Annotated in this window: 59 protein-coding genes and 1 tRNA gene (2 of these 60 only partly in view); 23 read left to right on the plus strand and 37 right to left on the minus strand. The window is 35.7% G+C overall.

Annotation, left to right across the window (positions count from 1 at the left end; translation table 11 throughout):
- From KI430_RS15805 to KI430_RS15820, 4 genes are all read right to left on the minus strand, one after another.
- A protein-coding gene (locus tag KI430_RS15805) for a DUF4292 domain-containing protein (protein WP_248875874.1) crosses the window boundary here: on the minus strand, positions 1–612 show its 5' portion. Its footprint begins 189 nt before the window's first position; 612 of the gene's 801 nt are visible here — the first part of the coding sequence; it begins with the start codon at positions 610–612; its stop codon lies off the left edge, out of view.
- A 128-nt stretch (positions 613–740) separates the two neighbouring features.
- Positions 741–1,760 carry a sugar phosphate nucleotidyltransferase gene (locus KI430_RS15810; RefSeq protein WP_248875875.1) on the minus strand — a complete coding sequence of 340 codons (1,020 nt, stop codon included), beginning with the start codon at positions 1,758–1,760 and terminating at the stop codon, positions 741–743.
- Between the two features lie 52 nt (positions 1,761–1,812).
- Positions 1,813–3,270: a lipopolysaccharide biosynthesis protein gene (locus KI430_RS15815; RefSeq protein ID WP_248875876.1), complete on the minus strand. Its 1,458-nt coding sequence runs from the start codon at positions 3,268–3,270 to the stop codon at positions 1,813–1,815.
- 92 nt (positions 3,271–3,362) lie between these two features.
- Complete coding sequence (locus KI430_RS15820) at positions 3,363–5,660, minus strand: GH92 family glycosyl hydrolase (protein ID WP_248875877.1); 2,298 nt, start codon at positions 5,658–5,660, stop codon at positions 3,363–3,365.
- Between the two features lie 298 nt (positions 5,661–5,958).
- Here KI430_RS15820 and KI430_RS15825 point away from each other — a divergent pair, with 298 nt between their 5' ends.
- A complete protein-coding gene (locus KI430_RS15825; RefSeq protein ID WP_248875878.1) occupies positions 5,959–7,296 on the plus strand; it encodes a dihydroorotase in 1,338 nt (445 codons plus the stop codon).
- A 133-nt stretch (positions 7,297–7,429) separates the two neighbouring features.
- Here the strand turns inward: KI430_RS15825 and KI430_RS15830 are convergent, their stop codons facing one another.
- Complete coding sequence (locus tag KI430_RS15830) at positions 7,430–8,032, minus strand: FMN-dependent NADH-azoreductase (protein WP_248875879.1); 603 nt, start codon at positions 8,030–8,032, stop codon at positions 7,430–7,432.
- Between the two features lie 156 nt (positions 8,033–8,188).
- Between KI430_RS15830 and KI430_RS15835 the strand changes: the two genes are divergently transcribed.
- Complete coding sequence (locus tag KI430_RS15835) at positions 8,189–8,587, plus strand: winged helix-turn-helix transcriptional regulator (protein ID WP_248875880.1); 399 nt, start codon at positions 8,189–8,191, stop codon at positions 8,585–8,587.
- Positions 8,588–8,661: 74 nt separating this feature from the next.
- Here KI430_RS15835 and KI430_RS15840 read toward each other — a convergent pair whose 3' ends face one another.
- The 4 genes from KI430_RS15840 to KI430_RS15855 form a co-directional block, all read right to left on the minus strand.
- On the minus strand, positions 8,662–9,558 hold the full coding sequence (locus KI430_RS15840; RefSeq protein WP_248875881.1) for a helix-turn-helix domain-containing protein: 897 nt from the start codon (positions 9,556–9,558) through the stop codon (positions 8,662–8,664).
- Positions 9,559–9,966: 408 nt separating this feature from the next.
- Entirely contained in the window at positions 9,967–10,968 is a 1,002-nt protein-coding gene (locus KI430_RS15845) for an aldo/keto reductase (protein ID WP_248875882.1), read from the minus strand.
- Positions 10,969–11,058: 90 nt separating this feature from the next.
- Positions 11,059–11,973 carry a helix-turn-helix domain-containing protein gene (locus KI430_RS15850; RefSeq protein WP_248875883.1) on the minus strand — a complete coding sequence of 305 codons (915 nt, stop codon included), beginning with the start codon at positions 11,971–11,973 and terminating at the stop codon, positions 11,059–11,061.
- Positions 11,974–12,022: 49 nt separating this feature from the next.
- A complete protein-coding gene (locus KI430_RS15855) occupies positions 12,023–12,862 on the minus strand; it encodes an SDR family NAD(P)-dependent oxidoreductase (protein WP_248875884.1) in 840 nt (279 codons plus the stop codon).
- A gap of 328 nt (positions 12,863–13,190) precedes the next feature.
- Here KI430_RS15855 and KI430_RS15860 point away from each other — a divergent pair, with 328 nt between their 5' ends.
- Together KI430_RS15860 and KI430_RS15865 are read left to right on the plus strand one after the other, a co-directional pair.
- Positions 13,191–14,072 (plus strand): SDR family oxidoreductase, encoded by an 882-nt coding sequence (locus KI430_RS15860; RefSeq protein WP_248875885.1) that lies wholly within the window; start codon positions 13,191–13,193, stop codon positions 14,070–14,072.
- An 89-nt stretch (positions 14,073–14,161) separates the two neighbouring features.
- Entirely contained in the window at positions 14,162–16,096 is a 1,935-nt protein-coding gene (locus KI430_RS15865) for a M1 family metallopeptidase (RefSeq protein ID WP_248875886.1), read from the plus strand.
- Between the two features lie 114 nt (positions 16,097–16,210).
- Here the strand turns inward: KI430_RS15865 and ribB are convergent, their stop codons facing one another.
- Entirely contained in the window at positions 16,211–17,335 is a 1,125-nt protein-coding gene (gene ribB / locus KI430_RS15870) for a 3,4-dihydroxy-2-butanone-4-phosphate synthase (RefSeq protein WP_248875887.1), read from the minus strand.
- Positions 17,336–17,642: 307 nt separating this feature from the next.
- Here ribB and KI430_RS15875 point away from each other — a divergent pair.
- Together KI430_RS15875 and KI430_RS15880 are read left to right on the plus strand one after the other, a co-directional pair.
- Positions 17,643–17,716, plus strand: a tRNA-Cys gene (locus KI430_RS15875).
- Positions 17,717–17,951: 235 nt separating this feature from the next.
- On the plus strand, positions 17,952–18,815 hold the full coding sequence (locus KI430_RS15880) for a lamin tail domain-containing protein (RefSeq protein WP_248875888.1): 864 nt from the start codon (positions 17,952–17,954) through the stop codon (positions 18,813–18,815).
- 161 nt (positions 18,816–18,976) lie between these two features.
- Here KI430_RS15880 and KI430_RS15885 read toward each other — a convergent pair whose 3' ends face one another.
- The 7 genes from KI430_RS15885 to KI430_RS15915 all read right to left on the minus strand — a co-directional run bounded on the left by KI430_RS15885 (position 18,977) and on the right by KI430_RS15915 (position 26,420).
- Positions 18,977–19,762, minus strand: coding sequence for a phosphatase PAP2 family protein (locus tag KI430_RS15885; RefSeq protein ID WP_248875889.1), 786 nt, complete (start codon positions 19,760–19,762; stop codon positions 18,977–18,979).
- A gap of 22 nt (positions 19,763–19,784) precedes the next feature.
- Positions 19,785–20,807 (minus strand): sulfite exporter TauE/SafE family protein, encoded by a 1,023-nt coding sequence (locus KI430_RS15890; RefSeq protein ID WP_248875890.1) that lies wholly within the window; start codon positions 20,805–20,807, stop codon positions 19,785–19,787.
- 81 nt (positions 20,808–20,888) lie between these two features.
- Positions 20,889–22,856, minus strand: a complete 1,968-nt coding sequence (locus tag KI430_RS15895; RefSeq protein WP_248875891.1) for an LTA synthase family protein — start codon at positions 22,854–22,856, stop codon at positions 20,889–20,891.
- 60 nt (positions 22,857–22,916) lie between these two features.
- Positions 22,917–24,200, minus strand: a complete 1,284-nt coding sequence (locus KI430_RS15900; RefSeq protein WP_248875892.1) for a sensor histidine kinase — start codon at positions 24,198–24,200, stop codon at positions 22,917–22,919.
- A 27-nt stretch (positions 24,201–24,227) separates the two neighbouring features.
- Positions 24,228–24,590: a four helix bundle protein gene (locus KI430_RS15905; RefSeq protein ID WP_248875893.1), complete on the minus strand. Its 363-nt coding sequence runs from the start codon at positions 24,588–24,590 to the stop codon at positions 24,228–24,230.
- Positions 24,591–24,613: 23 nt separating this feature from the next.
- Positions 24,614–25,291, minus strand: a complete 678-nt coding sequence (locus tag KI430_RS15910; RefSeq protein ID WP_248875894.1) for a response regulator transcription factor — start codon at positions 25,289–25,291, stop codon at positions 24,614–24,616.
- Positions 25,292–25,445: 154 nt separating this feature from the next.
- A complete protein-coding gene (locus KI430_RS15915) occupies positions 25,446–26,420 on the minus strand; it encodes an SDR family oxidoreductase (protein WP_248875895.1) in 975 nt (324 codons plus the stop codon).
- Positions 26,421–26,705: 285 nt separating this feature from the next.
- On the opposite strand from KI430_RS15915, the gene KI430_RS15920 reads away from it, so the two are divergent.
- Positions 26,706–27,113: a hypothetical protein gene (locus tag KI430_RS15920; RefSeq protein ID WP_248875896.1), complete on the plus strand. Its 408-nt coding sequence runs from the start codon at positions 26,706–26,708 to the stop codon at positions 27,111–27,113.
- Between the two features lie 47 nt (positions 27,114–27,160).
- On the opposite strand, the gene KI430_RS15925 is transcribed toward KI430_RS15920, so the two are convergent.
- Together KI430_RS15925 and KI430_RS15930 are read right to left on the minus strand one after the other, a co-directional pair.
- A complete protein-coding gene (locus KI430_RS15925; RefSeq protein ID WP_248875897.1) occupies positions 27,161–28,015 on the minus strand; it encodes a hypothetical protein in 855 nt (284 codons plus the stop codon).
- Complete coding sequence (locus KI430_RS15930) at positions 28,015–28,446, minus strand: hypothetical protein (RefSeq protein ID WP_248875898.1); 432 nt, start codon at positions 28,444–28,446, stop codon at positions 28,015–28,017. The genes KI430_RS15925 and KI430_RS15930 overlap by 1 nt, the downstream gene beginning before the upstream one ends.
- Positions 28,447–28,624: 178 nt before the next feature.
- On the opposite strand from KI430_RS15930, the gene KI430_RS15935 reads away from it, so the two are divergent.
- On the plus strand, positions 28,625–29,962 hold the full coding sequence (locus tag KI430_RS15935) for a UDP-N-acetylmuramate--L-alanine ligase (protein ID WP_248875899.1): 1,338 nt from the start codon (positions 28,625–28,627) through the stop codon (positions 29,960–29,962).
- 56 nt (positions 29,963–30,018) lie between these two features.
- Here the strand turns inward: KI430_RS15935 and KI430_RS15940 are convergent, their stop codons facing one another.
- The 3 genes from KI430_RS15940 to KI430_RS15950 form a co-directional block, all read right to left on the minus strand.
- On the minus strand, positions 30,019–30,489 hold the full coding sequence (locus tag KI430_RS15940; RefSeq protein ID WP_248875900.1) for a thioredoxin fold domain-containing protein: 471 nt from the start codon (positions 30,487–30,489) through the stop codon (positions 30,019–30,021).
- A gap of 148 nt (positions 30,490–30,637) precedes the next feature.
- Positions 30,638–32,677, minus strand: coding sequence for a TonB-dependent receptor plug domain-containing protein (locus KI430_RS15945; protein ID WP_248875901.1), 2,040 nt, complete (start codon positions 32,675–32,677; stop codon positions 30,638–30,640).
- A gap of 141 nt (positions 32,678–32,818) precedes the next feature.
- On the minus strand, positions 32,819–33,502 hold the full coding sequence (locus KI430_RS15950) for a Bax inhibitor-1 family protein (RefSeq protein WP_248875902.1): 684 nt from the start codon (positions 33,500–33,502) through the stop codon (positions 32,819–32,821).
- A gap of 587 nt (positions 33,503–34,089) precedes the next feature.
- Here KI430_RS15950 and KI430_RS15955 point away from each other — a divergent pair.
- Complete coding sequence (locus tag KI430_RS15955) at positions 34,090–35,241, plus strand: homogentisate 1,2-dioxygenase (RefSeq protein ID WP_248875903.1); 1,152 nt, start codon at positions 34,090–34,092, stop codon at positions 35,239–35,241.
- 51 nt (positions 35,242–35,292) lie between these two features.
- Here KI430_RS15955 and KI430_RS15960 read toward each other — a convergent pair whose 3' ends face one another.
- Positions 35,293–35,583: a hypothetical protein gene (locus KI430_RS15960; RefSeq protein ID WP_248875904.1), complete on the minus strand. Its 291-nt coding sequence runs from the start codon at positions 35,581–35,583 to the stop codon at positions 35,293–35,295.
- 193 nt (positions 35,584–35,776) lie between these two features.
- Between KI430_RS15960 and KI430_RS15965 the strand changes: the two genes are divergently transcribed.
- From KI430_RS15965 to KI430_RS15995, 7 genes are all read left to right on the plus strand, one after another.
- Positions 35,777–37,048, plus strand: coding sequence for an acetyl-CoA hydrolase/transferase family protein (locus KI430_RS15965; protein ID WP_248875905.1), 1,272 nt, complete (start codon positions 35,777–35,779; stop codon positions 37,046–37,048).
- 71 nt (positions 37,049–37,119) lie between these two features.
- On the plus strand, positions 37,120–37,914 hold the full coding sequence (locus KI430_RS15970) for a hypothetical protein (protein WP_248875906.1): 795 nt from the start codon (positions 37,120–37,122) through the stop codon (positions 37,912–37,914).
- A gap of 339 nt (positions 37,915–38,253) precedes the next feature.
- Positions 38,254–39,384 carry a 4-hydroxyphenylpyruvate dioxygenase gene (gene hppD / locus KI430_RS15975; RefSeq protein ID WP_248875907.1) on the plus strand — a complete coding sequence of 377 codons (1,131 nt, stop codon included), beginning with the start codon at positions 38,254–38,256 and terminating at the stop codon, positions 39,382–39,384.
- 83 nt (positions 39,385–39,467) lie between these two features.
- On the plus strand, positions 39,468–40,715 hold the full coding sequence (fahA, locus tag KI430_RS15980; protein ID WP_248875908.1) for a fumarylacetoacetase: 1,248 nt from the start codon (positions 39,468–39,470) through the stop codon (positions 40,713–40,715).
- Between the two features lie 5 nt (positions 40,716–40,720).
- Positions 40,721–41,173 (plus strand): hypothetical protein, encoded by a 453-nt coding sequence (locus KI430_RS15985; protein WP_248875909.1) that lies wholly within the window; start codon positions 40,721–40,723, stop codon positions 41,171–41,173.
- Between the two features lie 6 nt (positions 41,174–41,179).
- Entirely contained in the window at positions 41,180–42,001 is an 822-nt protein-coding gene (locus KI430_RS15990; protein ID WP_248875910.1) for a flavin reductase family protein, read from the plus strand.
- A 48-nt stretch (positions 42,002–42,049) separates the two neighbouring features.
- Positions 42,050–42,295, plus strand: a complete 246-nt coding sequence (locus tag KI430_RS15995; protein WP_248875911.1) for a hypothetical protein — start codon at positions 42,050–42,052, stop codon at positions 42,293–42,295.
- Between the two features lie 5 nt (positions 42,296–42,300).
- Here KI430_RS15995 and KI430_RS16000 read toward each other — a convergent pair whose 3' ends face one another.
- From KI430_RS16000 to truA, 7 genes are all read right to left on the minus strand, one after another.
- Positions 42,301–42,660, minus strand: coding sequence for a type II toxin-antitoxin system RelE/ParE family toxin (locus tag KI430_RS16000; RefSeq protein ID WP_248875912.1), 360 nt, complete (start codon positions 42,658–42,660; stop codon positions 42,301–42,303).
- Positions 42,611–42,841 (minus strand): hypothetical protein, encoded by a 231-nt coding sequence (locus KI430_RS16005; RefSeq protein WP_120213305.1) that lies wholly within the window; start codon positions 42,839–42,841, stop codon positions 42,611–42,613. Before KI430_RS16005 ends, KI430_RS16000 begins: the two co-directional genes overlap by 50 nt.
- Before the next feature lie 51 nt (positions 42,842–42,892).
- Positions 42,893–44,641: an ABC transporter ATP-binding protein gene (locus tag KI430_RS16010; protein ID WP_248875913.1), complete on the minus strand. Its 1,749-nt coding sequence runs from the start codon at positions 44,639–44,641 to the stop codon at positions 42,893–42,895.
- A 210-nt stretch (positions 44,642–44,851) separates the two neighbouring features.
- Positions 44,852–45,619 carry an alpha/beta hydrolase gene (locus KI430_RS16015; protein ID WP_248875914.1) on the minus strand — a complete coding sequence of 256 codons (768 nt, stop codon included), beginning with the start codon at positions 45,617–45,619 and terminating at the stop codon, positions 44,852–44,854.
- A 381-nt stretch (positions 45,620–46,000) separates the two neighbouring features.
- Complete coding sequence (locus KI430_RS16020) at positions 46,001–46,288, minus strand: Crp/Fnr family transcriptional regulator (protein WP_248875915.1); 288 nt, start codon at positions 46,286–46,288, stop codon at positions 46,001–46,003.
- Entirely contained in the window at positions 46,285–46,587 is a 303-nt protein-coding gene (locus KI430_RS16025) for a hypothetical protein (protein WP_248875916.1), read from the minus strand. Before KI430_RS16025 ends, KI430_RS16020 begins: the two co-directional genes overlap by 4 nt.
- A 106-nt stretch (positions 46,588–46,693) precedes the next feature.
- Positions 46,694–47,428: a tRNA pseudouridine(38-40) synthase TruA gene (truA, locus tag KI430_RS16030; RefSeq protein WP_248875917.1), complete on the minus strand. Its 735-nt coding sequence runs from the start codon at positions 47,426–47,428 to the stop codon at positions 46,694–46,696.
- An 82-nt stretch (positions 47,429–47,510) separates the two neighbouring features.
- On the opposite strand from truA, the gene KI430_RS16035 reads away from it, so the two are divergent.
- The 5 genes from KI430_RS16035 (at position 47,511) to KI430_RS16055 (ending at position 50,454) form a co-directional block, all read left to right on the plus strand.
- Complete coding sequence (locus KI430_RS16035) at positions 47,511–47,813, plus strand: hypothetical protein (protein ID WP_248875918.1); 303 nt, start codon at positions 47,511–47,513, stop codon at positions 47,811–47,813.
- Positions 47,814–47,984: 171 nt separating this feature from the next.
- Positions 47,985–48,482 (plus strand): metallophosphoesterase family protein, encoded by a 498-nt coding sequence (locus KI430_RS16040; RefSeq protein ID WP_248875919.1) that lies wholly within the window; start codon positions 47,985–47,987, stop codon positions 48,480–48,482.
- 129 nt (positions 48,483–48,611) lie between these two features.
- A complete protein-coding gene (locus KI430_RS16045) occupies positions 48,612–49,106 on the plus strand; it encodes a Smr/MutS family protein (protein ID WP_248875920.1) in 495 nt (164 codons plus the stop codon).
- Positions 49,107–49,225: 119 nt separating this feature from the next.
- On the plus strand, positions 49,226–50,065 hold the full coding sequence (locus tag KI430_RS16050; RefSeq protein ID WP_248875921.1) for an alpha/beta hydrolase: 840 nt from the start codon (positions 49,226–49,228) through the stop codon (positions 50,063–50,065).
- Positions 50,065–50,454, plus strand: a complete 390-nt coding sequence (locus tag KI430_RS16055; RefSeq protein ID WP_248875922.1) for a DUF1398 domain-containing protein — start codon at positions 50,065–50,067, stop codon at positions 50,452–50,454. The genes KI430_RS16050 and KI430_RS16055 overlap by 1 nt, the downstream gene beginning before the upstream one ends.
- Before the next feature lie 98 nt (positions 50,455–50,552).
- Here KI430_RS16055 and KI430_RS16060 read toward each other — a convergent pair whose 3' ends face one another.
- On the minus strand, positions 50,553–51,101 hold the full coding sequence (locus KI430_RS16060; RefSeq protein ID WP_248875923.1) for a YqgE/AlgH family protein: 549 nt from the start codon (positions 51,099–51,101) through the stop codon (positions 50,553–50,555).
- A gap of 233 nt (positions 51,102–51,334) precedes the next feature.
- Here KI430_RS16060 and pdxH point away from each other — a divergent pair, with 233 nt between their 5' ends.
- Positions 51,335–51,985: a pyridoxamine 5'-phosphate oxidase gene (pdxH, locus tag KI430_RS16065; RefSeq protein ID WP_248875924.1), complete on the plus strand. Its 651-nt coding sequence runs from the start codon at positions 51,335–51,337 to the stop codon at positions 51,983–51,985.
- A 90-nt stretch (positions 51,986–52,075) separates the two neighbouring features.
- Complete coding sequence (locus KI430_RS16070) at positions 52,076–52,657, plus strand: N-acetylmuramoyl-L-alanine amidase (protein ID WP_248875925.1); 582 nt, start codon at positions 52,076–52,078, stop codon at positions 52,655–52,657.
- Between the two features lie 44 nt (positions 52,658–52,701).
- Here KI430_RS16070 and hisIE read toward each other — a convergent pair whose 3' ends face one another.
- The 6 genes from hisIE to hisC form a co-directional block, all read right to left on the minus strand.
- Complete coding sequence (gene hisIE / locus KI430_RS16075; protein WP_248875926.1) at positions 52,702–53,289, minus strand: bifunctional phosphoribosyl-AMP cyclohydrolase/phosphoribosyl-ATP diphosphatase HisIE; 588 nt, start codon at positions 53,287–53,289, stop codon at positions 52,702–52,704.
- On the minus strand, positions 53,286–54,038 hold the full coding sequence (gene hisF, locus KI430_RS16080; RefSeq protein WP_248875927.1) for an imidazole glycerol phosphate synthase subunit HisF: 753 nt from the start codon (positions 54,036–54,038) through the stop codon (positions 53,286–53,288). Before hisF ends, hisIE begins: the two co-directional genes overlap by 4 nt.
- The gene (hisA, locus tag KI430_RS16085) at positions 54,038–54,754 is read right to left on the minus strand and encodes a 1-(5-phosphoribosyl)-5-[(5-phosphoribosylamino)methylideneamino]imidazole-4-carboxamide isomerase (RefSeq protein WP_248875928.1); all 717 of its coding nucleotides are present in this window, start codon (positions 54,752–54,754) and stop codon (positions 54,038–54,040) included. Before hisA ends, hisF begins: the two co-directional genes overlap by 1 nt.
- A gap of 131 nt (positions 54,755–54,885) precedes the next feature.
- The gene (gene hisH, locus KI430_RS16090) at positions 54,886–55,470 is read right to left on the minus strand and encodes an imidazole glycerol phosphate synthase subunit HisH (RefSeq protein ID WP_248875929.1); all 585 of its coding nucleotides are present in this window, start codon (positions 55,468–55,470) and stop codon (positions 54,886–54,888) included.
- 80 nt (positions 55,471–55,550) lie between these two features.
- Complete coding sequence (gene hisB, locus KI430_RS16095; protein WP_248875930.1) at positions 55,551–56,684, minus strand: bifunctional histidinol-phosphatase/imidazoleglycerol-phosphate dehydratase HisB; 1,134 nt, start codon at positions 56,682–56,684, stop codon at positions 55,551–55,553.
- Positions 56,685–56,805: 121 nt separating this feature from the next.
- Positions 56,806–57,671, minus strand: the 3' portion of a protein-coding gene (gene hisC / locus KI430_RS16100; RefSeq protein ID WP_248875931.1) for a histidinol-phosphate transaminase. The gene runs 169 nt beyond the window's last position; only the last 866 of its 1,035 coding nucleotides appear in the window; the start codon falls outside the window, past its right edge — the gene reads right to left on this strand; its stop codon occupies positions 56,806–56,808.

Genomic DNA, 57,671 nt, shown 5'->3' on the forward strand with positions numbered 1-57,671 from the left:
ATTGTTAGCTGGATTTGTTAAAAGAACGTGATTTAAATTTAAATCCTGATCATAACCTAATTTGATATTGTACTCTGTAGTTTTACCATTTTCAGTAATTTTCTGAGTCTCTTTGGATGTTAACGTGAATCCAGAAATATCCGGTTTTAAATTATAATTTCTTTCTGAAACAGGGATGAAGGTCTTACCAAGGAGTAAATTCTGTAAAGCGTTATAATCAATGAAATTAACATTCAAAAGTTTGTTAAGATAACCGAAATCGGAATCGATGTAAGTTTTATCCAATTTATAATAACCTTTGATGCCTTCTGGTGTTGCAACACCTCTTGCAGCTTGCAAAATGACTGCTGTAAGATTCATCCAAACTTTCTGTCCATTTTCTACATAGATTACAGCGTCCAGAGTTGGAATAAAAGAACCTGTCCTTGCATCAATTTTACTATTGATTTTAACAGCATCAAAAGTTGATTTTTTTTCTATTGTAGAGAAAAACTGAGAGTTGTTTTCAATAGGTTTTGTTGTGCTTACTGGCTGCTCTTGAGTTTGTTTTTTTTGAACACTACAAGCTGTAACCAATAAAGCTGAAAATATGATTAGAAAATATGATTTCATAAATTTTTTTCGAATGAATCTAACAATATTAACGCCAAAAAAGAATTAATATTTCTAAAAACTTAGTTAAATAAAATAACAAACTTTGCCAGATATCTGACAAAGTTTGAATTATAATTGATGTTGAATTAATCCTTTGAAAGGAAATCCAAAACTGAATAATCTCCTAAAGAAATTTCTCTTGCCACTCCAAAATATTTGGCAGAATTACCAATCATAGAGTTGCTCAAGTTTCCGTGGTCAATAATTGTATCCTCCTGAATTAATGAATTATCAATATTAGAGTTGATAACAACGGTATTTTTTCCAAGAGAAACATTAGGACCAATTTTCGAATTAGAAATTTTTACATTTTCTCCGATAAAGCAAGGCGGAATAATCATACAATTTTCAATCTCTGCAGAATCTGGATAAGTCGACATACATTCTTTTTCGTATTCCAGAATTTTACTGTTGGTTTCTACGGTTGCATTTTTGTTTCCACAATCCATCCAGTCATCAACTTTTCCAAGAGAGAATTTAGCGCCTTTTGCTCTAAGATTTTCTAATGCTGTTGTCAACTGGTATTCGCCACCTTCCATAATATTGTTATCCATAATATGGTCAATTTCTGCCATCAATTTTTCAGCAGAATTGAAATAATATATACCAATAATTGCCAAATCAGAAACGTATTCTTTTGGTTTTTCTACAAAATCTGTAATGAAGCCATAATCGTCCAATTTCACAACACCGAAAGCTGAAGGATCTTCTACTTTTTTTACCCAGATTACACCGTCAGCATTAGTATCCAAGTGGAAATCTGCTCGGAAAAGTGTATCTGCAAATGCAATGATAACAGGTCCGCTCATACTTTCTCTTGCGCAGTTGATTGCGTGAGCAGTTCCAAGCGGTTCATTTTGAGCATATATGCTTCCTTTTGCACCAAGATTTTCAGCAACTTTGATAAGAGAAGCTTCTACTTCCGGGCCAAAATCTCCAATGATGAAAGCTATCTCTTCGATTGGTTCATTAGCTACTTTTGCGATATCTTCAACCAGTCTTTGTACGATTGGTTTTCCTGCAATTGGAATCAACGGTTTAGGTACCGTAAGAGTATGTGGTCTAAGTCTGGATCCACGCCCAGCCATTGGAACTATTATTTTCATAAATTATTTTTAAATAATTGACTATTAGTTTTTTAATAGTGAGTTTGAGTTGTTATTTTATTCCTAACTTGTTAAGGATTTTAGCAGGAATTAATTTTTCCTTTCTTAGCAAGAAGGTTGCCAAAATTAGAAATATAACATTTCCTAACCAAATGTTTTCTTTTAAATATTGGTAATATGCCAGAGACACTACCATTGTGATCAGAATCACAATGATATTTTTATAAATATTATAAGGAATCGGGTATTTGTAATGTCCCCAAATGTAGGAGATGACCATCATGGTAAAGTAACTCGCAATGGTTGCCCAAGTCGAAGCCCAGTAACCATATTTTGGAATGAAATAAAAATTAATAAGGATTGTTATCAAAACTCCAATTCCGGAAATGTAAGCACCAATGATCGTTTTATCCGTCAATTTATACCAAATCGAAAGGTTAAGATAAATCCCTAAAAATAAGCTGGCAAAAAACAGAATAGGAAGGATTGAAATTCCCTCGTAATATTCCGGATTATTGATGTAAACTTTCGCAATCCAATCCAGATTTACAGATAGGAACAAAACAATCAGACAGTTAATTGCAATGAAAATATCCATTAATCTGACATAAGTTTGATTGGCATTTTTGCTTTTTGAATTACTAAAGAAAAAGGGTTCAATTCCTAAAGAGTATGCTTGTCTAAAAAGAATAACAAAAGTCACAACCTTGGCTACGCCACCATAAACACCTAATTCGTGACGTCCAATTTCTTCTGGTAAAAGAAATTTAAGAAATTGTCTGTCAAAGGTTTCATTAATGATTCCTGCTAAACCTGCAATGGTAATCGGCCAGGAATATTTGATCATTTTTTTCCAAAGTTCCCAGGAGAAATGCTTTATTCTTGCGATTAATAATTCTTGCGACAACATCAAAAATGTAATTGAGCTCGCTACAAGATTTGCTACGAAAACGTAACCGATTCCAAATTCCGAACTGTATTTTAAACCGAAAATTCCATTGGGATATTTTGGAAGAATGATGATGAAAAATACAACTAAAAGGAAATTGATAATTCCATTTGTAATTCTGATTCCGGCATATTTCAACGGTCTTTCATTTTTTCTCAACATTACAAAAGGCATTGCACAAAAAGCGTCTAAAGCCAAAGTCACTGTTAAGATTGCTAATAAGTCAACTTGGTCAGGTGTTTTGAAAGCGTCTGCCAATGGTTGCCGATAAAATAATGTGAAACTCAAATAAACTAAAGTCACTGCCAAAACACTGAAAAACGATGTTGAAATTAGTTTGCGGTCATCTTTTTCGTCCAGCGCAAATCGGAAAAAAGTGGTTTCCATTCCGTGGGTCAAGAGTACGGCAATAACACCTGCTACAGAATAAAAATCTGCAAAAGGAGAGTAGGCCGTTGGTCCAAAAGTTCTCGTAATAATTGGGTTGATTACAAACGGAAACAATCTGATAATCACAGTTGTTAATCCATAAAGCGCAGTTTGTCCGAGAAGTTTCTTCATCTAATAATATATTGTTTTCATCGGTCAGATGGAATCTGCGATTTCAATTCAAAAATTTTTGCAAAAATAATCTATTCTGATAAGAATTCGGTTTATTTCTTCAGCTTATAATTCATAAAGAAAACCAGCTTTCCACCCTTCATTATATCCTCGTGCTTTAGCTTATAACCTTCAAATGGTTTCCCATTCAGCTCCATTTTTTCGATGTAAACGTTCTTTTCGGATTGATTTTTAACTTCGATTTCAAAAGTTTTTCCGTTCTCCAAATTCACTTTTGCATCCACAATACTTGGACTTCCGATCCAATAGTCATCAGAGCCTGGCGCAACAGGATAGAATCCTAAACTACTGAAAATATACCAGGCGCTCATCTGTCCACAATCATCATTTCCGCCCAATCCATCGGGTTTTGCTTTGTATTGCATTGTCAGAATTTTTCGGATTTGAGCCTGAGTTTTCCAAGGTTGTCCAGCAACATTATAAAGATAAGCCACGTGATGCGCTGGTTCGTTGCCATGAACATAACCGCCAATGATTCCTTCTCTTGTAATATCTTCTGTGTCAGCAAAAAACTCATCGGGTAGATGCATTGAAAATAATTCATCCAGATTTTCCCCGAATTTCTTTTTTCCGCCCATCGCTTTCATCAATTCCTCAGGATTATGCGGCACGAAAAAACTATAATTCCACGAATTACCTTCGATAAAGCCTTGTCCGTGTGTGCTCAGCAAATCAAATTCTTTTTTGAAACTTCCGTCAGATAATCTCGGTCTCATAAAACCAATTGATTTATCGAAGACATTTTTCCAGTTTTCGGAACGTTTCAGATATTCATTATATATATCGTTTTTGCCTAATTTCTTAGCGATTTGTGCGATAGCCCAATCGTCGTAAGCGTATTCTAAAGTGTTAGAAACCGATGTTCCGTTTTTCTCTGCGGAGATATAGCCTTTGTCAAGATATTCGCTGATGCCTTCGTAATTCCGTTTGTTGGAAGTCGCAATACAAGCTTGCAAAGCTTCTTCGGGATTTCCTGTAAATGTATTTTTAATAATTGCATCCGCAATCAGGGAAACCGAATGATAACCGCTCATACACCAGTTTTCATTGGCATAATGCGACCAAACAGGTAACATTTTCAGGCTGAACTGGTCATAATGTGCTAACATTGATTTAACCATATCATTATTTCGTTTTGGCTGAATTATATTAAAAAACGGATGCAAGGCGCGGTAAGTATCCCAAAGCGAAAATGTGGTGTAGTTTGTAAAATCTTTAGCCTGGTGAATATTCTGGTCGAGACCTTTATATTCACCATTGCTATCCATATAAGTTGTCGGATTGATGAATGTGTGATACATCGCCGTGTAAAAATTTACTTTGTCATCATCGTTTAAAGTATTGACAACAATTTTATTCAACTCCTTATTCCAGTCATTTTGAGCCTGGTTTTTCACATTTTCAAAATTCCAGTCCGGTGTTTCTTTCTGTAAATTTTCCAAAGCATTAGCTTGACTGACTGGCGAAATCGCAAATTTGATTTGAATTTTTTCATTTTCCTGAGTATCAAAATCGAAGTGCATTCTGATTTTCTTTCCAGCGATTTCCGGGAAATTATCATCTTGATTCCACTTTCTCCAAAAACCTCTATAAGCTTGCTTTGAATCAAAATTTTTCTGTCCGTAAGATTTGAAAGGCCTCGAAAATTCCATTGCAAAATAAACTGTTCTGGTTCTTGCCCAGCCATTGGTTTGTCTGTAACCCGTGATTCTGTGGTCATTTTCGATTCTTACATAAGTCCACACGTTTTTTTCATCGTAATTGTAAATTCCGGACATCAAATCCAGAATAATATGTGCATCATCCGATTTTGGAAACGTGTATTGATGAAATCCAACTCTCGTCGTCGCTGTTAATTCAGCCAAAATATTAGAATCATCGAGTTTCACTTTGTAATAGCCTGCTTCTGCCTTTTCGTTCTGATGAGAAAATCTGGAGCGGAATCCACTTCCCGGGTTTTGAGCAGTTCCTGGATTCAGTTTTACTTTTCCAACAGCCGGCATTATCAGAAAATCGCCCAAATCCGAATGTCCGGTTCCGCTAAAATGGGTGTGCGAAAATCCGACAATCGTTTTGTCCTCATAACGATATCCGGCGCAATATTTATAAACATCAGGATTGTATTTTCCGTTGATTTCATAAGACAGCGTATCAGTTTCAGGGCTCAGTTGAACGGCTCCAAAAGGAACAGTTGCACCGGGAAACGTATGTCCCATTTTCTCTGTCCCGATAATGGGATTGACGAATTTGACTAAGTTTTGTAATTTCTGAGAACTGAATAATGAACCGCATAAAACAGTTAGAATTAAAATTAATTTTCTCGAAAACATTCTTTGGAATTTTGAAGCAATTTAGTCAAATATTAATTTTAACCACATAGTCACATAGAAATGCTTTAAATTTTAATCAAATAAAATAGAATTGGAAACTGCTACTCTTAAACTTTTTTAATCTATGTGCTTATGTGGTTTAATTTTATCAATTCAAAAACTTTAGTAATCGTTTCCAAAAACTTATTTTTGTATTAAATAGTCTTGACAGGTCTCCAATTGTATCGTTTAGTATTAGCGATGTCAGGCTGAGGCTCTCGAAGCCTTCATATAAAATGATAAATCCATAAAAAGTAAAATGAAGATCCTAATAAAAAATGCCCAAATCGTCAATCAAGGAAAGATTATCCAAAGCGATATTCTCATCGAAAACGATTTGATTTCTAAAATTCAATCCAATATTTCCGAAGAAGCAGACCAAATTATCGAGGCTTCGGGAAAATATCTTTTACCAGGAGTGATTGATGACCAGGTTCATTTCCGCGAGCCAGGTTTGACCTGGAAAGGCGACATTGAAACAGAATCACGTTCTGCAATTGCCGGTGGAACGACTAGTTTTATCGAGCAGCCGAACACGGTTCCAAATGCGGTAACACAGGAATTATTAGCAGATAAATATGAAATCGCTTCTCAAAAATCGTTCGCCAATTATGGTTTTATGATGGGAGGAACGAATGATAACCTCGAAGAAGTTTTAAAAACGAATCCGAGAAATGTTCCGGGAATCAAATTATTTTTGGGTTCGTCAACAGGAAATATGTTAGTCGATAATCCGGAGACTCTGGAAAATATTTTCAGCAATACCAAAATGCTGATTGCCGTTCACTGCGAAGATGAAGCGACTATTAAAGCCAATACTCAAAAGTATTTGGATGAATACGGTGAAGATATTCCGGTGAAATTTCATCATTTGATCAGAAGTGAAGAGGCCTGTTATAAATCTTCCTCAAAAGCGATTGAACTGGCAAAGAAAACCGGCGCAAGACTTCACGTTTTCCATTTGTCTACAGCGATTGAAACGGAGCTTTTCAGAAATGATATTCCTTTAAAAGATAAAAAAATAACGGCTGAAGTTTGTGTTCATCACTTGACTTTCACCAACGAAGATTACGAAACAAAAGGCGGATTAATCAAGTGGAATCCTGCCGTGAAAACACAAAAAGACAAAGACGGACTTTGGGAAGCTCTGTTGGATGACCGAATCGATGTAATTGCAACCGACCACGCTCCGCACACTTGGGAAGAAAAACAGAATGTTTACACCAAATGTCCTTCCGGTGCACCTTTGGTTCAACATTCTTTGGTGGTGATGTTGGAAAATTACAAAAACGGAAAGATTTCTTTGGAAAGAATCGTTGAAAAAATGGCTCACAATCCTGCAATTTTATTCAGAATCGAAAAAAGAGGTTTCATCAGAGAAGGTTACAAAGCGGATTTGGTTTTGGTTGATTTGAATCAAAACTGGACAGTCGAAAAAGAAAATATCCTTTATAAATGCGGTTGGAGCCCGCTGGAAGGAACTGAATTTCATTCTAAAGTTACCCACACTTTCGTCAATGGAAATCTGGTTTACGAGAATGGAAAAATCAATGAAGAAAAATTCGGAGAGCGTTTGCTTTTTGAAGTGGAAGAATAAATTAAAGACTGCAAATTTTGCAGTCTTTTTGTTTTGCCTCTCGCGGATTAAGCAAATTTCGCAGATGTTGAAGTTGAAAAATCTGCTTTATCAGCTAGATCTGCGAGAGAAAATTTCTAACAATTAATTAAAATCAGTCAATAACAATGCTCTCAATTCCTTTGTTTAAAGCATCTTCCATAATTCCCGGAATCGCCAAACCTTCAGCACGGAAAACACTTACATCCGAAACTCCATAGAATCCAAAAACATTTTTAATATACGGAACATTCGAATCAAACACTTGGAAAGGGCCTCCGGAATAAACATTTCCTGAGGTAAAAGCGATATATAGTTTTTTGTCATTCAACAAGCCTTTTGGTCCGTTTTCGTCATATTTAAAAGTATATCCGGCTCTCGAAGTGAAATCAAGATAAGCTCTCAGTGTTGCAGGAACGGAAAAATTGTACATTGGAGAATCGATAACAATAATATCGGCTTCTTTTAATTCAGAAATCAAATCTTCAGAATATTTGTTGATGGATTGTTGCTCTGTAGAATGGTTTTCAGCCGGCGTAAAAAAAGTATTGATGTGAGACTCATCCAAAAGTGGAGTCGGGTTTGTCGTAAGATCACGTTCTTTTAAGACAGCATCTGAGTATTTTTCCTGAATTTTTTCGATAACTGCTTTTCCTAATTTTCTGCTTGCAGACAAATCTTTTCTAGGACTTGTGATGATGTGAAGTACATTTTTCATATGTAAATGATTATTTTTAAATTTTTTAGAATTGCTTTTCAGCTAATTCATTTTTGAATGATTAAAATTTCTACAGCAAAATTATGTACATTTGCTTATTAAAAGTAAGTAGTGAACAAAAGGTTAGTAGTAACCTTTGGGTAAGTTAAAATTATTATGGAAAATAATATCGAATTGGAAGAGCCGATGACCAAGGCCAGATGTACAGAAAGTCTGGCTTCTGTAGAAGATGCGATTTACGTTATCGGTGGAAAGTGGAAACTGAAAATCATCATTGCATTGCAGGAACACGGAAGCATTCGGTTTAACGAGCTGCAAAGAATCGTTGCCGGGATTTCTGCAAGAGTTCTGTCGAATGAACTAAAGGATCTGGAGCTGAACGGTTTCGTCAAAAGAGTCGTGCACGCCGAACAGACGCCGGTTGTGGTAGAATACCTTTCCACAGATTACAGCAGAACTTTAAAACCGGTGATTATGGCACTTTCTGAGTGGGGAAGAACGCATAAAAAAAACATCAGGGAAGATGTTTTCGAAAATACTTTAGCCAAAATTTAAACTCTCGCAGATTAAGCAAATCAAGCAGATGAAAAAAATCTGCGCAATCAGCTCAATCTGCGAGAGAAAAAATATCAATTAAACGACTGCCGAAATTCTAACGGCGACAAACTCGTTTTCTTCTTAAACAACGTAGAAAATGACTGCGAATGCTCAAATCCCAATTCATAAGCAATCTCACTTACCGATAATTCCGTTGTAGAAAGTTTCTCTTTCGCTTTGCTGATCAACTTTTCGTGGATGTGCTGTTGTGTATTTTGTCCGGTGTGAATGCGCAAAAGGTCACTCAGATAATTCGGGGAAAGATTCATCGCTTCGGCAATCTGATGAACGGTCAACAAACCTTTTTCAGAAGATTCTTTATCAAAATAATTGTTCAGAAAAGTTTCAAACTTCGTCAGAATCTGATGATTTCCACTTTTTCGGGTAATGAATTGCCTTTCATAAAACCGCTTCGAATAATTTAAAAGCAACTCGATCTGCGACAAAATAATTTCCTGTGTATGCTGGTCGATATGCTCACATTCTTTATCGATTTTATTCAGAATTTCAAGTAGGTTATTTTCCTCATCTTCAGATAGATGCAGAGCTTCATTCACGGCGTAAGAGAAAAATCCGTAAGAAGAAATTGTATTCGCCAAAGAATGTTTCAGCAGAAAATCCTCGTGAAAAATCAAAAGATAACCCGTATTTTCACAATCCATCGTTTTCAAATCGAGATATTGCACCTGATTTGGCGCCGTAAAACTCAGCACACCCTTATCATAGTCGTAATGCTGCTGTCCATATCTTATTTTTCCGGTCGCATTCCGTTTCAGGGCAACACAATAATATCGGCTCACAAAGCCTTTCCACACATCATCTTCAATGAAAACACTTTCCGAAAGATTCACCACGCTCACCATCGGATGCTTTGGTTCCGGAAGCGAAAGCAGCCTGTGAAAAGCCGAAATAGATTTTATCGTGTTCATAATTTGAAATTCTAAATATTAAAGATAGTTATTATTTGACTCCGTCGAACCACTTTGTTAAGTTTGGGCGCCTTTATCCGTCTTCCACTCCCGCTTTTTTGCTCCACTTCGTTCCGCAAAAAGAGCTCCGTTCAAGCCGGGGCGCAATCGTATTGCGTTTTAACTTTGTGTTTTAATTCAAAGATTTTTTAAATTACTAATCTTAGATTTTCAACATTAAGAATTAAAGATTTTTAAGCATTATTCTTAACAAACTTAATCAAGAATTAATTTATTAATTCTTAACTCATAAACTGTAAGATACTCTTAAATTCTTAATGTTGAAAAAAGCAGTTTATTCAAGTTAAGATTATTAAGTAAACTTTAAAATCAGCAAAATTGGCTCAATCAGCGAGAATTTTTAAAAATTTAATAATCCAAAAGTCCCATTCCAAACTCATCATAAGTCGCTCCTGTATCCGTTCCCAAAGGCACAATACTTTCCAGCTTCTCAATGTCAGATTCGCTCAGTTGGATAGTTGCCGCTTCAATATTCTGCTCAAGATATTTTCTGCGTTTCGTTCCCGGAATCGGAACAATCCCTTTACTGATAATCCAGGCCAAAGCCAGTTGGGAAGACGTAATTCCTTTATCCTTCGCCATATTTTCAATGGCTTCCACCAATTCGATGTTCTTGTGGAATTGTTCCCCCTGAAAACGCGGAATCCCTCTTCGGAAATCATTTTCCGGCAAATCGTCAATCGTTTTGATATTTCCGGACAAAAATCCTCTTCCCAACGGAGAATATGCCACAAAACCAATTTCCAGTTCGTTCAGCGTTTTAATCACGCCTTTTTCTTCCACCGTTCTTTCAAACAGAGAATATTCACTTTGAACTGCCGAAATCGGATGCACAGCGTGTGCTCTTTTCACCGTTTCAGAACCAACTTCCGACAAACCGATGTACCCTATTTTTCCTTCTTTCACCAAGTCGCTCATTGCTCCAACCGTTTCTTCAATCGGAACATTTTTATCGAGACGATGCATATAATAAAGGTCGATGTAATCGGTTTTCAGATTTTTCAAAGAACGTTCAACCGACTTTTTCACATAATCTTTACTTCCGTTGATTTTCCACGTGACTTGCTCATTATCATCGATTTCCCAACCGAATTTTGTCGCGATAATATATTGGTCACGATTGCCTTCAATCGCTTTTGCAATCAACTGCTCATTTTTAAAAGGTCCGTACAAATCGGCAGTGTCGAGAAAGTTTCCGCCTAATTCCAAAGAACGGTGAATGGTTGCAATCGCTTCTGTTTCATCCGTTTTGCCATACATATCGGCATCGCCAAAACCAGTCATTCCCATACATCCCAAACCGATATTCGGAATAATTAATCCCTGATTTCCTAATTTTACTTTTTTCATTTTATCTTGATTTTTAATAAAACAAAGTTGATGAGAAATCTACAATCGGATGTATGCAAAACGACGGATGTTGTATGAGAATTACTGATGTCAATTAAATGACTTCCGGAATTCCAAAGGAGAAATGTCCGTTTTAGCTTTAAACAATTTACTGAAAGACTGAGAGTGTTCAAATCCCAATTCATAAGCAATTTCACTTACAGAAAGTTCTGTAGTAGAAAGCTTTTCTTTAGCTTTTTGAATCAGCTTTTCGTGGATGTGTTGTTGCGTGGTTTGTCCCGTTAAAGATTTCAGTAAGCTTCCTAAATAATTAGTAGAAATATTCAGAGACTCTGCAATGTAATTGGCGGTTGGCAAACCTTTGTTGATGACTTCGTTTTTGAAATAATCTTCCAGAATATGTTCCAATTTATCCAAAATCTGATGATTGCTCTTTTTTCTGGTGATGAATTGTCTTTGGTAAAATCGTTCGCAGTAATTCAGAATCACTTCAATTTGAGAAATAATGATATTCTGTGTGAATTCATCAATTCCTGACTGATATTCGCGTTCGATGCCTTTGAAAAGTCCAATCAACGTTTCTTCTTCTTTTTCAGAAAGAAACAACGCTTCATTAACATCATAACCGAAGAATTTATAATTGTGAATGGTCTTTGCCAAAGGCGTATTCCAGATAAAATCGGGATGAAAAGCCAAAAGAAAGCCGGACGGTTTTGTGTCGTATTTGTCAATAATCATCCTCACCAATTGTCTCGGCGCAATAAAGCACATCAGACCACCATCAAAATCATACTGGCTTTGTCCGTAATGCAATTTTCCATGGATATCACGCTTGAAACCCATAAAATACAATTCCTGAACCCAGCTGATTTCCGATTCCTCGATTTGATATTCCACCTGGCTGTAATCCACCAGACTAATCATTGGGTGTTGAGGTTGAGACAATCCGCAAATCCTGTGAAATTCAGCAACGGTGTCAATCGTATATAATTTTCTGTTACTCATAACCTAATAAGATTAAAGGCAACAATCCGAAAACTGTTGCCTTACAAAGTTAGTAATCTGTTGAAATACTTAATGTTTTGAAATCGGAAATTTCATTTTGAAGTGTGCTTAATTTATTAGTTGCCATTTGAAAAGCGTCGGAACCTAAAACCAAATGAACAGGTGGATTTTCCATTGCTGCCAATTCTATCAATGCCACAGCTGCTTTTTCCGGGTCACCAGGCTGATTGCCGTTGATGTCCTGCTCGTGCGCTTTTTGAATTTGTCTGGCCGTTGCATAAGCATCAATTTCATTTTCAGGTGTGCGAAGAGAACCACCGGTTAAAAAGTCAGTTCTGAAATAACCGGGATAAACAATGGTTGCATTCACTCCAAATTCTTTCGCTTCCGCGGCCAAAGCTTCCGTGAAACCGACAACGGCAAACTTGGTAGCGCAATAGATTCCCCAACCGGGAAAATCTCCTGAAAGTCCGCCAATTGATGCAATGTTGATAACGAGACCATTTTTCTGTGCTCTGAGGTAAGGCATTGATTTTCTGATGACATTAAGAGAGCCGAAGACATTGGTGTCAAAATTCTGACGGCTTTCTTTATCTGTTAATTCTTCTAGAGTTCCCAATTGTCCGTAACCCGCATTATTCACGATAACATCCAATTGTCCGAATTTCTCAACTGTTTTAGAAATCGCTTCCGAGACCGAATTTTCATTTACCAAATCCACTTCCAATGGAAGGAAATCAGAGTTTTCTGCGCTGATGACTTTCTGTAATTCCGAAACATTTCTGGATGTTGCTGCCACAGAATAACCTTCAGCTAATAATTTTTTTACTAATGTCAGACCTAAACCTTTTGAAGCGCCAGTCACGAACCATACTTTTTTTGTACTCATTTTGATTGTTTTTAAAGGGTTAATTATTTACAGTACAAAGTTGAAAAATGATGAACGGAACGGTGTGACCAAATCAAAGATTGTTGTAGCCAAAACTACGATGACGGATTTTTGGGCGCCTTTTCCGTCTGTAATTTATCCTGAGCGAAGTCGAAGGACTCCAGCTTTTGTCACTCTGAGGTTCTTGAAGAGTCCGTTCAAGCCGGGGCGCAATTGTATGACGTTCATATTTTGCGCATAACTTTTGTTAATTCTCAAAACAAAATAAAAATCTAAATTTACCACAGACGCAAATCATCGTTTATTAATATCAAAAATCACTTACTAAATGAATCTATATACACAACCAATGTTGCGCGAAGACGCACTCAAAGATAAAGTCGCTATTGTGACTGGTGGCGGAAGCGGTCTTGGAAAAGCAATGACCAAATATTTTCTGGAACTCGGAGCGAAAGTCGTTATCACGTCTAGAAACCTGGAAAAACTGCAGGGGACCGCAAAAGAACTGGAAGAACAAACTGGAGGAAAAGTGCTTTGTGTGGCCTGCGATGTACGCAATTGGGACGAAGTAGAAGCAATGAAAGAAGCGGCGATAAAAGAATTCGGGAGAATTGATATTCTGTTGAACAATGCTGCAGGGAATTTTATCTCGCCAACCGAAAGACTGACACATTCAGCCTTTGATTCTATTTTGGATATCGTTTTGAAAGGAACAAAAAATTGTACGCTTTCCATTGGGAAATATTGGATTGATAACAAAGTTCCGGGAACGGTTCTTAATATCGTCACGACTTATGCCTGGACGGGCTCTGCTTATGTCGTTCCATCAGCTTGTGCAAAGGCAGGCGTTTTGGCGATGACCAGAAGTCTTGCGGTGGAGTGGGCAAAATATGGTATTCGTTTCAATGCGATTGCGCCGGGACCATTTCCTACTAAAGGAGCTTGGGACAGATTACTTCCGGGAGATTTGCAGGAGAAGTTCGATATGAAGAAGAAAGTACCGTTGAGAAGGGTTGGCGAACATCAGGAATTAGCCAATCTTGCGGCTTATCTGGTTTCCGATTATTCAGCTTATATGAATGGTGAAGTGGTGACTATTGACGGTGGCGAATGGCTGCAAGGTGCTGGCGAGTTCAATATGCTGGAGGATATTCCGCAGGAAATGTGGGATATGCTGGAAGCAATGATAAAAGCAAAAAAATCGAATTGATTTAAAAATAAACCTTATTTAATCTCAAGTTTGTAACAAATTTGAGATTTTTTTTACCTATTTTTAAATGTTATAAATCTTTTTACGTAATGAAATTCAAACTCCCTAATTTGATTTCTGCTGTAGCGATATTTGCTTTTGTCGGCAATTCTTACGCTCAGGAATCTTCAAAGTATGATTATACAGAAGCCTTCAAACCATTTTTCTATCCTCAGACCGGAACTGAAACACGTTCGGCAAGCGGACAGCCGGGACACAAATATTGGCAGAACTCCGCCGATTATCAACTGAATGTCAGTCTTAATGAATCTAACAATGAATTAACCGGTTCGGCCGAAATTACTTATACCAACAACAGTCCGGACCAACTGGGTTTTCTTTGGTTACAACTCGACCAAAATCTTTTTGCTAAAGATTCAAGAGGTAATGCTGTAGTTCCGTTGTCAGGAAGTAGAAACGGTGCGCACGGAGAAGCATTTGATGGCGGTTACAAAATCAAATCAGTAAAATATGACGGGAAAGATGTAAAATATACCATTACAGACACCAGAATGCAGATTGACCTTCCAAGTGATTTGAAAGCGAACGGCGGCGTTGCAAAATTGAAAATAGAATATTCTTTTCTCTCTCCAAAATACGGTTCGGACAGGATGGGAGTTGAAGATACCAAAAATGGAAAAATCTTCACATTGGCGCAATGGTATCCGAGAATGTGTGTATATGATGATGTAATGGGTTGGAACACGTTGCCATATTTAGGAGCTTCGGAATTTTATTTGGAATACGGAACTTTATCAGCAAATATTACCGTTCCGACTAATCATTACGTTGTAGCTTCGGGAGAATTATTGAATGAAAGAGAGGTTTACTCGAAAGAAGAAATCAACCGTTGGAATGAAGCTAGAAAAAGTGACAAAACTGTGATGATTCATCCCGAATCTGAATTAGGTAAAGGAAATCAATCAGGAACAAAAACCTGGAAATTCAAAATAGAAAAAGCAAGAGATTTTGCCTGGGCTTCGTCTTCTGCATTTATTATAGATGCCGCGAGAATCAACCTTCCAAGCGGAAAAAAATCTCTAGCAATCTCGGCCTATCCTGTAGAAAGTGCAGGCGACAAAGCTTGGGGAAGATCGACTGAATATACAAAAGCTTCCATCGAACATTACTCCGGAAAATGGTTCGAGTATCCTTATCCAGCAGCGACTAATGTTGCCGGAAACGAAGGTGGAATGGAATATCCTGGAATCGTTTTTTGCCACAGAAATTCAAAAGGTGCTGATCTTTGGGGTGTAACGGATCACGAATTTGGTCACACTTGGTTTCCTATGATTGTTGGTTCCAATGAAAGAGTTTTTGCCTGGATGGATGAAGGTTTCAATACTTTTATTAATGAATTATCAACGGAAGCTTTCAATAAAGGCGAATATTATCACAAACAAGATATCAGCAAGATTGGACCATTTGTTCAGAGTGATAATTTTGAACAGATTATGGTTGGTCCGGATAATATGAAAGAAAGAAACATTGGTGTTTTGGCTTATTTCAAACCTGGAGTTGGGTTAGGGATTTTGAGAGAAACCATTTTAGGTCCTGAAAAATTTGATAAAGCATTCAAAACTTATGTTCATAGATGGGCGTTCAAACATCCGACACCTTGGGACTTCTTCCATACAATGGAAAATGTTTCCGGCGAAGAACTGAACTGGTTTTGGAGAGGCTGGTTTATGAACAAATGGAAAGTGGATCAAGCTGTAAAAGCAGTAAAACCTGTGAATGGCGATTTCAAAAATGGCGCGCAAATTACAGTTGAAAATATTGGGCAACTACCAATGCCGACAACAGTTCTTGTAACCTTTAAAGATGGAACTACGCAGACTGTGAAATTACCTGTTGAAGTTTGGAAACGTAACACAGAATGGACTTTCCAAATCGATTCTACAAAAGAAGTTACGAATGTAAAATTGGATCCGCAATCCATCGTTCCGGATATCAATCCTAAGAATAATGCTTGGCCGAATTAGACTTGTAGATTCAAGATAAAGAATCAAGACAAAAAAAACGCTCCTATTTTGGAGCGTTTTTTATTGATGTAAGATGAAAGTCTATCATCTATCTGTCTATTCTCTCAAAATAATCTATAAAGCAACCATCTCAGTCACTTCCACATCATAACCGGAAAGAATAGGTTTGATGTTAGGATTCTGAGTAATCACTTTAAATTTATTAATTCCCAAATCTTTCAAAATCTGAGTTCCGATGCCGTAATCACGGAAGTTAGGTGCAATCGTAGGTTGTTCGCTTGTTCCGTCCTGGTAATTCAGGAAATGTTTGATTCTGCTCAATGTATTTTCTTTGTTAGAAACATTGTTGATAAAAACTACTGCGCCTTTTCCTTCTTTGTTGATAAGGTCAGTTACTTGTTGCATCAACGGATGTTCGCCATTAGACAATCTGCTGAAAACATCAAAATAAGTTCCCGAAGATTGCACTCTTACAAGAACAGCTTCATCTGCAGACCAGCTTCCTTTTGTCAGAGCATAATGGATTTGCTCCGTAGGTTTTTCCTCAAAAACATAAAATTTGAAATCTCCAAAATGCGTTTTGATATCACGCTCCTCGATTCTCTCCACAAGATCGCCTTGTCTCATAATTCTGTAATGAATCAAATCCTCAATAGAAATCACTTTCAAATCGTGTTTCTTCCCAAATTCCAAAAGTTGAGGTAATCTCGACATACTTCCGTCCTCGTTTAGGATTTCGCAGATAACGCCGCCTTCTTTCAGCCCAGCCAATCTTGTCAAATCAACCGCCGCTTCCGTATGTCCGGCTCTTTTCAAAACGCCGCCTTCTCTTGCACGCAACGGGAAAATGTGTCCAGGTCGCATCAGGTCGCCAGGCTTTGTGTTAGGATCCATAATCGCCTGGATGGTTTTGGCGCGGTCGCCAGCAGAGATTCCCGTTGTAGCGCCTTTTCCAAGAAGGTCAACAGAAATCGTAAAAGCCGTTTCTTTCGGATCGGTAGAATTCGAAACCATAGAATGCAGTTCCAATTCGTCGCATCTGGTTTCAGTTAGTGGCATACAAATCAAACCTCTCGCATAAGTTGCCATAAAATTGACAATCTCAGGTGTAGTTAGTTCAGCAGCAGCGATGAGATCACCTTCATTTTCGCGATCTTCATCATCTACCACGATGACCATTTTGCCGTTTTTAAGGTCTTCCAGTGCTTCTTCTATCGTATTAAGTTGGAATTTCTCCATTATTTCTAAAAATTTTCTGCAAAGATAATTATTTAGAACCTAACCAAAGATTGTATTAATCGATTAAAGATATGTAAATCATTAATATTTAGGAGCCGGGAACCTGCTGTCCACTCATACTCCTCGCTCTGGCGCTCCACTACGTTCCGCGCCATCGCTGTGGGGTAACCATTACCATCAGGGCTAGGTGTAATTCGATGGTTTTAAAAAACTTCAAAAATTTAAAAAATCTAAAAAAAATCAAATAAAAAGATGGATAAAATTTGAAAATTAAAAAAAAACACTAAATTTGCAAACCAAACAAAATGGTGCTTTGGCCGAGCGGCTAGGCAGTGGTCTGCAACACCATCTACAGCGGTTCGAATCCGCTAGGCACCTCCAAAACCCTAATTCATTTGCTTAGAATGTTTTAGGGTTTTTTATTGCCTTTTTTCAATAGTTAATTTCAATCTTCCAACAAAAAAATAAAATCACGCTAAAAAATGGTTAAAAAGCTAATATTATTTTGCTTTAATTTTTATTAGTAATTATGATATTCGTAATCATAATGTAAATAATCAATTTTATTTTGGTATTATAATTGTAAATTATATTTAAATCACTAAAATAAGTTATTATGAAAAAGTTTTTTACATTTGTTGGACTTGTGTCCTCGGTGGCATTTTTTAATGCACAGATTGTTATCAACGAAATTTATACAGCAGGTGGGCTTCTTAACGCCTTGTTTCGTACTGATTTTATTGAATTGAAAAATATTGGATCTTCTACGGCTTCTCTTACTGGGGCAACTATTCAATATGGAGCTGCTTCCGCTCAGTTTACACAATATCATAATCTTCCAAATATTACTTTGGCACCTGGCCAGACCTATTTGATTCAACAAGGTTCTGAGGGAACTGCAGGTGAAGGTCTTATTGGCGTGAATCTAATTGTAGATGTGGTTCTTAATTTAGATGGTTCCGGTCCTGTAGCGGGTGTTGGTCTCCAATTGGGATTAGCTTCGGGAAAAGTGGCCTTGGCAACCAATAATGTCCGTGTAACAGGGCCTACAGCGTCTAATGTTATTGACTTCGTAGGATATGGTCTTGCAAATCAATTTGAAGGTAATGGAGCTGCGCCGTCACCATTGCTTGTATTATCTATCTCAAGAAATGCAAATGGAACAGATACTAATAATAACAATATAGATTTTACCGCTGGGCTTCCAACGCCTCAGGGTAGTGGTCAGACTTTAGCAGTTGGCGATGTTAACGGTTCTAAATCAGCATTCATTAGAAATACACTGGTAAAGAATAACGAAGTTTATTTCAGTTCTGATGTTCAGGATGTTCAGTTCTTTACAATGTCTGGACAGCTTGTAAAAACGGCTAATGTTAAAGCTGGTGCAAAAGTGAATGTCGCAGATTTGCCAAAAGGTAACTATATTGTCACAGGAACTGTGAATAATAATAAAGTTACTGAACGAGTTTTGAAGGAATAATTTAATTTCCAATTAAAAAGAGAGAGCTGTCATTTGATAGCTCTTTTTTATTTATAATTTGAATCTAATTATGTCTTTTTTAAAATAAAAAAAGTAGGAAGACCAACGAAGCATCCCCCTACTTATATTTTTAGAAGCAAGTATTTTGCCAATGTTGATTTTTAAAAATTTTTCACCAATCCAATTCCCGCTGTTTTATTCTGATAGAAAGGCATCATCATCACTGAAGAATTTTTATTTTTTCCGGATAAAAACTTGTTTATTTTTGGATACAACCAATAAGAAGCTTCCGTCGATAAAATCCCAATTCCTGCTCCGGCAACCACGTCACTGAACCAATGTTTATCATTCAGCATTCTGTAAACGCCTGTGAAAACCGCCAAAGAATAACCGGAAACTCCCAGCCAGAAATTGGTATCCTTATATTCTCGGTACATAAACTGTGCGGATGCAAACGCAAAAGCGGTATGACCGGAAGGAAACGACAACCGATTCGATTGGTCGGGTCTTTCTTCTTTTGCTATATGTTTCAATGGCATTACCACAGCAGAAGTCATCAGTAACGACGTTCCATAGATGATGCTGCGATCCCGGAAATTATGTTTTCCTTCCACTCCAAAGGCATTCAATCCATAAACCAAAGCGGCAGGTGCAAACTGCGTGTAATTATCCAGTCGGATATGGTCAGGCTGATGTTCGTTGATTTCGCTTCTTGTCGAAAAATTCAATTGTTTTAGTTTGTCGAATTTCAAAGTAGCGACGCCGTAGCTTATAAAAACCGTTGGAATAATCAGTTTTTTATAACTGAACTGATGTGTGTTATCTGTATGTAATGCAGGGGCAGAAATGCTGTCTGTTGCATCATTTTTTACGGCTATGCTGTCCTGAGCAAAGAGGTTTTGAGAACTTAATAAAATAATTAATAAGCCTGAGAATAATAGTTTCATCGGAGAAATTCTGATTTAAAAATTAACTTTCAAATTTGGTAAGCTGATTGTCTTTGTAACAATAGAATTCGTAGGAAGGTTCTTTCCGAAACGTAAAAACTTTTTCGAGATGAATGATCTCGTAATGATTTTTCAAAGAATCATATTTGGTTTTAAGATGATTGGGCAATTCTTTTGTATGGATAGGTCTTTCGATTTCCAATCCGTCATCAAACGCAAATTCAATCACAAAATCCGTTGACCGCCACGAAATAACAGACTCGCTTTTTGCAATCGTCACACCCAATTGATCTTGTTGAATGATTTTGTCGGAAGTTCCTATCAATAAAGTAATCCCTGCAACAACCATTGCACCGTAACCAATTTTTCTGAAGAGGTTTTCGCTGAGGTAAGGAAGAATATATTTCACAGTATAAGAAGAAATAATCGTTGCAACGGCAATCGCCAATCCCAGCCACAAAGCAAGATTGGAATACAATCCGAGCGAAAGATAAATCACCAATTTGATAAGATGAAGAAAAACTTCATTCGCTGCTCGGGTTGCAACAATTTCTTCTTTTTTCAATCCGAATTTCAAATAAAACCGATTAAACAATAATCCAATTGCGCCGGTAATTCCGGAAACAAATCCTGCCAGAAAACCGATGATTGCCAAAACATATTTCGGAGATGCTTTTTCATCTGTTTCGCCATTCTTTATTTTTTTGAAAAGTTGAGGAACATTGGCAATAAGGAAAAATGCGACAATCAATTGAAGATAATTCGGATTGATATATTTGATGAGGTAAGCGCCAATCAAAACGGCAGGAATCGAAAACGGAACAAACCAAAAGAAAATTTTCCAGTTGATGTGTTTTTTGAAAACCGCAATTCTTGAAACCGAACTTGTAAACGTTCCAATTGTCAATGAAAAAGGAACAACAGAAGCCGGTAATAAAAGATTTAAAATTGGAATCAGAATGAGGCTTGCACCGCCTCCGCAAATCGCACTCAGCCAGAATGCGAGAATGGTTCCGAAGAACAATAGAATAACTTCAACAATCATTTTTTATCAATAAAAAAGGTTACACCATCAATTTTACTTGACAAAGATGCAACCTGATTTAGAAGATATTTTGAAGGGAAACTATTTCGCTTTCATTTTCCCATTTTTAAATCTCTCGCTCGCAGTTTGATAATAGGAAATCGTCTCGGCAATCAGCTTCTGATTTTTGAATTTGACTTCGGATAAACATTGATTTGATTTTTTTACATCAAATTGCTTGACCTTTTTTCTGTCATCAATCTGAGTGAAAATATTGCCTTTCAACATTCCCAGAGTTCTGTAATTTCCGATGAAAGCGCGTTCGTCGCCAACTTTTGTCTGATTAATGTCTTTTCCGTACAAACTTGTCGTATAATTCCAACCGAGATAACCAAATAAAGTCGGCATCAAATCAATCTGAGAAGTCAGACGATTAATTTTCTCTGCTTTCTGAGGAAGATTGTAAATAACCGCAGGAATATGGTGTTTGTCGATATTGATTTCCCACTTTCCGGCGCTGCTCGCACAATGGTCGGCAACGATGACGAACACAGTGTTTTTGAACCAAGGTTTTGTTTTAGCATCAGCCAGAAATTTCCCTAAAGCATAATCGGTGTATTTCACAGCTCCATTTCTGTTGCCTTGCGGAAGGTCGATTTTTCCAGACGGAAAAGTGTAGGGCTTATGATTGGAAGTCGTCATCACAAACTGGAAAAAGGGCTTGTTTAATTTACTGCTTTTATCAGCGTATTTAATCGATTGTTTGTACAAATCTTCATCACAGATTCCCCAGGCATTTTCAAAACTCACTTCGTTGTCCGGAATATTGAAACGCTGTGTTTTGATTTCGTCTGACAAAGGATTTCCACGATTCCTGTCTACAATATCAAAGCCCTGTCCTCCGAAAAAATTATTCATATTATCAAAATAACCATCACCACCATAAATGAAATAAGGCTGATAATTTTTCTCTTTAAAAACCGTCGCCACAGAAAATAGATTCTGATTATCTGGTCTTCGAACGATACTGTTCCCCGGAGTCGGCGGAACGGACAAAGTTAAAGCTTCCATTCCACGCACAGTTCTGGTCCCGGTTGCATACAGATTGGTAAAGAAAATACTTTCGTTAGCCAGTTTATCATAATTTGGAGTGAGGTTATCTTTGTTTCCGAAAGCTTTCAGAAAATCTCCACTGAAGCTTTCTATCGCAATCAGAATGACGTTAGGATGTTGCTCGTTTTCGGATTTTGTAGTTCTGGAAATATCGTCCCATTGGTTGGAAACATAAGTCTGATTTTCCTGCAAAAGATTTTTTTTCAGAACAGAATATGCTTCTTTATCATCGATTTTCGGGTAGAAAGTTTCGTAATCCAATTCATTGGATTTGAAAGCGGTGAAAAATGAGAATGTTCCGTTTTTTCCTAATTCGTTTAAAACTAAATTATTGCTAAAATCTGCTTGTTTGTTTTTCAATATTAAACTTAAAATTAAAGCCGGAATCAATGCAGAAAAAAAAGCCAATCTTTTTGAAATAGGTCTTTTGTCGGAAAATGTACTTCTGAATATTTTTCTTTTCTGAAGGAAAACAAACGTTAAAACAATCAATGCGACTAATACAAAAATGATTAATGGCAACGGATAAGATTCGTTGATGTTCGAAATCACTTCGTAAGTATAAATCAGATAATCAACCGCAATGAAATTGAATCGCACGCCAAATTCATCCCAAAAAGGAATCTCCGCCAACAAGCTGAAATAGATGATGAGAAGCACGATCGCCAGATAAACATAGGTGAAAATCTTATCGAATCTGGAACCCATCCACCGTTTCGGAAAAACCAAAAGATAAACTGAATACAGCAGTAAAAACAATGTTCCAACTGCAAAATCATAGCAAAATCCGGTGAAAAATGCTCTTACAATGTAGAACAAATTAAAGTCTACATCTTTCGAAGACCAGAACAGAAATCCAATCCTGATAAGGGTTGAAAATAAAATATATAAACTTAAAATTGAGAATAAAACAGCAAATCTGCTGTCAAATATTTTTTGAAATTTTTTAAGAATCATTACTTTTTACGCGTTTAAAAACGTGTAAAGATGAAACTCAATTTAGAAGAAATTTAGAATTTACAGTTTTACCGAGAAAATATGATTATGATTTTCGAATCTGTAATCGATACTCCAGTTCTGAGATTTGCAGATTTCTTTTACAATAGCGAGTCCAAGTCCGCTTCCGTTATTGTCTTTCGAGAATCTGGAAAACCGTTTGAACAGCAAATCTGAGTTCAGTTTTTCTGTCCCAGAATTAGAAACTTCGAAAACAGAATTGTTTAGTTTTATAGAAATCGAACCGTTAATCGGAGTATGGCGGATAGCATTTAAAATCAAATTATTAATCAAAACTTCGGTTAATCCAATGTTTCCGTTCACTTTTATATCAGAAGAAATTTCGCTGTGAACGGAAATGTTTTTCTGGTCAAAATGTTCCTGTAAAATCTCCATACTTTGATTGAGTAATTCGTCCAGATGTATTTCGGAATTATCAAACTGATTGTTTTCAATTTTTGCTAATAATAAAAGATTTTTATTGATTCTTGAACTTCTGGACAAAGCGCGGTTCATTTCTTCCGCAATATGATATTGTTTTTCCGTCAAATCTTCGTTTTGCAAAAGAATATCGAGTTTGTTTTTTAAAATCGCCAAAGGAGTCTGGAGCTCGTGGGAAGCATTTTCTGTAAACTCTTTCTGTGTTTTATACACGGAAACATTATGTTCTATCAGCTTGCTTAATGATTGATTCAGTTCATCAAATTCAGTGACATCGGTTTGCGGAAACTCAATTTTTGTCTGATTATTGAGGCTGAAAGTTTTCAGTTGATCCAAAGTCTCACGGAAAGGTTTCCAAACCGATTTTGAAAGTCTTCTGTTGAGAAATAGCAATCCGCCGACAATCAGAATGAAGAGAATAACCGTGGTTGCGGATATGAAAAAAATAGTTTCCTGAGATTCTTCGATATTGGTTTCGATATTGAAACGATACGGCTTTTTGTTGAGATAAATAATCTTCGACAAACACCTGAACCTGTCAATGTCATTAAAATCAAGAAAATCGTGTGGCTTTTCTACAATGAAAATACTGTCCTTAAAATGGTCGTTTTTATCTAAATTCCGGATGTTTGTGGTGGGCTGTACATCGTTCCACAACTTTATCGTTTCGTTCAGTTTTTCATCGGATAATTTTAAACTGTTGATTTGAGAGCTGGTTTTTTCGGCTACAATTTTGTTGTGCTCATCCAATTCGTGTTTCCAGATCGCATCCACCACAAAATAATACAGCGGAATGCTGATGACCAGAATAATCAGGACATAGATGATGAAGGGTTTTGTGGTTTTGTTTAAAAGCGGCTTCACAAAGAATTATAAGTTATGAATTATAAATTATGAGTTTTTCATTTTGGTTGTGATGATGGCACTACGAATCATTTTCAATATTTCTAAAGCATCATTATTAATGTTTTCATATTCTGTGGACGATAAGAATTCGGTTTCAAATAAAAGTTCGAGCCAATAAAGAGATTCATCACATTCCTTTTGAGCAATAGCAAGCTTATGAATGAAGTCTGCTTTGCTCTCTGCGTTCTGAGCTTCCCGAATTAATGCACCAATTGCGGTTCCGCTTCTCAATAATTGCTTACTTAATACAAATTCCTTTTTATCTGTTATAAGATATTTGTAAAGTTTTACGATTCTTATAGCAAAACTAAAACTCTTATCCTTCAAAACATTTTTCTTTTCACTCATAATTCATCATTTATAACTCATCACTAATTTGATTCCCATTTATAACCAGTTCCGTAAACCGTTTTCAGGTAAGGTTCGCAGCCTGCGTCATTCAGTTTTTTCTTTAAGTTTTTCACGTGTGCATACACAAAATCGTGATTGTCCAGCATATCTGCAAAATCTCCCGAAAGATGCTCTGCCAAGGTACTTTTGGATATGACTTTGTTCTTGTTACCGATAAAATAAATGAGCAAATCAAACTCTTTTTTTGTCAATGCAATGATTTCATTATTGACTGAAACGGTTTTTGCCAAAAGGTCGATTTGTAATTCATTTTGATTGATAATATTAGAATTGTTAAACTGTTTTCTTCTGATTATGGAATAAATTCTCGCCATTAATTCCGACAAATGGAATGGTTTCGTCAGATAGTCATCCGCACCAAGTTGCAAGCCTTTTATTTTGTCATCCAACGCATTTTTTGCAGAAACGATGATAACGCCGTCCTGCTTATTTTGCTTTTTCAGCTCTTCCAGAATTTTCAACCCATTGCCGTCCGGCAGCATAATGTCAAGAATAATACAATCGTATTGGAAAGTTTCAATCTTGTACATCGCTTCATAGAAAGTGAAGGCAAATTCGCACAGGTAGTTCTCTTCAGAAAGGTATTCTGCGATACTTTTTGCCAATTCGGTTTCGTCTTCTATAATGAGGATTTTCATCAGTAATTTTTTTAATTAGATCTAAGTTTTTAACTCCGCTAATTTATATTTCGAATTTAGAAGAAATTTTGAATGAATTTAAAAATAAAAAATCAGAACGTAAAAAAGGTAATTGCAACCACAATTACCTCTTCTGTATATCGATTTGATTTGATTATGCTTTTGGTTTCAGCTGTCTGGATAAAAAGACAAGTGCTGCGATTCCCAAACCTGTCAAAATCAGGTTTTTTGTTTTTTTTGAAGGACTTAACATCGTCTGTCCGTAGATCCGCATTGGATTTTTGGAAGGTGTCAGCACATTGCCGTCGGTATCCGTTTCGCTGTCTTCTTTCATTAATAACCGTAATGCAGCCGATGTGGAATTGATAACAGGCTTCGGAATCAAGCTGTACATCCCTTTCATCATCAAGGATGAGAAATCTGTGAACTTGCTTTTCTGTGGGTTTTTTGCCATTTCTACCATCGCTTCGGCTAGCTTTTTCGGATCAGAAGCTGTAGGCGGAATTTTAAAATCTAATCCGGAATATTTTGCCGAATGCATATTACCCGTCGATTTTTGGATACTCGGATATAACCCACAAATGTGAATATCCGGTTCATCTGAAACTTCGCCTTGCAAACATTCCGTCATTCCACGGATGCCATATTTTGAAGCGGAGTAAGCAGTTCCATAAGGCGCTGGCATCCATCCTCCAATTGAAATGTTGTTAATTAAAACTCCATGTTTTTGTTTTTTGAAAATTGGTAAAATACTTCGCGCACCATGCATATAACCGAGAAGGTTGGTTTTGATGACCTGATCAATGACTTCAACGGGGGTTTCTTCATATCTTCCGGTCGCCATTACACCTGCATTGTTGACCCAGAAATCTACGGTTCCCGTGATTTTCAAAGCCTCTTCTGTTAAATGTTCAACTTCTTTGAAATCCGAAACATCAGTCTGTACGCCTATTGTAATTGCGCCTATATTTTGACACATTTCAACTGCGCTTTCCAACGCTTCTTTTCCTCGGGATGCTAAAACAAGATTGCAACCTTCTTTAGCAAATGCTTCTGCCGCTGCTAATCCTACACCGCTGGATGCGCCTGTGATGACCACGGTTTTATTATTAAGTTGGTTTGATTTCATAATATTTTGATTTTTGGAATTCAATCAAGTTCAAAGAATATACCATTGCTTCAGGTCGCTTTTACATTTGATATTACAATAAAAAAGAAATGATAAATTATTCATAATAAGATGATAGTACATAAATGATGGAGAGATGACGAAGGAGTCTTATAGCGATAGCTTAAATATGAAGCAATAAGATTTGTAAAAATAATGTGAGTTTATTATTGATTTTGCATCAACTTGGCAGACGTTTTGCAAGTGTACTTCTACACAAATCAACTTATAAATCACACCAACGATATGGAAGCTACAGAACTTAGACTAAACAATTTGCTGATTTACGGCAACGAGATCGTTCCGGTAATGGGAATGGAGAATAGTAACAACAATCTTATTGTTAAAATAGATTCTGACACAGCTATCGATCACAGAAATCTAAAGCCAATTGCTTTGACGGCAGAATGGCTTAGAAAATTAGGATTCAAAGAAGCTTACAGATCTTCTAGCAGAATAAGATTTGAACTTTCAAACTACTGCAGGTATGACTTTGACTTAGATTCCAACAAGATTTTACAAGGCTTCTTGTACTTTGGAAACTATATCAAATGTAATTATCTTCATCAGCTCCAGAACATCTATTTCACTCTGACTGGCGAAGAACTTAAAATAGAATACGAATTACAACACGCCCAAACCACTCATTCATAAATATTCTCGAAACCTGATTTTTTTAAAGTCAGGTTTTTTTTATTCAATTAAACTTCTTTGTTCAATTTGTATCTTGTAAATAGCGGATATAGAAGATGGTAAGGAAATAAAGCTATCAAGACAAAGTTCTTTGCATTTTGAAAATCGGCTAATACGAAAAAGTCTGTATACCAATGGAAAATGTAAAGAAAGAACATCACAAAAGTCAGATATTTCCTATTGAAAGCTCCTAAAAAGCTGCTAGCCTGAACGATAATCCCAAATATTGTTAAGAAGACCCAAAGTGTTTCATATTCATACAAATTCAAAATCCATGTTGGAACTTTTATATCTGCCATCCAATAATTGTCCAATGTATTCAGTTTTGCCGCATTCTTGTCTAGCCAGGTGATTTTATCTGTTCCTTTAATGAGGTTTTTTGCTATTCCTAAAAATTTTGATATCCCAGCTAAGCTATATGTTGCCAATAAACCCAGATAAAAGTATTGTACCCATTTGTAGTCATTTTCACTATTCAAATTCTTAGGTAATAAGAAAATTGACATAAAGTATCCTAAAATAATCAAATGATTGTGATGACCTACGCTGTAATTAAGGGAAATAGGAAGATTAATGATGGCAATTAACAGAAAAATTAAAAAATTTAGGAAATAATTTTGCTTGAAAATTGTAATAAACAAAATAACTGCACAAGAAAATAGAATACCTCCATATAATATTTCGCTGGGATAACTTGGAAAAATTAATCTTTGAACACCTAGGAAAGGTTCATAGATTTCTTTTGGCCACTCACTAATTTTTTTAAAATTAAAATATTGTATCATCAGCCAATAAAGCCCAAAAATACGCATTGCGTAGTAGACTATTTTATAATTGTAAACCGTCAGTTCTTTGTAGTTCATTATAATTTGGTAATTAGTTTTTTATTAATTTTAAAAGAAGGCTTTCCTAAATCTTGAGGATTAAAATTTTCTTTATAAAGAATCAAATTTTTATATTCCGGATTATAGCTTTTCATAAAAATTTTCATCTTTTGGATGTTCTCTTTCAGATTTTCTCTTTTTTCGATTTTTTTACCATAAAAGCCGGTAATCAGACTTAAGTTATTTTCGTCATAGATGGCTGTGGAGTGGTATAAAACTCTTATTGTATCATTTTTTTCTACATTGTAAAGTCTATATTGTTCTTCATTCTTTTCATTACCGCTTGGACTTGTGAATAATTTCCAGCTGTAAAAAGGGTAAATTTCTTTTCCTCCTTTTTCAATGATGTACAGAGAGGTTAAAGAGAGAAATAATGAAGCAAAGAAAAGATACTTCGTATATTTTTGCATTGGTCAGGAGTTTTTAGTTCTGTAATTAATGAATTGTAAATGTATTGAGAATTATTAATAAAAGATTTAAAATTTATGATCTGAGTCATTTTTTTCCTGATTTTCCGTCATTTTTTTTACATTTTGATAATTTTAATCTAAGATTAAAATTCTTACTTTTGTTTAAAATTATTTAGAATTGAAAACCCATTTCATTGCTATTGGCGGTTCTGCGATGCACAATCTTGCTATTGCGCTCAAAGACAAAGGCTATCAGGTAACTGGTTCCGATGATGCTATTTTCGAACCTTCAAAATCCAGACTGGAAAAAAAAGGAATTCTGCCTGCAGAATTAGGTTGGTTTCCTGAGAAACTAACTTCTGATATTGATGCGGTAATTCTCGGAATGCACGCCCACGCAGACAATCCCGAACTCGCAAAAGCAAAAGAATTAGGTTTGAAAATCTATTCTTATCCAGAGTTTCTCTACGAACAGTCCAAAGAAAAGACTCGTGTTGTTATTGGTGGTTCTCACGGGAAAACAACAATTACGTCAATGATTCTTCACGTCCTGAATTTTCACAAGAAGGACATAGATTATATGGTCGGTGCGCAATTGGAAGGTTTTGATTGTATGGTGAAAATCACTGAGGATAATGACTTTATGATTCTCGAAGGTGATGAATATCTGTCTTCACCCATTGATTTACGTTCGAAGTTTTTACTTTATCAACCAAACATCGCTTTGGTTTCCGGAATTGCCTGGGATCATATCAATGTTTTCAAAACATTTGATGATTACGTTGAGCAGTTTAGAAAATTTGTGGCAAGTATTACCGCGGGTGGTGTTCTGGTTTATAACGAGGAAGATGAAGAAGTGGTGAAAGAGGTAGAAAGTGCCGAAAATTACTTCCGTAAAATTCCGTACAAAACACCGGATTACGAAATCGGGAATGGAATTGTGAATCTTAAAACCGATATGGGCGATATTCCGTTGTCCGTTTTTGGCAAACACAATTTGCTGAATATGGAAGGCGCAAGATTTATTTGTTCTCAGTTGGGCATTATGGAAGAGGAATTCTACGAAGCGATTATGAGTTTCAAAGGCGCTTCAAAAAGATTGGAGAAAGTCGAAAGGCAAGACGGAGGTTTGTTGTATAAAGATTTCGCACACGCACCAAGCAAAGTGAAAGCGACAGTTTCCGCTTTTGCAGAACAATTTGAAAATACAGAGACGTTTGGGTTCTTGGAATTACATACTTATTCCAGTTTGAATCCTGTTTTCTTGGAACAATATGACCACGCAATGGATGGCTTAGACAACGCCGTTGTTTTTTATTCCGAAGATGCGTTGAAAATCAAAAGAATGGAACCAATTTCTCCAGAATTAATAAAGGAAAAATTCAAAAATGAGAATCTGAAAGTGTTTACAAATGCGGAAGATTTACATCAATATTGGGAAGCATTAGACAAATCAAAAGGTGCTTTTGTAATGATGAGTTCCGGTAATTTTGGAGGTCTGGATTTGACTAAATAAAATTCATTCAATATAAAATATCAACCTTCTGGATTAATTTTCAGAAGGTTTTTTAATTAATTCTTTAATGCCACACTGAGCTGAGTCGAATTATGTATTATTGATTTTAAAATTTCATTATCAATCAAACCTTGCTGATAGAACAAAACCTTCGCTTGAGAATCAATCAAAACCCAAGTCGGATAAATAGGTTTTTGATTCCTCGAAAATTCCATCGCCAATTCGTGAATTCCAGAATTACCGTTCGAAATATACAGGTAAGTTTTGTCTAAGAATTCAATTTTCTCTTTTGTTTTTTCTGCATCAAAAATGATGAAGTGAATTTTCTCATTTAACAACTTTTCCAGTTCCAAATCTTTCTCCATCTGATGCATCTGAATTTTACAAACCGAACACCAGTTCGTTTTCATATAAATCAAAATAGGTTTGTCCGATTCCTCAGGCAAATTTTGGAATGAGTAAGTCTTCAATTCCTGAGAATTAAGAATTCCAAAACTCATCAATAATATAAAAGTGATTATTTTCATTTGGATTATTTTTAACACTTTAGTCACTTAAGAATAATCTTGATTTGCAGTAATAAGTTCAATTAAGACTAAATCGAAGATTTTCAAAACTAATGTGTTCTTATCTAACTTTTGTGGTTAGTAATTATAAACTTAAGTGTTAAATTATTTATCTAATTTGATATCTAATTCCAATAAAACTTCTGATTCCCTGCATCGGCGCATAACCATAAGTTGTATCGAAAGTATAGCAGTATGGATTATTTGCGACATCATCAACCTGATTGTCAAAAGGGTCAAACGGTCTCAAAATTGGATTTTTTGGAATAAAATTTAAAAGATTTCTGATGCCTCCATAAACTTCAAAACCATTATCAAATTTCTTACTCAACTGAATATTCATCAACGTGAACCAAGGCGAATATTCTGGCCGAAAATCATTCGGAACAGTCGGCAAGCGCATCAGTCCATACAATTGTCCAGTCAAATCCAGTGTAAATTGATTCTTAAATTGATAAGTCAAATTGTAAGTTCCACTCCATTTTGGAGCGTGTAATTGCTGTGTTTTTTCATCATCATTTATAGAATAAACATCCATATAAGTCACACCAAACATCACTTGGAATGGTAGAGTCCAATTTGTACTCACATCAGCCGAAATTCCTCTGGATATAGCGTGTCCCAATAGATTGTTATAAATGATTTTATCCGGCTCAGAATCAAAATCACCAATGATCTTGTTGGTGAAATATGAGTAAAAACCATTGATATCCACATTGATGAAATAATTATTGACAGGGATTTTCATCAGATAACTAAGATTCGTATTCAATGATTTTTCAGGTTTCAAATCTTCTTTGATAATGACTTCGCGCGATCCAGTCAGCGCTGCGTGGTCTTCTGTAAAAAGATTTACTACACGGAAACCTGTCCCGAAACTTAACCTCAAAGTATTGTATGGATTGGGCTCAAATTTCCAAGCCAGTCTCGGCGAGTGCACAGATTTGTGAATCTTATGATAATCGTATCTATAACCTAAAAGCAACGTATTTTTGTCATTAATTTCCCACTCATCTTCCAAATAAATGCCTGTAATCGGAGATTTCATAGGTTGATTTTGTCCTGAAGAATTGGCGGTTCCAGGCGTATTGTCATCGTAGAAATTTGATTTATAGCTGATTCCCGATTTCAGGCTATGTTTTCCCAATTGCTTTTCCCAATTCAGTTGCAGAAACAAAACTTTCTGAGTTGCCATATAAGGCGTGTTGCCATAAAATGAATTTTGGTCGTGATAATTGTAAGAATATTGAAGCAAAAATTTTTCCTTTGTCGGCAATTGATAAATCCCAAATAACTCAAATCTATTGGTGTAAATACTTTCGCCGTAAACATCATCAGAACCTCGGTTTTCTTTTTTCCATTGCATTTCTCCACCGAATCTATCCTCATAAAAATATCTCAAAGCAAAACTTGCTAATCGGTTTTCCTTTCTTTTAAAATTCCACTTGTTGAAAATTGAGATTCTGTTTTGCAAAGCAGTGTCTGTAAAATTGTCTTTATTCTGATCAATTCTGTTTCCGAAATAAAAATAATTGATACTCAATAAACTCGAAAAATTCTTATTGTCAATTACTTTTTTCGCAATATCAAGATTTATTTCACCTTGATTTCCTGTCATTACATCTGTTGAGAAATTCGGCGCTTGCAATGCGTTTTTTGTGATAATATTTATTACGCCACCCATTGCTTCCGAACCGAAAATCGAAGAAGCCGGCCCTTTTGTGATTTCGATTCTGTCAATCAGACTATTTGGGATTCCGCTTAAGCCATACACTGTTGAAAGCGAACTTACGATGGGCATTCCGTCGATCAAAATCATCGTGTAAGCGCCTTCCAGACCATTAATGTGAATGTCGCCCGTATTACAAACCGAACAATTAAGTTGAGGTTTCACCCCGTTTACCATCGCAATGGCTTCAAAAACGTTGGGTGTTGGATTCTTTCTGAAAAATTGTTGCGAATAAACATCCGTCGAAATCGGACTGTTTAATTTCTTCACAGAAAACTGAGTTATCGTGACTTCATCAATATTATTTTGATTTTTAACAGAATCAGCCATATTGGTTTTTACAGAATCAATTTTGATAGAATCTGTCTGAGCAAAAATTAAACTCGAAAAAAGTAAAAGCGAAAGAATAAATAATTTCATTAAAACAAAAATGTTAGACAAAGCTAACAATTTTATTTTAAAATTAAAATTTTGAAGAAAAATAAATTTTGAACATAAAAAAACTCACCAAAAAAATTGATGAGTTTGTATTATTTATATCAGTTTCTTATACTTTCTATACTAATCTCTTCTGCTCAAAAATATTCTCAAAATATACCAGAACAAAAGCATTATCGATGAGAACATTTGCAAAGCTGCACCAACATATTGCCCTTTTGTGTAAACATTTTTGATGTTATAAGTCTCATAAAGAATACTCGCGCTCGCCAATCCAACCATCGCAAGAGAGAACCAAAGTCCTAAATTGAAACCAAAAATAGCACCCACAACAATAACGCCTAGTGCTACAAAACCGCCAATGACGATAATGTTTCTCAGGAAAGAAAAATCTTTATTAGTAAAAAACACTGTTGCTGTCAATCCGGCAAACATAAAAAGGGTTACCAAAGCCGCTTGTGTGATGATTTGTGGTGCATACAAACTTGCGATTCCTAACATCGGCAAGAAAATCACGGCTTCTATCAAAACAAACAGTCCCAATCCCAAATATTGCGTGTTTTTGGATACAGAAAAGGATAATTTTGTTGCCAGCATAGACACCATCCAAAAAATCCCAATCACGGCAAGCCAAATATATTTTCCCGTCATCAAAGACAAAATCGTTTCCAACGGAATCGTCTGTAACAACAAATATTCCACCGCTCCAAACGCCAAAATAGCGACTGCTACGTGCATATATGTTTTCCTGTAAAATTCTGCTCTTTCGATTTCTGACAACTGAGAAACCATTAATGAATCATTCATCTGTACTAATTTTAATATTCTCAAAGATAACATTTTCTATTAAAAACGAATCTTAAGGATTTCATAATTCTTTTTGACAAAATTTTTAGGAGCCGGGAACCTGCTGTCCGCTATATCTTTTTTGTCATTGCGAACGGAGTGAAGCAATCTGTTCAACATTATACAATCGCAATGATAAAAAAGGATGCCGCTACCATCAGAGCTAAGGGCATTCAGCATCAAAACAACATTCAGATAAAAATGCAATATTGTTTTTCCGTAGGAACCAGACTGTTGAGTTTCCTTTGGAATAACAAAGTTTGTATTTAATTCTTTGCTGAGCGAAGCGCCTCTATTAGCCTTAAAATGTTTTCAATAATTAGTAAAAATCTTTGCACAGTTTACGTTGAAAATCATAACATAGTATTTTCAATTTAATTTCAAATCTGCAAAATCTGCTTCATCACCGAGATATTCAAAATCTTTCCTAAGCGCCTTTTTGAATCATAAAATGTTTTCAATAATTAATAAAAATCTTTGCGCTCTTTGCGTTCAAATCAAAGTATCAGAAAAAAATATTACATTTGAGAAAAGCCAAATCTAATAAAATGAGATACGTTCAGCTGGGGAAAGTTCCTCAAAAAAGACACACGATTTTTAAGTCAGAAGATGACCAGTTCTACTACGAGCAACTCTTTGGGACTGAAGGTTTTCACGGGATTGCATCGTTGCTTTATCATACACATCGTCCAACTCAAATCAAATCGATTGGCAATATAAAAGACGTTACACCAAAAATTGCGGTGGAAAAAAACGTCACGCCTAGAATGATAAAAGGTGCAAAAGTGACCCCTGAAGACGATTTTTTGGAAAGTCGAAAGGTTTTGATGCTAAACAACGACTTGAAAATGGGTTTGGCAAAACCAAGAAAATCGACCGATTATTTCTATAAAAACGCAGAATGCGACGAATTACTTTTCGTTCACGAAGGAAAAGGTGTTTTGAAAACCATGCTCGGTAATATCGATTTCTCCGTCGGAGATTATCTTATCATTCCGAGAGGAACAATTTATCAGCTGGAATTGGAAACCGAACAAAATGTCTTTTTTTTCATAGAAGCGCATTCGCCGATTTACACGCCTAGACGTTACCGAAACGAGTTTGGACAATTGCTTGAACATTCGCCATTTTGTGAGCGTGATATTATTCCACCAACTTTTGTAGAACCGAAAAATGAGAAAGGCGATTTTCTGATCAAAGTCAAAAAAGAAAATCAAATTACGGATTTCGTTTATGCTACACATCCATTTGATGTCGTCGGTTGGGATGGTTATTTTTATCCGTATAAATTCAATATCAAAAATTTTGAACCAATTACCGGTCGAGTTCATCAACCGCCTCCGGTTCATCAGAATTTTGAGGCACATAATTTTGTCGTTTGCTCATTCTGCGCAAGAATGTATGATTATCATCCGCAAGCCATTCCGGCACCTTATAATCATTCCAATATCGATTCCGATGAGGTTTTGTTTTATACGGAAGGTGATTTTATGAGCAGAAATCACGTTGATTTGATGGATTTTTCACTCCATCCAGGAGGAATTGTTCACGGTCCGCATCCCGGCGCAATGGAAAGAAGCATCGGTAAAAAGTTCACAGATGAATATGCGGTGATGGTTGACCCATTCCGGCCATTGAAATTGACTGAAGAAGCGATAAAAGTGGAAGACCCGAGTTATAAAACGAGTTGGTTGGAGTAACTTAAAAATAAAAAGCTAACATATATGTTAGCTTTTTGTTTGCAATACTTTCTAACTTCCGGAAAACGGACTCCCAAAAATCCCAACTGCCAATTCTGCCCAAACTAAAACTAATAAAGCAAGAATGCCAACAACTAGAATCAGCCTTGATTTTAAAGTTTTAATTTTTTTCAGAACAAAATCGATAGTAAAAACTGTCGCAAATAAAAGAATTCCCATTATTAGAAAATCGGAGAAAGCCCAATTGACTTCTTTGGTAAACTGCATTGCAATCAGCGGAATACTTAATATTACAAATGGAATCGAGTAGAGTAAAATACTTCTTTGGTGTTGTATGATCATAATTTATGGGTTTTAATTTTTGTAAAGAACTTTGAATTACAAAGTAAATAAATTTTGTTTGAATTTTGGAGATTAATTTCACGAAAATTTAAAAAAAACTTTTCATTCTGTTGAAATATGACTTTTAACCAAACTGATAACGCTCATTTTTTTGTTTATCTTTAGAAAGTAAATTTGTAAAAAATAACTCGTTATGGTCAATTATGTTAGTTCAGAAGAAGCCGTTTCAATTATAAAAAGCGGTGACAGGATTTTTGGACACGGAAGCGCATGTACGCCTAATCTTTTGTATGATGAATTAGCAATACAATCTTCCCGTTTGAGCAATGTGGAAATGGTTTCTATCACGCAACAGGGCAATGTTGAAATTGCAAAACCTCAATATAAAGATAATTTTTATGTCAATTCACTATTCACCTCCACACCGGTTCGTGAAGCTGTGAATGGTGAAAATGGTGACTATGTTCCTATTTTTTTGAGTGAAATCCCCATTCTTTTCAAAAACGGAATTCTGCCAATTGATGTGGCTTTGATAACAGTTTCTCCACCAGATAGTCACGGATATTGTACTTTGGGAACTTCCGTGGATGTGGCGAGAAGTGCGATTGACACCGCTAAAAAAATCATCGCAATCGTCAATCCAAAAATGCCAAGAACACACGGCGATGGAATGATTCACATCAACAGAATCGAGAAATTGGTTTGGAGTGAAGAGGATCTTTTGACGATTGATTATGGTTCAAAAGTTGGTGCTGAAGAAATGCTGATTGGAAAACATGTTGCAGAATTGATTGATGATAAAGCCACTTTGCAAATGGGAATCGGAACTATTCCGGATGCGGTTTTGAAGTGCTTGGGCAATCATAAAGACCTTGGCGTTCATACAGAAATGTTGAGTGATGGCGTGATTGATTTGATTAAAAATGATATCATTAACAATAAATATAAAGGAACACATACCAACAGAACGATTACCAGTTTTTGTTTTGGAACCAGAAAATTGTATGACTTTGTAGATGATAATCCGTCGATTGCTTTTATGGATGTTCAGCACGTTAATTTCCCGATTAACATTATGAAAAACAAGAAAATGCACGCTATCAATTCAGCAATCGAGATTGATTTGACAGGTCAGGTTTGTGCAGATTCTATCGGAACTTATCAGTTCAGCGGAATTGGCGGGCAAATGGATTTTATGCGTGGCGCCGCGTTGAGTGAAGGAGGAAAACCAATTATGGCTTTATCTTCCAGAACCAAAAAGGGTGTTCCGAGAATTGTTCCTTTCCTGAAACAAGGTGCTGGCGTTGTAACTACCAGAGGTCATATTCATTATGTTGTTACGGAATTTGGAACGGCTTATCTCTACGGTAAAAATCTCCGTCAAAGAGCAAAGGCTTTAATCGAGATTTCTCATCCGGATGATAGAGAGATGTTGGACAGAGCAGCATACGAAAGATTTAAATAAAAATAATTTTGTTATTGAAAAGCCTTTGAATAAAGGCTTTTTTGTATATTTGAGATTATAACAATATCTGATTGAAATCGATTTACAACTTAATAAAGGAAGAAGTACGAGGGCATTCTATCGTAAAAAACTCTATTTTGGCGGATTCAAATCCTTGGAAAAGAAGTCATTATGTTATTCTGGCCGAAGTGATTAAAGAAGAGTTGGCTCAAAAAGAAGAGCTTCAGAACGAGAAAAAATTCGAGTTAGGAACCAGTATTTCTCACATCACATTGCAGCGTTTTTTCGAGAGCGATTATGATTATAAAACGCACAATGATTTGCGCTTTCTCAAAACATTAGACAAGATCTGTATTTTTCTGGGTTTCAAGGATCTTAACTCCTTTGTAAAAAAAGCAAAGGGCGATAAAGTATATAATGAGTCTTGGCTTGAGAAAGATTTTGCGAAAGATATTGTTTATAAATACTGTAAAAAAAATTTCGAGTTTTTCAAACTTTTTCCAGAATTACGTTTGAATGTTTTCGAAGATTTAATTTTTCCAGAATCTCCTTTTATAGAAAGAATAAGAAGTTATAGCTCACAGCTTTGTGATAATGGACTGAAGCTTTTTACCAATAATAACCGATCGAATTTTGAAATTTTTGATATCGAGATTGTATCCGAACAAGACGAAATGATTGTGGTAAAAACACAGGAATTTTGGAATCTTGTTTTCGTTGTGGAAAATACAGATGAAGAATATATTATTAATGAGCTGGATGCACAAATCTATTTTATAAAAAAAATAGATAATACCTGGAAAATTTGGGATAATTATAATCCTAATTCTGGTCTTCTGAATAATTTGATACAAAAAAAGCCGTAAAGGACGGCTCAATCTTGCACTCGTGTTTCTAGAATACTAAGTATCTCTTAGACAAATTTAATAATTGAATTATGTTTTAATTGAACTTAAGTATACTTAAAATTACATATTATGTAATTCATAATTTTTTAAGATCTTTTTTGTTTTAATAATTAATAAAACTTGATTATTTGTAATGATAATATTTTATATTTTTAATATGAGATAGTAATTCGTAGTAAAATATTTAGGTGTGTAAATTGACTATTTTTTGAACAATTAAACATAAACTAACAATCGTTAGTTTATTTATAGAAAATGCTTATCTTGGCATCATTAGATATAAAAGTAAAAAGTAAAATGTCAACACTCACTTTTGCCGAGAAAATCGCACAAGCCGAGAATTTTCTCCCAATCAACGGAACCGATTTTATAGAGTTTTATGTAGGAAATGCCAAGCAAGCCGCTCATTTTTACAAAACGGCGTTTGGATTTCAGTCTGTCGCTTATGCTGGCCCGGAAACTGGTGTCAGAGATAGAGCGTCTTATGTTCTTCAACAAGGAAAAGTCAGATTGGTTTTAACTTCTGGTCTTAGGTCAGACTCTCCAATTTGTGAACATCAGAAAAAACACGGTGACGGCGTTAAGATTCTGGCACTTTGGGTAGATGATGCTTACAAAGCTTTTGAAGAAACAACTAAACGTGGTGGAAAACCTTACCTAGAACCAAAAACTTTGACCGATGAATTCGGGGAAGTCAGAATGTCCGGAATTTATACTTATGGCGAAACGGTGCATATGTTCATAGAGCGCAAAAATTATACAGGCGCATTTATGCCGGGTTACGAAAAATGGGAAAGCGATTACAATCCTTCTGATGTTGGATTATTATATGTTGACCATTGCGTAGGCAATGTCGGCTGGGACAGAATGATTCCCACAGTAGAGTGGTACGAGAAAGTAATGGGATTTGTGAATATTCTTTCATTTGATGATAAGCAAATCAATACAGAATATTCTGCATTAATGTCAAAAGTAATGTCCAACGGAAATGGTTATGCCAAATTCCCAATCAACGAACCAGCCGAAGGTCAGAGAAAATCTCAGGTTGAAGAATATCTGGATTTCTACGAAGGTGAAGGTGTTCAACATATTGCTGTTGCCACAAAAGACATTGTGAAAACTGTTACAGAACTTAAAAATAGAGGTGTAGAATTTCTTTCTCCACCACCAGAAGCTTATTACGAAATGATTCCGGAAAGAGTAGGTGCTATTGATGAAGATATCAAAAAACTTCAGAATCTTGGAATTTTGGTGGATTGTGATGAAGAAGGTTACTTGCTTCAGATTTTTACAAAACCTGTGGAAGACAGACCAACATTGTTTTACGAAATCATCGAGAGACACGGCGCTCAGAGTTTCGGAGCTGGGAATTTCAAGGCGCTTTTCGAAGCTTTGGAAAGAGAGCAGGAGAGACGCGGAAATCTTTAAACCCAAATTATTTTCTTATATTTTTACAATTAAAGCATTATTTTTAATGCTTTAATTTTTTAATCTAATTCTAAATTCAAAAAATGAAATCCTTCATCAATTATCCTTCAGATTCCGATTTTTCAATTCATAATATTCCGTTCGGCGTTTGTGTTTTCAACAAAGAATTTATTGCCTGTGCTACAAGAATCGGCGATATTGTCATCGATTTGGCAACGTTATTTGATCTTGGTTATTTTGAAAATATTAAAGGCTTTGAAGAAAATGTTTTCGAAGGGTATACGATTAACGAATTTATAGAATTGGGAAAACCAATTACGAATAAAGTTCGTGAGAAAATTCAGGAATTGTTGTTAGAAGATTCTTTGCTGTCGAAAGACGAAAGAGCTCTGGAAGAATGTTTTTACAATCTGGATGAAATCCAAATGATGATGCCTTTACACATCCCGAATTATACTGATTTCTACAGCAGTATCCAGCACGCCACCAATGTCGGGATGATGTTCCGTGATCCTGCGAATGCGTTATTGCCCAACTGGAAACATTTGCCGGTGGGTTATCACGGTCGTGCTTCGTCCATTGTTTTATCAGGAATTGATATTACAAGACCTTGCGGACAGATTAAACCTGCTGATTCAGATAAACCAATTTTCAGTGCATCGAAACAACTCGATTTCGAATTAGAAATGGCTTTTGTTGTCAATAAAAATACGAATTTGGGAGAAAGGATTTCTATTACAGAAACTGAGGATGCAATTTTTGGAATGATGATTTTTAACGATTGGTCAGCAAGAGATATTCAAAGTTGGGAATATGTTCCGTTGGGTCCATTTTTGGGGAAAAACTTCGGGTCTTCTATTTCGCCTTGGATTGTAACGTTGGAAGCTTTACAACCATTCAAAACTGAATCTCCGAAGCAGGAACCGGAAGTTTTGGATTATTTGAAATTTGAAGGCGATAAAAATTATGACATCAATCTTCAAGTTTATCTTAAGCCGGAAAATTCTGAAGAAAATCTGATTTCTGAGAGCAATTACAAATTTATGTATTGGAATATGTGTCAGCAATTGGCACATCATACTGTTAATGGTTGTAATGTGGAAGTTGGCGATGTTTACGCCAGTGGGACAATTTCAGGAGAAGATGAAAAATCCTACGGTTCTATGTTGGAATTGACTTGGAGAGGAACAAAACCTTTGCAACTCAAAAACGGAATCGAAAGAAAATTCATAGAAGATGGTGACACCATTACAATGAAAGCCTGGTCAGAAAAAGACGGAATCCGGGTTGGATTTGGCGAAGTTTCGGGAAAAATTTTACCAGCTATTTAAATTTAATGAAAGTTTCTATTTGTTTACTTGTTCTCATCATTTTATTCAGTTGCAAAAAAGCTACGGAAGGAATTAGCGATTGTATTTGTATGACAAAAGACACTACGGATTCAATAATCACGATTACAAATCCTGCTTTTGAAATTAAAGATAATCAAGGATTTATAAATTACAATTGTGCTGAAGTTGAAATTGCGATCGCTTCTGTAACAGATTCAACGGGAAGCGAATTTTGTGAAAATTTAACGGATGTTAAATGTATTTCGAATAAGACTTACAGCTTAAAATTGGCGAGCAAATTAGATTACACATCTACAAAATTCAAAAAAATAAATTCGACCGATGAATCTGATAAACGTTTCCTGATGAATGAATTAAAGGCAAATGCAAAACAAATTTTTGAGTTGAATATTGATAAGCAAAGAGAAATTGTATCGATTAGAAAATTTGAAAAATAATACTTAATGAAAACCATCATTCCTTCCGATATTTCCGCAGTTCAATTGCAACAAGTAATGCAAACGGCGATTGCACCAAGACCGATTGCTTTGGCAAGTACGATTAACAGCAAAGGAGAAATCAACCTTTCGCCTTTTAGTTTTTTCAATATGTTCAGCACGGTTCCGCCGGTTGTGATTATTTCGCCTTCCAGAAGAGTGCGTGATAATACCACAAAACATACTTTGGAAAATCTGAAAGAAGTTCCGGAATTGGTGATTGGAAATGTCAATTTCGATATGGTTCAGCAGGTTTCTTTGGCGAGTACAGAATACGAAGATGGCGTTAATGAATTTATCAAATCCGGATTGACAATGAAATCAGCCGACATCGTCAAACCACCTTTGATTACAGAATCTCCTGTTAATTTCGAATGTAAGGTTTTGGAAATTAAATCGCTTGGAAATCTTGGCGGTTCAGGAAATCTTGTGATTGCGGAAATTGTCAAAATTCATATCCAAGAAAAATATCTGGATGAGGCTGGAAATCTTGAACAGAAGCAATTGGATTTGGTGGCGAGATTAGGAGGTAATTTCTATTCCAGAAACAATGAAAATAATATCTTCGAAGTTCCTAAACCATTAGTAACAAAAGGAATCGGTTACGACCAACTCCCTAACGAGATCAAACAAAGCGATGTTTTTACAGGCAACGATTTGGGAATGTTAGCGAATGTAGAAATTTTACCGATTGGGAATTTTTCTTCGGAAAAAGATGTACATTTATCAGCACAAAAGTTTTTAAAAAACAATGAAATCGATAAGGCTTGGGAAATTTTGAAACTTTAATAATGATTTAAAAAACTATAGCTTATAACCAAAAACTAACCCAAAACTATGAGAAAAACGGTATATAATGCCATCATCAGTATTCTGATTATGGTTATTTTGGTATCCGTTTTCGGTGTTATAAATACTCAAGTCAATCTGAACTATGAAACCGAAAATCCGAAAGACTGTATTTCTGTCATTACTGGTAGAGATCTTTGTTTATGGATCAAAAGTCTGAAAATTATCATTATCGTTTGTCTGATATTGACTTCCGGAATGATAAGTTTTAGGTATAAATTGATTAAGGATTGAATTGATTATTTTTTTCGTTCAATTTTTAACGGATTTTGGCGAGTGTCAAAAATATCAACGATTCTGACTTGTAGACTCTCATCGTTTATTGAATATATTATTTTATAATTCGATTCTATAATATAGCGGTACTCAATATTTTTATGTTCTAAGGAGATTTCTCTTTGTCCAATTCTTGGAGTATTGATTAACTTATCAGGAGCTAAAAGAATTTTAACTATGATTTTTTGTGCAATTTCATAACTTTTAGATTTTTCTTGATAGTAAAGAAAAATTTCATCGATTTGTTGTTCAGAAAACTTTGACCAGACAATTTTATAAACCATATTTTGAAAGAAGTTCTTCGGTTGTTTTGAATCTCCCATTTTCAAAATCTTCTTCAGATTTTGCGATTCTTTCTTGAAGTTCCTCAATTGTAAACGGTTTCAACTCTTTTTCAGATTGTTTGGCTTTTTTCAGAAGTTTTTCGAATTGAGAAATCAATTCCTCATTTTGAAGATTCAGAAAAGCCTGAACAAATTCTATTTTTCTCGATTCGATATTCATTTTCAATAGGTTTTTAATCAAAATTACAAATTTATTCAATTCAATTTTAAATTAAATCGTCGTATCTCCATCCTCATTCACAACCTGCGCTTTGTAAAGAACAGAGTAATAACCATTTTTAGCAAGAAGTTCCTGATGCGTTCCTTCTTCCACAATCAGTCCGTGGTCCATTACGATAATTTTATCTGCTTTTTCAATGGTGGAAAGTCTGTGCGCAATAATAATTGACGTTCTGTTTTTCGTGATTTTTTCAGTCGCTCTTTGGATTAATTTCTCACTTTCGTGGTCGATGGACGAAGTCGCTTCGTCAAGAATCAGAATCTTAGGATCAGATAGATAAGCTCTTAAAAATGATAATAATTGTCTTTGTCCCAATGAAATAGAAGAACCTCTTTCACTCACCACATAATCATAACCGTTGGGCAATCTTTCGATGAACTCATCAACCTCAATTTCTCTCGCCGCTTTTTTGATATTTTCGAGTGTAATATCTTCGTCACCCAAAGTCAGGTTTTCAAGAATACTGCCGTGGAAAAGGAAGACATCTTGGAGGACGACACCAATATGACTTCTCAGATTGTATAATTCATAATCTCGGATGTCCACACCATCCAGCATTATTTTTCCGGAATTGATATCATACAATCTTGTAATCAAACTGATAATTGTCGATTTTCCGGCTCCGGTTGCACCAACAATTGCGACAGTTTCGCCGGGGTTCACTTTAAAATCAATGCCTTTCAGAACTTCCTGCTTTTCATCGTAGGCAAAATGAACGTTCTGAAATTCAATTTTCCCATCGAAATGGTCTTTAGCAATTGTTCCATTATTCGGCATCGCTTGGTCTTCATCCATTACTCCGAGAACCCTTTCTGCTCCTACAATTCCTCTCTGGATATTATTAAATCTATCTGCAATCTGCCTCAACGGACGAATCAGCATATTAATAAACTGAATAAATGCAATGATAATTCCGGGTGTAGATTTGATAAAACCACCATAAAATAAGATAAACCCAATAAACAATGACGAAATCAGTTCAACAACAGGAAAAAACAAAGAGAAGATGAAAACTGTTCTCAACAATGCTTTTTTTAGTTCAATATTGATTTTATCAAATTTTGAAAACTCGGCTTCTTCTCTGTTAAAAACCTGAATCAAAGGCATTCCCGCCAAACGCTCCTGAACAAAACTGTTTTGTGTCGCCGTCCAGCTTCTTTCCGAGCCAAAAGCTACTTTTAGCCGTTTTTGGAAAGCTCGTGTGATGATAACCATCAAAGGCAGAATCGCCAAAGAAATCATACTAAGATGGGTGTCCACCTGAAACATCGCAAAAAGAACCATTACGATTCTCAGGATATCGCCAAAAACCATCAAAAATCCATCGGTATAAACCGTTGCAATGGTTTCAACATCACCGACAGCTCTGGTTACAAGATTTCCAATTGCGGTTTTGTCAAAAAATGCCGTTTTGAAATAAATGAGTTTGTGATACAATCTTTCGCGGATATCACGGATAACATTCTGCGAAATGAAATTCGAGAAATATACCAGGAAAAAATTAAGTACCGTTTCAGCAACAACTAGTCCGATGAGCAAATAAATGTGCTCCATCAATTGGGCTTTATCCTTTAGCTTAACAATGTCTATATCGACTACATTTTTGGTAAGAATCGGTCTGTAAGTGGAAACTATGGCGAGAAAAATTGAAATAATCAGTGTGAAAATAAACCACGACCTAAATTTCATTCCGATTAAAAATAATCGCTTGACAATGTCCCAGGTATTTTGTTGTTTCATCTGTTTCTATTAATTTTTCTAAGGTCAGATGGAACACCTTTAATCATAAAACTATCATTAAAAGCAAATTTGGTAAAGAGGTGTTTCATTTTTATTCTTAGAATTCCGGAGTTTTTTTCAGTCTCGAAAAAAATCTTTGCAAAAATAAGACTTTAAAAATTGAAACGCCGACCATTAACCAAATTTATTAATAGACAAAACGAATAAGATTTATTGTTTCTCAATCCAGTTCAAAACGTATCCGGCAACTTCTTCCCAACCTTTTTCTCCACAGATAAAATGGCTTCTACCTTCAAAGATTTTCAAATCCAGAATACTGTTTTTATCTTTATAAGAATTGGCAATTTTCGCAGTGAAGTCTGCCGGGAAAATAGCATCATTGGCACCTCCGATGAATAATAGTGGATTGTGAGCTTTCTTAAAATCAACATTGCCAATCGATTTCAAAAGCGGGTCTCTAGCCAGTCTTCTGCTTTCCGGAGCAGCAACAGTTTCGTACAATTTGTCACTTTCTTCTCGGGAATAATTATTAAAAAACGCACGGTGATACCAATCTTTTGTTCCAAGATACGGGCTGTTTCCTTTGAAGAAATTGAAAACCGGCCAAACGATTTTTATCGTTGAAAAAGGCGCCATTACATTTTTTGGTGGAGCGCCGTCTATGCTAACTCCGGCAACGGCTTTATCAAGTTCAATCAGTTTTTGAACCAATAATCCACCGAAAGAATGTCCTATAACAATCGGTTTCTCAGGAAGCGTGTCAATGAATTTCACGAGATTGTTCAAAGTCTGTTCAAAGCTTACAGTTCTTAGTTCGGAAGGAATGTTTCTTTTCAATTCGATAGGGTTTCCTTCGTGTCCCGGATTTGAAGGTGTGTGAACCGTGTAACCTTGGTTTTCGAAATAAGTTTTCCATTCGTTCCAGCTGGTATTGTTGACGAATAATCCGTGAATCAATACGATAGTTTTTGTTTTCATAATATTTTGATGTTTAAATTATGAGACAAAGTTCAGAAGATTGAAGGTGGAAAACTTTAACCCAAGTTAAAATCGTATCATTTTGAAAAATAAATATTTATGAAGTAATTAATTATCTGTTCAATCGGAAAAATCTGCGAGAGTTTCATTATATGATATTTATTTGGGCAGCTTAATCCGCCTGTAGTTTATCCTGAGCTTGTCGAAGGGCTCCCAAACCTAACGAAGTGGTTCGACGGAGTCAATCTTTTCACTCCACTACGTTGCGTAAAAAGGATTTCCGCTCAAATCGAGGAACGAGATTCATCGATTCAAATAAAAAAATAAAAATTAGAGATAATTCGGGCTGCGTAAGATTCAACGTTTCAATAAAATTCAGAATTATTTCCCAGAAAGTCTTTTCCTAATACGGCTAAGAGACGGCCCTTGAATCCCTAAGTAAGATGAAATATGATATAAAGGAACATTATTAAAAATATCCGGATGTTGCTTGATGAGGTCGAGATAACGTTCCTCAGGAGATTTCAAGAGAAAACCTTCAATTCTTGTCATTGTCACATTGAAAGCTTCCTGAGCCAACAATCGTCCGAATTTTTCCCATTGATGAGATTTTTGATACAACGAAAGCAAATCCGTATAACGAATATAAATAATAGAAGCATCCGTCATCGCTGTGTAAAATAATCACAAGGAATCTGATTGATAAAACTCTTGAAAGAAACTACAAATCCGTTCGCAGAATAGAGAAAAACGTTCTTTTCTTCACCCGCTTTTTCATCAATCGTGTAAGAGCGGAAAACGCCGTCAACAATAAATCCGAAATAAGTGCAAACCGTTCCGCGAAGATTATAGAATTCACCTTTTTTGTAATTCTTCACCAACCAAAAATCCGAAGACATTTTGAAATCATCTTCCGAAAGTCCGGCAAATTGATTTAATGCGAATGCAAGCTTGTCAATTTCGGTCATCAATTTACGGTTTTAAGAAGTTATTTGTTTTAAATCAATCAGTTAAATTTATAAAAATAATTTCACTTCTCAATAAAAAACTCTCAATCGCTCTGACTCTCAAACACTAAAAGTCATACCCAACATCTACCAGAAAAAGACCTTGAGCAGGCGCAGATACACCGGCAGAATTCCGGAATTTATCCTCGATGATTTTTCTCAAATCATTTGGTGTGATTTTTCCGCTTCCAACTTCAACCATTGTTCCGACAATCGCTCTTACCATATTTCTCAGGAATCGGTCAGCAGAAATTGTGAATTTCAATTGGGTTCCATTTTGCTCCCATTCGGCTTTGTAGATTTTGCAGATATTGGTTTTGTTATCGGTGTGGAGTTTGGCGAAACTGGTAAAATCATCATATTCAAAAAGGATTTTGCAGGCTTCACTCATCAGGTCGATATTCAACGGTTTTTGACGCCAATATTGCCAGGAAGAATCCTTCGAAAACGGATTTTTTTCCAACGAAATGTAATATTCATAAGTTCTGTAAGTCGCATTGAATCGAGCGTGCAAATCTGCAGGAACTTCAAAAATTCTTTTAACTGCAATATTTTCTGACAGAAAAGAATTGAGTTTATGAACTAAGTTTTCATCAAGGGTTTGTTCGGTTTCAAAATGGGCAAACATTTTCTTGGCGTGGACACCTGTGTCGGTTCTTCCGGCGCCAGTCGTTTTGACGGGTTCGCGAAGAATTGTTGATAACGCTTTTTCCAATTCCTCCTGAACAGAAATCTGTTTGGGCTGAATCTGATAACCAAAATAAGCGGAACCATTGTAAGAAAACTCTATAAAATATCTCATCTTGGCTGTAAATTTCCTGATTTTTTTTTAATTATAAAGAAAATCTTAATTCGTAATTTCGTATTTCAAAATTCATTAAAAAATGAAACCACTTAAAACCAACAAACTTTCCAATCCTTCCGAATTTATCAAACTAATGGTCATCATTTTTGTTTTGGTATCAGTTTTTCTTTTCAGTCAGAAAACATCGGAAGACCAGATAATTATCAACTTTTTTGTTTTGGGAATTCTATTTTTTATTCTGCAATTGGTTTTTGTGATAATGTATAAAAAAGGAACTAAGACGTTAGCATTTTGGTTCTTGATTTTGTTAGGATTGTTACTCGTTGGCTCAATTGGAACAATTTGGTATGCGCTAAGATATGGTTCGGCTTTCCAGCATTAATGAAAAATCAGTTCCTATTATAACGAATTAATTATAATCGTAAAGACAAAAAACTCTATTTGAGTATAACGTTTGAAGGTGCAAAATTTGATTAAGAATTTAAAATTTGCGACTTGAAAGAATTGTAGATTTAAAATTTTTAGCGACTTTACGGTAAAATTCAACAGTTTTATGAAACGTATTCTTCTTTTATCAGATACCCATTCTTACATTGATGACAGGATTCTTGATTATGCAAAAGATGCTGACGAAGTTTGGCACTGCGGCGATTTCGGGGATATGAATGTAATTGAAGAACTCGAAAAAATAAAACCGTTACGAGGCGTTTACGGCAATATTGACGAAGCTAAAATCAGAACGATTTTCCCGGAAGTTTTGAGTTTCAGATGTGAAGATGTAGATGTCCTGATGATTCATATTGGTGGTTATCCTGACAAATATTCGCCTTTAGCAAGGAAAGAAATTGCTGAGAAAAAACCGAAGTTATTCATTTCCGGACATTCTCATATTCTGAAAGCAATGTTTGATAAAAAGAATAATCTTCTTCATCTTAATCCCGGTGCTTGCGGAAAATCCGGCTGGCACAAAGTGAGAACAATGATGCGTTTCACAATCCATAAGGATGAAATCAAAGATTTGGAAATTATAGAACTCGGAAGTCGGGTTTGATAGTTTTAGAATTAAAGAGAATTAGAGTTTTTATTTTTGCTGAGTGAAACGCCTTTGCGGCCTTAAAAGCATTTAGTCTTTAAAAAAGAACTTTGCGGACTTTGCGTTAAAAAAATTATTAATTATAAAATGAAAATTGGAGATTTAGTTTCAGTGATTGATGAAAATCTTAGGGGTAAGGTTCTGAAGATTATTGCCAATCAGGTGAAAATTGAAGATGAACACGGCTTTACTTATCAATTTTCTAAAGATAAATTAACAATTATTGATTCCGAATTATACGAGAACTCTCCAATTATCAGGAAAAAAGAAAGTCCAAAAATCACCTCGAAAAAGCATAATAAAGCGCCGTTGAAATTAGACCTTCACTTTAATTTTTTAGTCAAAAACCCTGCAGATTATGATGCTTTTGAAAGATTGATGATTCAGAGAGAAAAATTATTGGAAACGATTGATTTCTGTAGAAAAAATCATATTAAAAATCTGTTGATTATCCACGGAATCGGAGACGGTGTTTTACAGAAAATGGTTTATGATGTTTTGGAAGGCCTTACCAATATCGAATATGACAGCGACGGTTTTTTCTATCATCAATCCGGAAATGTCGAAGTCAGATTTTTATAAAATAAAGATTATATCGTTTTACTTTGATGGGTTTTATGACTTTGTGTACCTTTAAAGAAATTGAATTGAACAAAATTCCTTGTGGACTTTGCGTTTAAGTTTTAATAAAAAGTAAAATTATGTTCAGAAAACCCGTCAGTCTTATTTTAATATTTGTTTTTGCAATCAGTTTTGCCCAAACAGAATATAAAACCGAAAATAGTATTCCTTACTATCCTGAAAATGTCAGAAAAAAAGATTCTTACATCAGTTCCCAATGCCAACTGAACTTCTATTATCCAACCAACGTCAAGAATTTCCCTACCATAATTTGGTTTCACGGCGGAGGTTTAACTAGTGGCAATAATGAATTGCCAAAAGAATTATTAGATGAAAATATTGCCGTTGTAAGTGTCGAATATCGTTTAGCTCCAAAAGTGAAGGCGCCGGCTTACATAGAAGATGCCGCTGCAGCGACGGCCTGGGTTTTTGAGAATATTGAAAAATACGGCGGGAATAAAAATCTGATTTTCCAGTCCGGACATTCGGCGGGAGGTTATCTGGCAATGATGATTACGCTGGATAAAAAGTATCTTCAGAAATATAAAATTGATGCAGACCAGATTGCAGGACTGATTCCATTTAGTGGACAGGCAATCACGCATTTTCAAATCAGAAAAGAACAAGGAATCCCAGAATTACAACCGACAATTGACCAATATGCACCTTTGTTCCACGTCAGAAAAGATGCGCCGCCCATTGTTTTGATTACCGGTGACAGAGAGCTGGAACTATTGGGGCGATATGAGGAAAATGCCTATTTGGCAAGAATGTTGAAATTAGTAAATCATCCATCTGTAAAACTATTGGAAGAAGACGGATTTGACCACGTGGCAATGGCAAAGCCAGGGTTTCCCTTATTGTTAAAAGAAGTACGAGAATTAGCAAAGAAAATAAAAACACAGAAAAATTTAGAATAATGTTTACACTACAACAAATTCAAAATGCACACTCCAATGTGGAAAGCGGAAAAGGATTCCCACAATTCGCAAAAACGATTAGAGAATTAGGCGTTAAAAGCTTGGAAACTTTCGTAGAAGACGGTTCAACCAATTATTTGGGAGGCGGTGATTATAAAGTTTCCGCACCACAACAATATGCACCATTATTGATTTACGGAATCCCCAATCCGGAAAAATTCTTATCAGATTTACGAAATCATCAGCAAGGCGGAACAGACTTTTTCCAGTTCTGCAAAGACTGTGCAGACAGCGGCGTTTACAAATGGATTGTCGATATGGATGCGAAAACCTGCACCTATTACACAGAAAACGGAACAATCGTTTTTGAAGAGCGAATCCCAATTTGATAAAATTTAATTCTCGCAGATTTTACCGATTTAGCAAATTATTACTTTTAAAAAAAATCTGCTCTATTTGCTAAATCTGCGAGACTTTTTTATTTCTCTTAATTCAGACTCACATCCTCCGGCGCATTTGCCCAAAGAAGAAACTCGCCGCCAAGATTCTGCATAATATTTTTCCAAAGATTCTGGTCATTCGGAAGTGTATAATCCAGATTGTAAACATCCACAATCGTCCACATTTTACGTTGGATTTCGCTTTCCAATTGCAACGGAGACCAACCCGAGTATCCCGAAAAAACTTTGATATCTTCAATATTTGTAGAACCATCAACAATTGACGAAACTACAGAATCAATATCTTCCGTAATGTAGAATTCATCATTGATTTCAGAAAATTGCCCCGTAATTTTTTGACCTTTCAAAATGAAATAAACCTTATCATTTTCCACCGGTCCGCCTTCATACAAATCCACCGGAAATCCGAAAATATTCAACAGACGGGAACTCATATTTTTGTTCTTTTTGTTCAAAATCAGCCCAAAAGCACCATTCTCGTTATGCTCAATAATCAGCACCACAGAACGCGAAAAAATATCGCCCGAAACATCAGGTGTTGATATTAAAATTTTACCTTTGTAAGAGTAATTCATCTATCAAATCTATAAAAAAATATTTTTTTTTAAAAAGAATTGAACAAAAATTTAAGTTAAAATTACCGGAATTTAAATAATTTGGGCAGCTTAATCCGCCTTCCGCTCCCAATCTTTTTTTGCAAAAAAGGATTTCCGCTCAAGTCGGGCTGCGTGCGATTCAACGTTCTAATAAAAAACATTGAATTGTAATCTAATATCTAAAATCTGTTATCTAAATATCTATTTAATAAATGAACAACGAAAACCTCCACGATAAAAGAAAAGTTTACGAAAAATCCCAACTCATCGAAAGCGAAATCAAAGAAAATCCAATCGAGCAATTCCGAAATTGGTTTCTGGAAGCTGAAGAAAATCCACAAGTTTCAGAAGCTAACGCAATGGCGATTTCCACTGTCGAAGAAGACGGATGTCCAAGAACCCGAATGGTTTTACTAAAGTCTTACAATTGGGAAGGTTTTGTATTTTATACCAATTACGATAGCCGGAAAGGAAAGTCCCTTGAGAGAACTCAGAAAGCTTGTCTCAGCTTTTTCTGGCCAAGTCTGGAAAGACAAATCATCATCAAAGCCAATATTGAGCGAATTGCTGAAAATCTAAGCGATGGCTATTTCCATTCTCGTCCAAAAGGAAGTCAGTTAGGTGCAGTTGTTTCTCCTCAAAGTCAGGAAATCCCGGACCGAAATTTCCTCGAAAACAAACTAAAAAATTTAGAAACCAAATTCGAAAACAAAGAGATTCCAAGACCTGAGAATTGGGGTGGTTACATCGCAAAACCTTACGAAATCGAATTCTGGCAAGGCCGTCCAAACCGACTTCATGATAGGATTCTTTACTCGTTGACAGAAGATTTTGATTGGAAGATTTCCAGATTGGCGCCTTAAGTCTTAACATTTTTTATAAAAGCTTTAACTCAAATTTTGATTAGATTTCTCGTTATTTGTTTTTATTAATAACAATCAAAACAATTAATTATGAAGAATCTATTGAGAATTATCAGCGTAGTTTCGCTTGGCGTTTTGCTGTCTTTCAGCTTATCAAAAGAGAAAAAAGTAGTTGTCATTGATGCTGGTCACGGCGGAAGTGATTTGGGCGTGAACCGAGAAAATTTTATCGAAAAAGATATCGTTCTTAAAGTAGCTAAAAAAATCAAGGAACTGAATAAGAATAGCAATCTGGAAATTGTTTTAACAAGAGAAGACGACAGCTATCCGTCATTGACAGATAGAACAGACAAAATAAATCAACTAAAACCAGATTTGACGATCTCATTGCACGTGAATAGTTCACCTAAAGTTGATTCTGATAAAAAGGGAGCAGAAGTTTATTATAAGCGAGATGATGCTTCTAAATCTTTTGCAGATAAATTAGCATCCAAGTTTAACAATTGTCCTGTGATGGTAAAAAACCTTCATATGCTTAGGGTTCCTGAAAATCCGGCAGTTTTGTTGGAATTGGGATTTGCTAATAACAAAGAAGAAAGAGATTATCTTGGAAGCGAAAAAGGACAGACTGAAACGGCTGAAAAAATATTAAGTGTGATTAATGAACATTAAGCATTCAAATAAAATAGATGAAAACCAGCAATTTTGCTGGTTTTTTATTTACTTCTGGATTTCAGAATTCTCTCAACATCTTCAATCGTAAAACCTTTAGCTTTCAACAAAATTAAATAATGATAAAGTAAATCTGCAGATTCATTTAAAAATAATTCATCATTGTCATCTTTCGCTTCGATAACCAATTCCACAGCTTCTTCACCTACTTTTTGAGCCACTTTGTTGATGCCCTTTTTATAGAGTTTATTGGTGTAGGAATTCTCATCATTATTGTCAATTTTATCAGAAATAGTCTGCTGCAGTTCGTATAAAAAACCTTTATCATTTTCTTCATTAAAACAAGTTGTTGTTCCGTTGTGGCAAGTTGGTCCAAGAGGTTTTGCTTTTATTAGAATTGTGTCTTGGTCGCAATCCAATTGCCAATCAATTAATTCCAAAAAATTGCCTGACGTTTCTCCTTTTGTCCAAAGTCTGTTTTTGGAACGGGAAAAAAAAGTTACTCGTTTTTCCTGCAGAGTTTTATCAAAAGCTTCCCGGTTCATATAACCCAGCATCAGAACTTTCAGTTTGAGATAATCCTGAATAATAACGGGAACTAATCCTGTGTTTTCATCAAATTTTATAGTCATCGTATTGGTAATTTTTTAGATTTAAGATAATTTTTAAGCTCGGGAATTTCAATTTCATCGAAGTGAAAAGTACTCGCGGCCAAAGCTCCGGTTGCTTTGGTTTCTATAAAAACGTCTTCGAAATGTTGCATTGTTCCGGCACCACCTGAGGCGATTACAGGAATATTCACCAATTCCGAAAGTTGTTGGGTAATCTCGATGGCGAATCCGGATTTTGTTCCGTCTGTATTCATAGAGGTTAAGAGGATTTCGCCGGCGCCAAGATTTTCTAATTCTTTTGCCCAGGAAAATAATTCTTTATCGGTTTCAATTTTTCCACCGTTACTGAAAACTTTATTCTGATTTTCAACAAATTTGGTATCAATCGCAACAACCATACATTGCGAACCAAAACGTCTGGCAACTTCGGTGATTAGATTTGGTTTGGCTATGGCAGCCGAGTTAATCGTAATTTTATCTGCTCCGTTTTTCAAAAGCTCTTCCACATTTTCAATCGCATTAATTCCTCCTCCAACTGTGAAAGGAATACTGATATGTCTGGCAATATCTCTTACCAATGGAGTCAACGTTTTTCGACGTTCTTCAGTCGCAGAAATATCCAGAAAAACCAATTCATCCGCACCTTGCTGAGAATATTTGATGGCCATTTCTACAGGATTCCCGACTTCTTTCAAATCCAAAAATTGGACACCTTTCACCGTTTCGCCATTTTTGATGTCGAGACAAGGAATGATTCTTTTTGCTAACATTAGAGAAATGGTTTTAATTCGTTAATAGTAATCCTGTTTTCATACAAAGCTTTCCCAATGATTGCACCTTCACAACCGATTGATTTTACTTTTTCCAAATCTTCAACAGAAGTAATTCCACCGGAAGCAATCAGTTTGATGTCAGGATTTTCAGCAATTATTTTTTGATACAAATCGAAAGCAGCTCCTTCCAACATCCCGTCTTTGTCGATGTCTGTTGAAATGACGTACTTGATTCCGGATTCTGTTTTTTCTTTGATGAAGTCATAAATATTGGTTTCACTTTCTTCTAACCAACCGGAAACAGCAATTTTTTCTTTCCTTGCGTCAGCTCCCAAAATGATTTTTTCCGGGCCATATTTTTTTAAAGTTTCTAAAAATAATTCCGGGTTTTTGACAGCAACACTTCCCAAAGTCACTTGTTTTGCTCCGTTTTCAAAAGCAATTCTGATATCTTCTTCAGATTTTAAACCGCCTCCAAAATCGATGATTAAATTGGTTTTGGCTGAGATTTTTTCTAATGTTTTATAATTGATGATTTGGTTTTGCCTTGCGCCGTCCAAATCGACGAGATGCAGAAAACGGATTCCGCTGTCTTCAAAGTTTTTGGCAATGTCCAAAACATTTTTGCTGTAAATGGTTTTCCGGTTATAATCACCTTTGGAAAGCCGGACGCATTCGCCATTAATGATGTCTATTGCTGGTATGATTCTCATTTTATATTAATATTTTACAGATATAACTTTATTTATTTTTAAACTCTCGCAGGTTTAATAGATTGGGCAGATTAATTTTAAAATCTGCTTAATTCGCAAAAATCAGCGAGAAAATTTTAAACTAATACCTATTATAATTTTAAAAAATTCTCTAATATTTTACTTCCCAGAATTCCGCTTTTCTCGGGATGAAATTGGACGCCGAAAAAATTATCTTTTTGTAAAGCGGTGCTGTAAGCTTCGGAATAATCTGTTGTTGCAATCGTGTTTTCATTTTTCTCAGCAAAGTAACTGTGAACGAGATACATATGGCTCTGTTCGGGAATGTTTTTAAACAAATCCGATTTTAAATCATAAATCTGATTCCAGCCAATCTGCGGAACAAGAACCGAAGCCGGAAATCGCTTCACCGAAACATCAAAAATCCCCAAAGCTTTTGTATCACTTTCTTCCGAATCTTTACAGAGTAATTGCATCCCGAGACAGATTCCCAAAAGTGGTTGTTTCAGTTCTGGAATCAGCAAATCCAGTTTGGTTTCTCTCAAAGAATTCATTGCGAAAGAGGCTTCTCCAACACCCGGGAAAATCACTTTGTCGGCTTTGGAAATTTCATCCGGATTATCTGTGAGCTTTGCCGAAAATCCCAACCTTTCTATTGCAAACAAAAGACTCTGTACATTGCCGGCTTTGTAATCTATGATAACTGTTTTACTCATTTGCTGTTGATTTTATTTTGGTATTCGTGAACCTTCGGTTTCATTTTAATAATTTATAATTCATCATTTATAATTAATAATTACAGCATTCCTTTTGTTGATGGTAAAATCATTTTCTCCGAATCCCGTTTTACTGCAGACTTCAAACATTTTGCAAATGCCTTGAAAATCGATTCTATTTTGTGATGTTCATTATCACCTTCAGCTTTGATATTGAGATTGGCTTTCGCTGCATCTGAGAATGATTTGAAGAAATGAAAGAACATTTCAGTCGGCATTTTTCCAATCATTTCACGTTTGAAATCGGCTTTCCAAACTATCCAATTTCTTCCGCCGAAATCCAGTGCCACCTGAGCCAGGCAATCGTCCATAGGCAAAACAAACGCATAACGTTCAATCCCCAGCTTATTTCCTAAAGCCTGATAAAAAGCTTCGCCAAGTGCAATTCCGGTGTCTTCAATCGTGTGGTGTTCGTCCACTTCCAAATCGCCCTGAACTTTGATATCCAAATCCATTTGACCGTGTTTCGCAATCTGGTCAAGCATATGGTCGAAGAAGGCAATTCCTGTATCGATATTGGATTTTCCAGTTCCGTCGAGATTCAGTTTGATGTTGATTTTCGTTTCGTTGGTATTTCTGATAATTTCTGAAGTTCTGTTTTTGAGTTTTAGGAATTCATAAATTGCTTTCCAAGAAGTTGTTTTGAGAGCAATTACATTTTCCAAATCATCATTTTCCAAAATCTCATCTGCGCCAAGATTTTCATCATTATTAATGAAAATTGCTTTTGAGTTGAGGTTTTTCGCCAGTTTCACATCGGTAATCCGGTCGCCTATGACAAAGGAATTTTCCAAATCGTAAAGATTCTGGTCAAAATATTTTGTCAGCAAACCAGTATTCGGTTTTCTGGTTGGTGCATTGTCTTTAGCGAAGGTTTTATCAATGAAAATATCTTCAAATCTGATGTCTTGACTTCCAAAAGTTTCGATAATGAAATTCTGAACCGGCCAGAAGTTTTCTTCCGGATGAGAAGCTGTTCCCAAGCCATCCTGATTGGTCACCATAACTAATTCGTAATCCAACTCATTGGTGATTTTTGAAAGATATGTGAAGACTTTTGGGTAGAATTTTAGTTTTTGAAACGAATCGACCTGATAATCTTCTGGTTCTAAAACCAAAGTTCCGTCGCGGTCTATAAATAGTAGCTTTTTCATTTTTTTATGGACTTTTTATTTTTATTAAGACTTCCCTTCGACAAGCTCAGGATAAACTGTGCCCCAGCCTGACAGCGTTTGATAAGTAATGTCACACTGAGCGTAGTCGAAGTGTCTGTTTTTAGTTATTAATATTTTGAAGGGCTTGTATCAATTTTTTATTTTCTTCGGGTGAACCAACTGTAATTCTCAAACAGTTTTTGATAACTGAATTTCTATTTCTGACAATTACATTTTGATTGACTAATTCCTGGTAAACTGAGTCTGCATTTTCAACTTTTATCAAGATAAAATTAGCGTCCGAAGGATAAATTTTATTAATCAATTCCAATTGTTCCAATTTTTGAATTAGCTGTTTTTTCTCGTTCAAAATCAGTATTATATTTTCTGAAACGAGTTGAATATTTTCATCAGTCAAAGTATTAATAATCGCATCCTGATTGAGCTGGCTGATGTTGTAAGGCGGCTTTACTTTGTTGTAAAATTTGATGATTTCTTTGGAAGTATAAGCGATACCGACTCTTATAGAAGCCATTCCCCAGGCTTTACTGAATGTCTGACTGACGATGAGATTCGGATAGTTTTTGATTTGACTTCTGAAGCTTTCTTCCGGGCTGAAATCAATGTAAGCTTCATCTATAAAGACTATTCCGCTGAAGTTTTCAATAATGTATTTTATATTCTGAAAGGAATTACCTGTTGGATTATTAGGTGAACAGATGAAAATGATTTTAAGATTTTTGTCATTCAAATATGGTTTTAAGGTTTCTAAATCTATTTGAAAATCATCATTTAAATCAAGATTGATTAGCTCTATATCATTGATATTGGCTGAAACTTCGTACATCCCGTAAGTTGGCGAAAATGTCAAAACCTTATTTTTTTTAGGTTCGCAAAATATTCTGAAAGCCAAATCAATCACTTCATCGCTTCCGTTTCCCAGAAAAATATTGTCAGTTGGGATTTGATTCAGTTCGCTCAATTTTT

It is taken from the genome of Epilithonimonas zeae (assembly GCF_023278365.1).
Classification (GTDB): Bacteria; Bacteroidota; Bacteroidia; order Flavobacteriales; family Weeksellaceae; genus Epilithonimonas; species Epilithonimonas zeae_A.

What these genes read in the sequence shown, in the direction of transcription:
- KI430_RS16050 (WP_248875921.1), top strand. Translation starts at nt 49,226, where the DNA reads ATGTTCAGAAAACCCGTCAGTCTTATTTTAATATTTGTTTTTGCAATC.
- hisIE (WP_248875926.1), bottom strand. Translation starts at nt 53,289, where the DNA reads ATGACTATAAAATTTGATGAAAACACAGGATTAGTTCCCGTTATTATT.
- KI430_RS15845 (WP_248875882.1), bottom strand. Translation starts at nt 10,968, where the DNA reads ATGAAAAAAGTAAAATTAGGAAATCAGGGATTAATTATTCCGAATATC.
- KI430_RS15825 (WP_248875878.1), top strand. Translation starts at nt 5,959, where the DNA reads ATGAAGATCCTAATAAAAAATGCCCAAATCGTCAATCAAGGAAAGATT.
- KI430_RS16015 (WP_248875914.1), bottom strand. Translation starts at nt 45,619, where the DNA reads ATGAAAACAAAAACTATCGTATTGATTCACGGATTATTCGTCAACAAT.
- KI430_RS15930 (WP_248875898.1), bottom strand. Translation starts at nt 28,446, where the DNA reads ATGCAAAAATATACGAAGTATCTTTTCTTTGCTTCATTATTTCTCTCT.
- hisH (WP_248875929.1), bottom strand. Translation starts at nt 55,470, where the DNA reads ATGAGTAAAACAGTTATCATAGATTACAAAGCCGGCAATGTACAGAGT.
- KI430_RS16010 (WP_248875913.1), bottom strand. Translation starts at nt 44,641, where the DNA reads ATGAAACAACAAAATACCTGGGACATTGTCAAGCGATTATTTTTAATC.
- KI430_RS15865 (WP_248875886.1), top strand. Translation starts at nt 14,162, where the DNA reads ATGAAATTCAAACTCCCTAATTTGATTTCTGCTGTAGCGATATTTGCT.
- KI430_RS16000 (WP_248875912.1), bottom strand. Translation starts at nt 42,660, where the DNA reads ATGGGAGATTCAAAACAACCGAAGAACTTCTTTCAAAATATGGTTTAT.
- KI430_RS15810 (WP_248875875.1), bottom strand. Translation starts at nt 1,760, where the DNA reads ATGAAAATAATAGTTCCAATGGCTGGGCGTGGATCCAGACTTAGACCA.
- KI430_RS16035 (WP_248875918.1), top strand. Translation starts at nt 47,511, where the DNA reads ATGAAACCACTTAAAACCAACAAACTTTCCAATCCTTCCGAATTTATC.
- KI430_RS16055 (WP_248875922.1), top strand. Translation starts at nt 50,065, where the DNA reads ATGTTTACACTACAACAAATTCAAAATGCACACTCCAATGTGGAAAGC.
- KI430_RS16045 (WP_248875920.1), top strand. Translation starts at nt 48,612, where the DNA reads ATGAAAATTGGAGATTTAGTTTCAGTGATTGATGAAAATCTTAGGGGT.
- KI430_RS15915 (WP_248875895.1), bottom strand. Translation starts at nt 26,420, where the DNA reads ATGAAATCAAACCAACTTAATAATAAAACCGTGGTCATCACAGGCGCA.
- KI430_RS15955 (WP_248875903.1), top strand. Translation starts at nt 34,090, where the DNA reads ATGAGATACGTTCAGCTGGGGAAAGTTCCTCAAAAAAGACACACGATT.
- KI430_RS15945 (WP_248875901.1), bottom strand. Translation starts at nt 32,677, where the DNA reads ATGAAATTATTTATTCTTTCGCTTTTACTTTTTTCGAGTTTAATTTTT.
- KI430_RS15830 (WP_248875879.1), bottom strand. Translation starts at nt 8,032, where the DNA reads ATGAAAAATGTACTTCACATCATCACAAGTCCTAGAAAAGATTTGTCT.
- KI430_RS16005 (WP_120213305.1), bottom strand. Translation starts at nt 42,841, where the DNA reads ATGAATATCGAATCGAGAAAAATAGAATTTGTTCAGGCTTTTCTGAAT.
- KI430_RS15910 (WP_248875894.1), bottom strand. Translation starts at nt 25,291, where the DNA reads ATGAAAATCCTCATTATAGAAGACGAAACCGAATTGGCAAAAAGTATC.
- KI430_RS15840 (WP_248875881.1), bottom strand. Translation starts at nt 9,558, where the DNA reads ATGAACACGATAAAATCTATTTCGGCTTTTCACAGGCTGCTTTCGCTT.
- fahA (WP_248875908.1), top strand. Translation starts at nt 39,468, where the DNA reads ATGAAATCCTTCATCAATTATCCTTCAGATTCCGATTTTTCAATTCAT.
- hisF (WP_248875927.1), bottom strand. Translation starts at nt 54,038, where the DNA reads ATGTTAGCAAAAAGAATCATTCCTTGTCTCGACATCAAAAATGGCGAA.
- KI430_RS15920 (WP_248875896.1), top strand. Translation starts at nt 26,706, where the DNA reads ATGGAAGCTACAGAACTTAGACTAAACAATTTGCTGATTTACGGCAAC.
- KI430_RS16025 (WP_248875916.1), bottom strand. Translation starts at nt 46,587, where the DNA reads ATGACCGAAATTGACAAGCTTGCATTCGCATTAAATCAATTTGCCGGA.
- KI430_RS15995 (WP_248875911.1), top strand. Translation starts at nt 42,050, where the DNA reads ATGAGAAAAACGGTATATAATGCCATCATCAGTATTCTGATTATGGTT.
- KI430_RS15925 (WP_248875897.1), bottom strand. Translation starts at nt 28,015, where the DNA reads ATGAACTACAAAGAACTGACGGTTTACAATTATAAAATAGTCTACTAC.
- KI430_RS15940 (WP_248875900.1), bottom strand. Translation starts at nt 30,489, where the DNA reads ATGAAAATAATCACTTTTATATTATTGATGAGTTTTGGAATTCTTAAT.
- KI430_RS15885 (WP_248875889.1), bottom strand. Translation starts at nt 19,762, where the DNA reads ATGAAACTATTATTCTCAGGCTTATTAATTATTTTATTAAGTTCTCAA.
- KI430_RS16060 (WP_248875923.1), bottom strand. Translation starts at nt 51,101, where the DNA reads ATGAATTACTCTTACAAAGGTAAAATTTTAATATCAACACCTGATGTT.
- hisB (WP_248875930.1), bottom strand. Translation starts at nt 56,684, where the DNA reads ATGAAAAAGCTACTATTTATAGACCGCGACGGAACTTTGGTTTTAGAA.
- KI430_RS15855 (WP_248875884.1), bottom strand. Translation starts at nt 12,862, where the DNA reads ATGAGTACAAAAAAAGTATGGTTCGTGACTGGCGCTTCAAAAGGTTTA.
- KI430_RS15850 (WP_248875883.1), bottom strand. Translation starts at nt 11,973, where the DNA reads ATGAGTAACAGAAAATTATATACGATTGACACCGTTGCTGAATTTCAC.
- KI430_RS15950 (WP_248875902.1), bottom strand. Translation starts at nt 33,502, where the DNA reads ATGAATGATTCATTAATGGTTTCTCAGTTGTCAGAAATCGAAAGAGCA.
- KI430_RS16020 (WP_248875915.1), bottom strand. Translation starts at nt 46,288, where the DNA reads ATGACGGATGCTTCTATTATTTATATTCGTTATACGGATTTGCTTTCG.
- KI430_RS15960 (WP_248875904.1), bottom strand. Translation starts at nt 35,583, where the DNA reads ATGATCATACAACACCAAAGAAGTATTTTACTCTACTCGATTCCATTT.
- pdxH (WP_248875924.1), top strand. Translation starts at nt 51,335, where the DNA reads ATGAACAACGAAAACCTCCACGATAAAAGAAAAGTTTACGAAAAATCC.
- KI430_RS16070 (WP_248875925.1), top strand. Translation starts at nt 52,076, where the DNA reads ATGAAGAATCTATTGAGAATTATCAGCGTAGTTTCGCTTGGCGTTTTG.
- KI430_RS16040 (WP_248875919.1), top strand. Translation starts at nt 47,985, where the DNA reads ATGAAACGTATTCTTCTTTTATCAGATACCCATTCTTACATTGATGAC.
- KI430_RS15815 (WP_248875876.1), bottom strand. Translation starts at nt 3,270, where the DNA reads ATGAAGAAACTTCTCGGACAAACTGCGCTTTATGGATTAACAACTGTG.
- KI430_RS15985 (WP_248875909.1), top strand. Translation starts at nt 40,721, where the DNA reads ATGAAAGTTTCTATTTGTTTACTTGTTCTCATCATTTTATTCAGTTGC.
- ribB (WP_248875887.1), bottom strand. Translation starts at nt 17,335, where the DNA reads ATGGAGAAATTCCAACTTAATACGATAGAAGAAGCACTGGAAGACCTT.
- KI430_RS15905 (WP_248875893.1), bottom strand. Translation starts at nt 24,590, where the DNA reads ATGAGTGAAAAGAAAAATGTTTTGAAGGATAAGAGTTTTAGTTTTGCT.
- KI430_RS15880 (WP_248875888.1), top strand. Translation starts at nt 17,952, where the DNA reads ATGAAAAAGTTTTTTACATTTGTTGGACTTGTGTCCTCGGTGGCATTT.
- hisA (WP_248875928.1), bottom strand. Translation starts at nt 54,754, where the DNA reads ATGAGAATCATACCAGCAATAGACATCATTAATGGCGAATGCGTCCGG.
- KI430_RS15890 (WP_248875890.1), bottom strand. Translation starts at nt 20,807, where the DNA reads ATGATTGTTGAAGTTATTCTATTGTTCTTCGGAACCATTCTCGCATTC.
- KI430_RS15860 (WP_248875885.1), top strand. Translation starts at nt 13,191, where the DNA reads ATGAATCTATATACACAACCAATGTTGCGCGAAGACGCACTCAAAGAT.
- KI430_RS15990 (WP_248875910.1), top strand. Translation starts at nt 41,180, where the DNA reads ATGAAAACCATCATTCCTTCCGATATTTCCGCAGTTCAATTGCAACAA.
- KI430_RS15965 (WP_248875905.1), top strand. Translation starts at nt 35,777, where the DNA reads ATGGTCAATTATGTTAGTTCAGAAGAAGCCGTTTCAATTATAAAAAGC.
- KI430_RS15820 (WP_248875877.1), bottom strand. Translation starts at nt 5,660, where the DNA reads ATGTTTTCGAGAAAATTAATTTTAATTCTAACTGTTTTATGCGGTTCA.
- KI430_RS15835 (WP_248875880.1), top strand. Translation starts at nt 8,189, where the DNA reads ATGGAAAATAATATCGAATTGGAAGAGCCGATGACCAAGGCCAGATGT.
- KI430_RS15895 (WP_248875891.1), bottom strand. Translation starts at nt 22,856, where the DNA reads ATGATTCTTAAAAAATTTCAAAAAATATTTGACAGCAGATTTGCTGTT.
- hppD (WP_248875907.1), top strand. Translation starts at nt 38,254, where the DNA reads ATGTCAACACTCACTTTTGCCGAGAAAATCGCACAAGCCGAGAATTTT.
- truA (WP_248875917.1), bottom strand. Translation starts at nt 47,428, where the DNA reads ATGAGATATTTTATAGAGTTTTCTTACAATGGTTCCGCTTATTTTGGT.